The sequence below is a fragment of the Leptotrichia buccalis C-1013-b genome, from assembly GCF_000023905.1.
GTDB classification, from domain to species: Bacteria; Fusobacteriota; Fusobacteriia; order Fusobacteriales; family Leptotrichiaceae; genus Leptotrichia; species Leptotrichia buccalis.
Map to the genome: position 1 here is coordinate 113,631 of NC_013192.1, position 57,671 is coordinate 171,301.

The following is a 57,671-nucleotide window of genomic DNA, read 5'->3' on the forward strand; positions in this document are numbered from 1 at the left end:
AAAGGGTGAAAGGTGGAAGAATGGGAGAGTTATCAGCAGATGACCTGACAGATTCCCTGAAATCTTTAGGATTTAAAATGGATAGATTCAAGACAGGGACACCTCCTAGACTTGATATTAGAACATTAAATCTGGAAAAATTGGAAGAACAGCCAGGAATAACAGATATTCCATTAAAATTTTCAATGAGAACTCCAAATGATGAAGTTTTGGAAAAACCTCAATTATCCTGCTATTTAACACGGACAAATGAAACAACGCATAAAATAATACTCGATAATCTGGACAAAGCGCCAATGTATAATGGAAGTATAAGCAGCACAGGACCAAGATACTGTCCATCAATTGAAGATAAAGTTGTAAAATTTAATGATAAAGACAGTCATCATCTGTTTTTGGAACCAGAAGGATTTGACACGGCAGAAGTCTACATAAGTGGACTTTCCACAAGTTATCCCGCTAGTTTGCAGCAAAAGATAGTAAATACAATTGAAGGACTCGAAAATGCCCATATAATGCGATACGGGTATGCGGTGGAATACGATATTGTAGACCCTAGCGAACTTGACTACACTCTTGAAACTCGTAAAGTAAAAGGACTTTATCTGTCTGGGCAGCTAAATGGTACAAGCGGTTATGAAGAGGCAGCCGCACAGGGAATTATCGCAGGAATTAATGCAGCTTTGAAGATTAAAGGACAAGAGCCGTTTATTTTAGACAGAGAAAGTTCATACATTGGGACAATGATAGATGATTTAATAAATAAGGAATTGTTTGAACCGTATAGAATGTTTACAGCAAGATCTGAGTTCCGCCTTATTTTACGTGAAGACAACGCTGATATAAGACTTTCTGAAAAAGCTTATAAAATCGGACTTCTTGATAAAAAGTATTACGATATTGTACAGGAAAAGAAAAAAAATGTTAAAAAAACAATAGAAAACCTTGAAAATATAAAACTAGGAAGCAGTAACCAAAGGCTCATGGAAATTCTTGATAAATACAATGAAAGTCTAAAAAGTGGAACAACTTTAAAGGAAATTTTACGCCGTCCAAAAGTTACATATCAGGATATAAAATATATCGCTGAAATCATTGAAAATGTGCCAAATCTAAATTTTGACGATGAAACTGAATACCAAATTGAAGTTCAGACAAAATATGAGGGCTACATCGCCAAAGCTATCCAAATTATGGAAAAACAGCAAAAATTGGATGATAAAAAAATTCCTAAAAATTTTGACTATGACAGCATGAAAGGAATTACAAGGGAAGCAAAGCAGAGATTAAAGGAAAATAGACCATATAATGTAGGACAGGCATCTAGAATGTCTGGAGTAACACCAGCAGATATTTCTGTGCTGCTCATGTATTTAGATGGAGTTTTAAAATAAATCTAGCTATTTTAAAATCAAACTAAAGAAAATTTTTATATATTAATGAAACATAAGGAGAAAAAGTGGAAAATATAAACGAAGAAGCCAATTTAAGAGAATATTTCTTAAACTTGCTTTCAAAATCAGAAATTAAAATGCCAAACGAAAAAATTACACAAATGCTGAAATTTTTAGAACTTTTATATAACAAAAATCAAATTATGAATTTAACAGCAATTCGCGATAAAAAAGGAATGTTGGAAAAACATTTTATAGATTCCTTACTTTTAACAAAAGTTATAAATGATGATGAAAAATCTTTTATAGATGTGGGAACAGGTGCTGGATTTCCTGGGCTTGTACTTGCCATTTATTACCCAGAGAAAAAGTATTTGTTAGTAGATTCAGTAAGGAAAAAAATAGAATTCATAAATGAAGTAATAAAAGAATTAAATTTACAGAATGTAACCACAAGTTTTGAACGTTCAGAAGAATTAATAAAAGATAAAAGAGAAAGTTTTGATGTTGCACTTTGCCGAGGAGTAGCAAATTTGAGGATAATACTGGAGTATATGATTCCATTCATAAAAGTAAATGGACGATTTTTACCGCAAAAATTAAACCTAAACGAAGTAGAAGAATCAAAAAATGCTTTAAAGATTCTAAATTCAAAAATAAACAAAACATTTGAATTTAAACTTCCAGAAAGCAAAGATACAAGAATAATATTGGAAATTATAAAACTTCAAAAAACAAATGTAAAATATCCTAGAAAAGTAGGGATACCGGTAAAGAAACCTCTATAATTACAAAAAACCAAATTTTTTGAAAAAAAGTAGTTGACAAATAAATTTAATTATGATAACATATATCTTGTCGATACAAAAAGGTATCAAAGGACAATGATATTAAGAATAGAAGAAGCAATAAGTGTAAAAGATAAATATTAATGTCAAGAACTCTTGTCTATAAGATAAGATTCTCGTCAAGACAAAAGGTGAAATTAAATATATGAAAATATATTGAATGAAGAGTTTGATCCTGGCTCAGGATGAACGCTGACAGAATGCTTAACACATGCAAGTCTTTGGCAAATCTGTGCTTGCACAGCCTAGCCAAGGCGGACGGGTGAGTAACGCGTAAAGAACTTGCCCTGCAGACAGGGATAACAGACGGAAACGACTGATAATACCTGATATAATTGCCAGCACGCATGTGCCCGGCAATGAAAAGTGATGCTGCAGGAGAGCTTTGCGTCCTATTAGCTTGTTGGTGAGGTAATGGCTCACCAAGGCGATGATAGGTAGCCGGCCTGAGAGGGTGAACGGCCACAAGGGGACTGAGATACGGCCCTTACTCCTACGGGAGGCAGCAGTGGGGAATATTGGACAATGGGGGCAACCCTGATCCAGCAATTCTGTGTGCACGAAGAAGGTTTTCGGATTGTAAAGTGCTTTCAGCAGGGAAGAAGAAAGTGACGGTACCTGCAGAAGAAGCGACGGCTAAATACGTGCCAGCAGCCGCGGTAATACGTATGTCGCAAGCGTTATCCGGAATTATTGGGCATAAAGGGCATCTAGGCGGCCAGACAAGTCTGGGGTGAAAACTTGCGGCTCAACCGCAAGCCTGCCCTGGAAACTGTTTGGCTAGAGTGCTGGAGAGGTGGACGGAACTGCACGAGTAGAGGTGAAATTCGTAGATATGTGCAGGAATGCCGATGATGAAGATAGTTCACTGGACGGTAACTGACGCTGAAGTGCGAAAGCTGGGGGAGCGAACAGGATTAGATACCCTGGTAGTCCCAGCCGTAAACGATGATTACTGGGTGTGGGCATGAAGAGTGTCCGTGCCGAAGCTAATGCGATAAGTAATCCGCCTGGGGAGTACGGCCGCAAGGCTGAAACTCAAAGGAATTGACGGGGACCCGCACAAGCGGTGGAGCATGTGGTTTAATTCGACGCAACGCGAGGAACCTTACCAGATCTTGACATCCTACGAATGCCTGTGAGAACAGGCAGTGCCTTCGGGAACGTAGAGACAGGTGGTGCATGGCTGTCGACAGCTCGTGTCGTGAGATGTTGGGTTAAGTCCCGCAACGAGCGCAACCCCTATCGCTAGTTGCCATCATTAAGTTGGGGACTCTAGCGAGACTGCCTGCGAAGAGCAGGAGGAAGGTGGGGATGACGTCAAGTCATCATGCCCCTTATGATCTGGGCTACACACGTGCTACAATGGCCGGTACAAAGAGCTGCAAAACGGTAACGTTTAGCCAATCTTTAAAGCCGGTCCAAGTTCGGATTGAAGTCTGCAACTCGACTTCATGAAGCCGGAATCGCTAGTAATCGCAGATCAGCAATGCTGCGGTGAATACGTTCTCGGGTCTTGTACACACCGCCCGTCACACCACGAGAGTTGTTTGCACCTGAAGCCGCCGGTCCAACCGTAAGGAGGAAGGCGTCTAAGGTGTGGATAGTGATTGGGGTGAAGTCGTAACAAGGTATCCGTACCGGAAGGTGCGGATGGATCACCTCCTTTCTAAGGAGTAACAAACACTGCTTCTTCTTATGTCTATGTTCATTATTAGGACAATGGGAAATGAATAGTAGGTAAAAGATTACAATAAACTAGAGTAAAAGTTATTCTGGAGAAAAAAGCTAATAAGGGCACACGGAGGATGCCTAGGCAACAACAGCCGATGAAGGACGTGATAAGCTGCGATAAGCCGGGAGTAGATGCACATAATCGCTAATCCCCGGATTTCCGAATGGGAAAACCTGCATATCTGGAGGATATGCGTGAAAACGGTAAGCCCGTGAACTGAAACATCTAAGTAACGGGAGGAAAAGAAAGTAAAAACGATTCCCTAAGTAGCGGCGAGCGAACGGGGATAAGCCTAAACCGTGTCAGTGTCAAGCGGACAGCATTGCTGACACGGGGTTGTGGGACTTCCATTAACGGATTGTCATAATGTTTAAGTTGTATGTATGTAAGTAGAATCAGTTGGGAAGCTGAACCAAAGAAGGTGATAGTCCTGTAGAACATAAAATATATATAACAACTGGAAGCACCCGAGTAGCGTCAGGCACGAGGAATCTGGCGTGAATCAGCGTGGACCATATCACGTAAGGCTAAATACTGTTGTTGACCGATAGTGAAGAGTACCGTGAGGGAAAGGTGAAAAGAACCCTGAGCAAGGGAGTGAAATAGAATTTGAAACCGTGTGCTTACAAACGGTAGGAGCACTTTATGTGTGACTGCGTGGATTTTGGTTAATCATCCTGCGAGTTATGATCAGTGGCAAGGTTAATAAAGCGGAGCCGAAGGGAAACCGAGTCTTAATAGGGCGTTAAGTCGCTGGTCATAGACGCGAAACCTAGTGATCTAGGCCTGTCCAGGCTGAAGCTGAGGTAAGACTCAGTGGAGGGCCGAACTCACCGCCGTTGAAAAGTTGGGAGATGAGATAGGTCTAGGGGTGAAAAGCCAATCGAACTAGGAGATAGCTCGTTCTCTCCGAAATGCATTTAGGTGCAGCCTTGATGTTAAGATATGTGGGGGTAGAGCTCTGTATGATCTAGGGGGCGTACTGCTTACCGAAATCAAGCAAACTTCGAATACCATATATTAATCGTCAGGAGTGAGTCCATGGATGACAAGGTCCATGGACGAGAGGGGAACAGCCCAGACCGCCAGCTAAGGTCCCTAATTATGTCTAAGTGGGAAAGGAGGTGGATATTCACAGACAACCAGGAGGTTGGCTTAGAAGCAGCCATACCTTGAAAGAGTGCGTAACAGCTCACTGGTCGAGAGTATCTGCGCCGAAGATGTAACGGGGCTAAGACATAAACCGAAGCTGCGGAGGCGTGTTTTCACGCCTGGTAGGAGAGCGTTCTGTAGACCGTCGAAGGTAAGCTGCAAGGCTTTCTGGAGGCATCAGAAGTGAGAATGCAGGAATGAGTAGCGAGAAGGCGGGCGAGAATCCCGCCGGCCGGAAGTCCAAGGTTTCCAGGGGAAGGTTTGTCCGCCCTGGGGAAGTCGGGACCTAAGCATAAGCAAAAATGTGATGGCGAATGGAAAACAGGTTAATATTCCTGTACCACTATTATCGCTTGAGAGACGGAGTGACGCAGGAAGGTATGTGAGAAGACTGACGGAATAGTCTTTCTAAGGGCGTAGCATGGACACGCAGGTAAATCCGCGTGTCTAAATGTGAGACCTGATGGGCAAGTGCATTAGCATAAGTCACAGATCCTACACTGCCAAGAAAAACTTCTATCGATGAAAAATAGTGCCCGTACTGTAAACCGACACAGGTGGACAGAGTGAGAAACTTAAGGCCGACAGGATAACTCTAGCTAAGGAACTCTGCAAAATAGCCCCGTAACTTCGGGAGAAGGGGTGCCTGATATACCTGAAAGGAGAAACACCTCAAGGGGAAACAGGCCGCAGTGAAGAGTCCCAAGCAACTGTTTACCAAAAACACAGGTCTATGCTAAGCTGAAAGGCGACGTATATGGGCTGACACCTGCCCAGTGCCGGAAGGTTAAGAGGAGGAGTGAGAGCTCCGATTTGAAGCCCCGGTGAACGGCGGCCGTAACTATAACGGTCCTAAGGTAGCGAAATTCCTTGTCGGGTAAGTTCCGACCTGCACGAATGGTGAAATGATTTGGGAGCTGTCTTGGCTGGAGACCTGGTGAAGTTGTAATGTCGGTGAAGATACCGACTACCTGCAGTAGGACGGAAAGACCCCGTGGAGCTTTACTGTAGTTTGGCATTGGGTTTTGGCTGTGTGTGTATAGGATAGTTGGGAGACTGTGAAGTTAAGGCGTCAGTTTTAACTGAGTCGTCGTTGGAATACCAACCATATGCCGTTGAAATTCTAATCTGGTAACGGAGACAGTGCTAGATGGGCAGTTTGACTGGGGCGGTCGCCTCCAAAAGAGTAACGGAGGCGTTCAAAGGTTCCCTCAGGCTGGATGGAAATCAGCCTAAGAGTGCAAACGCATAAGGGAGCTTGACTGCAAGACTGACGGGTCGAGCAGGTACGAAAGTAGGAGTTAGTGATCCGGCGGTTCCGTATGGAAGGACCGTCGCTCAACGGATAAAAGCTACCCCGGGGATAACAGGCTGATACTTCCCAAGAGTCCATATCGACGGAAGTGTTTGGCACCTCGATGTCGGCTCGTCTCATCCTGGGGCTGGAGAAGGTCCCAAGGGTTGGGCTGTTCGCCCATTAAAGAGGCACGCGAGCTGGGTTCAGAACGTCGTGAGACAGTTCGGTCCCTATCCACTGCAGGCGCTTGAATACTGTAAAGTTCTGACCTTAGTACGAGAGGACCGGGTTGGACAGACCTCTGATGTATCAGTTGTCACGCCAGTGGCATGGCTGAGTAGTCACGTCTGGAACGGATAATCGCTGAAAGCATCTAAGCGAGAAGCCGTCTTTGAGATGAGTATTCGTAGTATCCATGGAGAACACATGGTTGATAGGCCAGAGGTGTAAGTGCAGCAATGCATTCAGCTGACTGGTACTAATATTACATCTGCTTTTTAGTTAATCTTTTACTACTACTATTTATTTCTCATTGTCTTAACTTGACAATTTAATTCTTGAAGTTTGGTGATGTTAGCAGCAGGGATACACCCGGTTACATTTCGAACCCGGCAGTTAAGTCTGTTTACGCCTAAAATACTTGGATTCGTCCCGGGAAAATAGGTAGTTGCCAAACTTTTTTCTTTTGTGTGTCTCCGTAGCTCAGCCGGTTAGAGCATCTGACTGTTAATCAGAGGGTCGTTGGTTCGAGTCCAACCGGGGACGCCATTTTTTTTATTTTTCTTTTCTATACTTCCACTTCATAGCATATCACTTACAGTTAGTTATTTTTTAAATAATATTTTTAATTTTAAAATTGTTATTTTTTTTAAAATTTGATATACTTAATAATGATTTCATTTATAAAATTAAGAAATTATTTTGTTTAAATTCATTATTCTGATATTTTTCAGATATATGCTAATTTATAATAAAATTTTTTTAAGTTGAACTAAATAGAAATTAAGTATGATTTATTGGAAAGGTAGATGTTAGAATATGAAATTTAATGAATATGAGTATGAACATTTAGATTTAGAGAAAATAAAAGAGAATTTTTCGGAGTTAATAGAGAGTTTTGGAAAGGCAGAAAATGTGGAAGTACAGATTGAGGCATTTGATAAAATTATAAAGCTGAGAAATCATATTGAAACTATGCAGACGCTTGTTTCGATTCGGCATAGTATTGATACAAATGATGAATTTTATGATAAGGAAAACGAGTATATGGATGAAATTAGTCCAATTTTGTTTGGATTTACTAATGATTTTTATAAAGCGCTTGTCAATTCAAAATTTAAAGATGAACTCATCAAGAAATACGGGAAATTGCTGTTCGACTTAGCAGAAAATACATTGAAAGTTTTCTCGAACGAGATTATTCCAGATGCACAGGAAGAAAATAGATTATCTAGCAAATATTCAAAATTGATTGCCAGTGCAAAAATTGATTTTGATGGAAAAGAGCTTAATTTATCGCAAATGGTTCCTTACACTCAATCTAAAGACAGAAATGTAAGAATTGAGGCGGCAAAGAAAGTGGCTCATTTTTTTGCTGAAAATCAAGAAAAATTTGACAATATTTATGATTCACTTGTAAAAGTGAGAACTAAAATGGCACAGAAAATGGGATACAAAAATTATGTGGAATTTGGGTATAAACAACTTTCAAGACTGGAATATGATGCAAAAATGGTGGAAGGTTACAGAAAGCAAGTACTTGAAAACATTGTTCCACTGCATACTGAACTTCGTAAAAGACAGGAAAAAAGACTGGGAGTGGAAAAACTTAGATTTTATGACGAGGCTATAAAATTTAATTCTGGAAATGCTGATCCGCATGGTTCGCCTGAGTGGATTCTGAGTCATGGGAAAATGATGTATAAGGAATTGTCGAAGGAAACTGATGAGTTTTTTACATTTATGACTGAGAATAATTTGCTTGACTTGCTTTCTAAAAAAGGAAAGATGAGTGGCGGATACTGTACTTATATTCCAGAACATAAGGCACCGTTTATTTTTGCCAATTTTAATGGGACTGCACATGATATTGATGTTTTAACGCACGAAGCAGGGCATGCTTTTCAAGTTTATCAAAGCCGAGGTTTTGATGTGCCTGAATATTTATGGCCGACTTACGAGGCTTGTGAAATTCATTCAATGAGTATGGAATTTTTAACTTGGCCGTGGATGGACTTGTTCTTTGAAAATGATACAGAAAAATACAAGTTTATTCATTTATCAGAAGCGCTTTTATTCATTCCTTACGGGGTAACTGTCGATGAATTTCAACATTGGGTTTATGAAAATCCAGACGTTACGCCACAGCAGCGTCGTGAAAAATGGCTTGAAATTGAGAAAAAATATTTACCAACTAGAGATTATGGGGAAATTGAAGAATTAAAAAATGGAATTTTCTGGTTTAGACAAGGGCATATTTTTAGCTCACCATTTTATTACATTGACTATACATTAGCTCAAGTGTGTGCTTTCCAATTCTGGATAAAATCAAGGGAAGACAAGGAAAAGGCATGGCAGGATTATTTAAATTTGTGTAAACTTGGTGGAAGCAAATCGTTCTTTGGATTAATGAAGTCGGCTAACTTGAAAAATCCGTTTGAAGAAGGGACAATAGCAGCTGTGATTCCGAAAATTAAGGAATATTTGGATAGTGTTGATGATATGAATTTGTAATTTGCTTTTAGCAAAACTTCTAGTTTATTTCTTTTGTTTACAGTAGGATATTTATAGTTCATAATATATTTTCTTTTGATAATGTTTTTATGATTACTAATATTCTAAAAAAATTATTATGAGTTTCTATTTATCTTAAATATATCATACAATCTATGAACTTAAGTTTTGTTTTATACTATTTCCCGTTTAAACAGTAGACTGGTTATGAATTTCTTTGCAAGGGGTCAAGACCCCTTGTTCACAAATAATATAAAATATAACTTCTATTTTTAAACATGATTTAGTATTATATAATAAATAATGTTAGGAGGTTATTATAAAATGAACCATAGTACTCTGATTTTAAAAGTTAAAAATATTATAAATTCTAATGATACTACTGCTTATATTAACAAGTTAGGAACTATTTTAAGAAATAAAAAAATTGATGAAAAAGATATGAGTATAAGTGAATCTCAAGTAAAAGCATGGAAAGATTGTTTTAAATTTTTAAAAGAGAATCTTACAGGCATCAATAAAAATATTGATTTATTATTTGAATATAGTTTGCCAGGAACTATTCATGAACGTCCTGACGTCATTATCCTTACAGAAAAAAAATTGATTATATTAGAATTTAAAAGAAAAAAAAGACCTGAAAATGAAGATATTAGCCAAGTTTTAAGATATAAAGAATGGATCAAAAATTTTCATTCTACAACAAAAGAGAGAAATCTTAAAATTAAAGAATATATTGTCTGTACCTTTCCATATAGCAATCCTTATCAAGAGAGAGGTGTCAATATTTTAACTTCTGAAAATTTTAATGATACATTAAAAAAGGAACTTGAAAGAGAAAAGGAAACTACACCTAGCATTATTAATAAATGGATACATTCAAGTATGACAATAATGCCAGATATGTTAAAAGCAATAGAACTTCTATATAAAGAAAATAAACTTCCTTACATTTCTGACGTAAATAAACAATGTCTCAATACAGTTAAAGAATATATGAGAGAAGTTTATCAAAATTCTAAAATTAAAAAGAAAAATACTAAATTAGTAATTGTTGTTGATGGTGTTCCAGGAGCTGGAAAAACAGCATTAGGATTTAATATCATTCATACTGCTAATAAAAAAGGAAAATTAAATGCTGTTTATATAACAGGAAATGGACCTTTAGTTGACGTTCTTAGTTATCAACTAAACAACATTATAGAAAACCGTGCTGCTGCTCCAAACATTATAAGAAGTATGAAAAATTTTAAGAGTAAACATAATAACAATAATGATGATAAAAATGTAAAAATATTAGTGTTTGATGAAGCTCAACGTGCTTGGAATAAACATGAAAATAATGAATCAGAACCTAAAATTTTACTTGAAGCTGGAAATCAAATAGCAAATAAATATGGATATGCAATAATTCTAGTTTTATTTGGAAATAAACAATACATATATAAAGGTGAAGAAGGTGGACTATCTTTGTGGCTTAAAGCAATAGAGGAGAGTGAAGATTGGAATATTCTACTTTCAGATAATCTAAACAAACAGATTGATAAAAATGAATTTACTAAAAAAGAAAGAAGAAGGGTTGATAAAAGATTATACCTATCTACTTCTATTAGAGGGAATTCTAATGATTGTAGTAAGTGGGTGAATAAAATCATTTCAGATGAAAGTATTGAGGATATAAAAAAAGAATTTGAAAAAATAAATAATACATCATTTACAATCTATTTAACACGTTCTCAGGAAAAGGTTAAAAGTTACTGTGAAAAATTAGATGAGAACAAATCATTTGGAATTTTTGTATCTAATTTTAGTTCAGAAAAAAATATTATTTTTAATAACCGTGATAATACTGCATATGGTAAATGGTTTTTAGGAGAAAGTAAGAATCTCTCAACATATTGTTCTGTTTTTGGGTGCCAAGGATTAGAGCTAGATTATCCAATAATAAAATTTAGTGATGATTATACCAGAAAAAATGGAAAATGGATTTACGGTGGTAAGAAATATGAAAATGCAATAAATAGTAAAATATATCAAAATCCTGAGGATATAGTCGAAAATAATTACAGAGTCCTTTTAACTAGAGGAAGATATGGAATGATATTATTTATTCCAGAAAATAAAATTTTTGATGAGACATATGAATATTTTAAATCTATGGGAATAAAAGAATTATAGGTATAATTTTTTATTACACTTGATTATATACTTGAACCTGTACAAAATTAAACTATTAAAAATCATATAAACTTATGGTTTGAACAAAATAGTCATAGCTTTTGAGTTCAGTTTTAAATCAGTTTTACCATACAATACACCTAAAAATAAATTTAAAGATATTTATATTTTCCTATTGATTTTAGAAAGAATTAGTGCTATAATAATTGTAGATACAAATTAATAAAATAAAAAATAAATATATTTAAATATGGAGGTAATTTATAATGATTTATGAAAATATTTTAGATTTAATTGGAAACACACCTGTGGTGAAATTAAACTTTTTAAATGAAGAAAATGTTGCTGATATTTATGTTAAGCTGGAAAAATATAATATTGGTGGGAGTGTAAAGGATAGAGCAGCTCTTGGAATGATAGAAGCGGCTGAAAAAGAAGGAAAATTACAACCAGGTGGGACAATTGTTGAACCTACTTCTGGGAATACTGGAATTGCGTTAGCTTTAATTGGAAAAGCAAAAGGATACAGAGTAGTAATTGTAATGCCTGACTCAATGAGTGTGGAAAGAAGAAGCATTTTAGCAGCTTACGGAGCAGAGTTAATTTTAACAGAAGGTGCTAAAGGAATGAAAGGTGCAATTGCAGAAGCTGAAAAATTAGCAGCTGAAAATGGATATTTCCTACCTCAACAATTTGAAAATTCTGCAAATCCTGCAAAACATTATGAAACTACAGCAAAAGAAATTTTGGATGATTTTCCGCAAATCGACGCTTTTATTTCAGGAGTTGGAACAGCAGGAACTTTATCAGGAGTTGGAAAAAGATTGAAGGAGGAACGTCCTGGTGTTCAAGTGTTTGCTGTTGAACCTGCAACATCTGCTGTGTTATCTGGAGAACAACCTGGAAAGCATTTCCAACAGGGACTTGGTGCTGGATTTATTCCTGGGAATTATGATCCTAAACTTGTAGATGAAATTATAAAAATAACAAATGAAGAAGCTATTGAGTTTGCAACAAGAGCTTCAAAGGAAAATGGACTGTTTATAGGAATTTCTTCTGGAACTGCAATTGCGGCAGCTTACAAAGTGGCTAAAAAATTAGGAAAAGGGAAAAAAGTTTTAGCTATTTTACCTGATGGTGGAGAAAAATATTTATCAGTTGAAGCATTTAGAAATAGTTTATAAAATTAATGTCTTAATAAGTAGGCAAGGATTCTTTAATTCTTAAATGTTGTAAGATGAATTGCCTATTTTCATACTCAAAATAAATTTATGTTGTTTTTAAGATGGTTTTAGTATATAATGTTACTATAAACAACAGGGAGTGTGATTCTTATTTTTAAATGGTTAAGAAGCGAGATAAATAATATTGCAGAAAAAGATCCAGCAGTAAGGTATAAAGTCGAAGTTTTCCTTTATCCATCGTTACATGCTATTATTAATCATAAAATTGCCCATTTTTTTCAAAAACGTAAATTTTTTTTATTGGCTAGATTAATTTCTCAAATTTCCCGTTTTTTTACAGGAATAGAAATTCATCCAGGAGCAAGGCTAGGTAATCGAATATTTTTTGATCATGGAATGGGAATTGTTGTAGGAGAAACAGCAGAGATTGGTGATAATTGCGTGATTTACCATGGTGTGACTCTTGGAGGGGTAAGTACCTCAAAAACTAAAAGACATCCAACTTTAAAGGAAAATGTTACAGTTGGTACAGGAGCAAAGCTCTTAGGAAATATAGTAGTTGGGAAAAATGTGAAAGTCGGAGCAAATTCGGTTGTTTTACGAGATGTACCTGATAATGCAGTTGCTGTAGGGATTCCAGCAAGAATTATTCCAAAAACAGAGGAAGACTATTATATGTGGCATATTTAATTTATAAAAATATTTTTTTGACAATTTTATATAAAAATTAAGAAAATGGTTTTAAAAATTTAAATATCAAAAAAATTTGACAATCAAAGTAAAATATGTTATATTTTTAACATAAAGTTTTTAAATAATATGATTTAGAATAAATATGATATTAGGATAAGAGTTATCCTTAAAATTAATAGATGATAAACTAATAATAGATACGGAGGGCTAATATGGCAAAAGTAGGAATTTTTTATGGTTCAACAACAGGAGTAACTGAAGACATTGCTCATAAAATTGCAGAAAAGATTGATGGAGCTGAAATTTTTAATATTGACGGAAATGAAGATAAACTAGAAGATTTTGATGTATTGCTTTTGGGAACTTCTACTTGGGGATTTGGAGATTTGCAAGATGATTGGGCAGCAGTAGTGGATGATTTGGCAAGTAAGGATTTAAGTGGTAAAAAAGTAGGATATTTCGGAAGTGGGGATCAGGGAACATTCTCTGATACATTTATGGATGGAATCGCCATCATTGATGAAGAAATCCAAAAAACTGGTGCGACAATTATTGGGAAAACTTCAACAGAAGGATATGAATTTAACGAATCAAGAGCAGTTAAAAATAATGAATTTTTAGGACTTGCGCTAGATGAAGTTAATCAATCTGAATTGACAGATGAAAGAATTGATGTATGGGTTGAACAAATAAAAAAAGAATTTTAATGATAAAAAAGCTATGTCTGTGAATTAAATATTTTTTCTTAATAAAAATTATTTTCACAAAAGACAAAATAAATATGATTTTAGCTATATTTTATATATAACTAAGATAAATCAATTTTCACAAGTTGATTTTCTCTCCAAAAATAAAGAAGGTGTTGTTAAGACACCTTTTTTATTTATTTATTATTGCTCATTAATTTAAGTTTTTGGAAACTCTAAAAATCTAGATATTAATTTTTTATATAACCTTAAATTCCAACGAAGTAAACTTTATTTCATCCTCATCTCCCTTGCCAATCAATGAAAGGTTACCTCTTCTGTCTATTCGTAAAAACTTGTATTCTTTTTCTAAGAATTTTCCATTCTGTTTTATAATAATTTTTCTATCTTTTAGATAGCTATTTTCATTTACAACATTTAGTATATTTTCCCAATTTCTATTTAGACTGTAAAATTGTTCTTCAAAATTTGATACAGTTTTTTCAATAATTTCCTGAATTGAGTGAGTTTTTCCTGTAATTTCCACAAGAGAAATAGCTTTATCACGGAACATTCCAAAATCAGTATTGTTGATATTTATTCCTATTCCAACTATTATGTAATCTCTTACTTTTTCACATAAAATCCCACATATTTTTTTATCTTCATAGTAAATGTCATTTGGCCATTTAAAGGTCAGTTTTTCTTTGGATTCTACATACTCTTTTAATACATTGTAAACTATATAACCTGCAAAGACTGTTATTTTTTCATCTAGTTCGGTATTATCACTAACGGCAAAAGAAAAGAGTGCGGCACCCTCGTTTGAAATCCACACCCTCTCCCTTCTACCTTTTCCATCTGTCTGCTTTTTTGCGACAATAACTTCAAATTCTTCTATTCTTAAATGTCTTCTTAAATATTCATTAGTTGAATTTATTTCATCAAAAAATTTAAATTTCAAAGGTTTACCTCTTTCTTTTTCTGTTTAGAATTAAAATTATCAAGTTATTAACTTAATCTTGGAAATATAAATATTCCGTAAACTGGACCTGCATGAGCTCCTATTACAGCTCCAATTTCCCGATTTAATATTAATGAACTTATTTTTGGATTATTTTCCACTTCAGAGTAAATTCGGACTACATTTTCAAGTTCTGTTGGAGTTCCTCCCCATCCGCTCATGAGAACTATGCTTTGTTTTTTGCTTTCACGTTCTATATATTTTTCTATATATTTTTGAGCATTACGTTCACCTAGAACTTTTTTCTCAACTGTAACTTCTCCTTGATTTACAGTTAAAATAGGTTTCATATTAAGAGCTCCTGCTATTGTTGAACTTGCCTTTCCAATTCTTCCGCCTTTTTCAAGATATTTTAAATCAGGAATAATCATAAGTAATTTTCCTTTGTTTCTAAAGTTGTTTATCCAGTTAAGAATTTCTGTAAAACTTTCACCTCTTATTGATTTTCCAGCTGCACCTAATGCTAGGAAACCTTGTAATAATGAAGCTCCCAAACTGTCAACCAGTTCAATATCGTTTTCTCTGTTTGTCAAACTTCTTCCAACTTTAGCTGCCTGTATTGTTCCACTTAGCTTTGATGAAGGATGAATTGAAATTATTTTTTTGTATCCTTTTTCAAATAATTTGTTATAGGCATTTAAAAATTCCTGTGGTGATGGCTGTGAAGTTTTTATTTTTGCATTATTATCAAGCATTTGATGCCAAAATTCTGCTTTTGTGATTTCTACTCCATCTTTGTAAAGCTCTCCATTTATGTCAATTTTTAAAGGAACTATTTTTATTGGCAATCCTTCAATGTCTTCATTTGTTAAATCAGATACCGAATCTGTAAGAATTGCTATTTCAGGCATATTTGGATCTTTGTTTTCAATGTAGAGATAATAGTGATAATTTTCCTGATTTCCATTGATAAAAGTTGTTTTTATTTCGCTTAGTTTTTGTTCAATATTTTTTTGAGCAGCTTCATCTTTTTCATTTCCGCTTACAACAATGGCTGTTATTGTATTTTTATTAATTAAATTTCTTAATATTTCATCCGTTATTTCTTTTAGTGATTTTTTTGCAAATTTTATTTTTCCATTTACAAGACCTATGAAATCATCTTTTTGTATTGTCAGATTTTCTACTTTTGTATCTCTCACAGCTTTTGTAATTTCTACTGAATAATTTCTCGAAGCTGATTCTTTTACTTCATCAATGTCGTTTTCCTTATTTTTCAAGAAATAGTATCCGTCAAGCATTGTTTTAGTGCTTAATACGATAACAGTTTTTTTAGCTTTTTCAGCTGCCATTTTAGCTGTTGTAATGACATTCTTGTTATTTGGCAGGATATACACAGTTTCTTTTTTTGTCTTGTCAATAGCATTTAAAATTTCCAGCACGCTTGGATTTTTGCTTTGTCCACCAAGAATCGCAACATCTGCTCCCAGTTTTAGAAATTCGTCTTTTAAATTTTCAGAATCTGCTAAAATTATGAAAGCTGCTTTAGTTTTGTCAATTTTCGGATTTACAAAGATTTTTGCTTCATCTTTTTCACTAAAAATCTGCAAATTATCATGCTGCAGTTTCATATTTTCTACTTTCATTTTTTCAAGCGGTCCATATTCCAATGCAATTTCCATCGCTTTTCCTGGATGGTTTGTATGAATATGTGTCTTAAATTTTTTAGAAGTTTGTGCAAATACTGCTGAATCTCCTAATTCAAGTACACGCTTTTTATATTCTTCTGTATCAAAATCTCCGTTTAAAATGATGTATTCTGTACAATATTGGAAACGAATGCTTTCAGGATCGTGGTCAATATTTGCTATTGTTTTGTCAAATTCATTTTCTTTTACCTGGGCTTTTTGCAGTTTGGCCAGTAAATTTAACTCAGTTGTAACTTTGTAAAATCCTTCAAAAAAGAAAAATAGACCTTTTCCACCAGCATCAACTACTCCTGCTTCCTTTAATTTTGGCAACATTTCAGGAGTTTCTTCCACAGCTTTTTCTCCAGCTTCTACAATTTCTTTTAAAAATTCTACTAGATCTTCAAATTTGCTTGCACATTCCATAGCCTTTTCAGAAATTTTTCTGATAACTGTCAGCATTGTTCCTTCAATCGGTTCACTTACAGCACTATAGGCTGTCTCTTTAGCACTTACAAGAGCTTTTGCAACATCAATTGGCAATAATTTTGCTTTTTCTCCAATTCCCTTTAAAAATCCTGTAATTACTTGTGATAAAATTGTTCCAGAATTTCCTCTGGCTCCCATTAATACTGCCTCTTCAACTACTTCGATAAGTTCAGGCATTTTTATTTTATCATTTGTTTTTTCTTCCAGATCGTTTATCATAGAGTTTAATGTCATTGACATATTACTTCCTGTGTCGCCGTCAGGTACTGGATAAACATTTAATTCATTTAGCAGCTCTTCGTGTTTTGTAACCCATTTTCCGCCACCAATAAATACTAATTTTAATCTTTTGGCATCCAAATATTTTATTGCCATTATTCCTCCTAAAAATAAGTTTTTATATTTTTTATTTTAATTTTAAATCTTTTTAGCTATTTTGAAAATATTATTCAACATTTTCTAAAAATTTTTGAAATAAATTTTCCTTTTTTAAAATAGTTTCTATAAATTCTCGTACTGCTCCATCTCCACCATTTTTGGTAGAAATAAAATCAGCAAACTCCTTTAATTCATTTGCTCCGTCCAAAGGAGTTCCACAAAATCCTGCCATTTTCATAATTTTTATATCATTCAGGTCATCACCCATATAGGCAATTTCTTCTTTTTTTAAATTCAAATTTTTCATTATTTCTTTTAAAACAAGAGTTTTTTCAGAAATTCCCTGATACAGATATTTGATTTTTAATTTTTTGGCACGATTTTTTAAAAGTTCAGATTCAGCGCCTGTAATAATTCCAAACTCTATGCCTACTTTTTGTGAATTAACAATGGCATAACCATCCTTTACATTAAACTTTTTTAGTTCCTCACCACTGTTTCCAAGATAAATTCCACCATCGGTAAGTGTTCCATCTACATCCAATAAAATTAATTTTATCATTTTTTCTCCATTTTTTATTTACAACTTGGTTTTATTATACCATAATATACTCTTATTATTCAAATTAATTTTGAAAAATCTGTAAGAATGTGATATATTTTACTTAAATAAATGAAATTCAAATGCAACTCATAAGAATAATAAATTTTTATTAACTAAAATAGTACAATATAAAAATAAATAATAGAATCGAGGTATAAATATGAAAAAAATAAATTTTATGAAAAAAGGAAATAAAAAATTTGCTTTATTTTCAATCTTGTTTTTAATTTTAAGTTGTTCAAATAAGAACGATACAAAATCTAACAGTACAGAAAATATGGCAAATGTTGAGCAAACAAAATCAATTTCTCAGGAGGAATTGCAAAAATATACTAAAAATGCGGTTCAGACACAGGATGCTTTTGTTAGTGTTCATAACAGCGTAAAAGATTCGATTGTAAATATTCGGACAAAAAAAACTGTTACAGTAAATACATATAATCCGCTGGAAGAAATGCTTTTTGGACGTTCTGGAGGGCAGGAGAAACGTGAATCTGGTTCACTTGGTTCAGGATTTGTTGTTTCAAAGGACGGATATATTGTTACAAATAATCACGTTATTGATGGCGCAGATGAAATTTATGTAAAATTCTCAAATGGACGTGAATATCGTACAAAGCTTGTGGGGACATCACCGGAAGTTGATATAGCTGTATTAAAAATAGATTCAAATGAAACGTTCAAGCCATTGGAATTTGCAAATTCAGATCAGGTTCAAATTGGGCAATGGTCGATAGCGTTTGGAAATCCATTAGGACTTAATGATTCGATGACTGTCGGAATTGTAAGTGCGGCTGGACGTAGTTCGCTTGGAATTGAACAAATTGAAAACTTTATTCAGACTGATGCAGCTATTAACCAAGGAAATAGTGGTGGACCGTTAATTGATATAACTGGTAAAGTTATTGGAGTAAATACTGCAATTTATTCTCAAAGTGGTGGAAGTGTAGGAATTGGATTTGCCATTCCAGCTAATTTAGCTATGACTGTAAAAGATTCAATTATCGCAACTGGTAAATTTGAAAGACCGTATATAGGTGTGTATCTTGGAACTTTAGATTCGGATAAAGTAAAAGCTCTTAATCTAAAATCTTCAAACGGAGTATTTGTAGCGGATGTTGTTCCAAATGGTCCGGCAGCAGCTGCAGGAATAACTAAAAATGATGTCATTATAGCAGTTGATGGAAAGGAAGTTAATTCATCTGGTGCATTTGTAGGAGAAATTGCAGCTAAAAAAGTTGGACAAAATGTAAAATTAACAGTAATTAGAAATGGAAAAACTATACAAGTAGGAGTAAATCTTGTTAAAACTCCAAATGCTCTTCAACAGCAGCAAATTATTCAGCAAAGACAGCAACAACAACAACAGGAATTTGGAAGATAGTTATTTTTTTCTTCAAAAATAATTTTAGAAAGGAAAAATAAGTTTATGAAAAAAATTTTTGTTGTATCTACAACTTATACAAAATCATTGGAGGAAGTTGGAAAATTTAGAAATGATCATTTTGAGTTTATTCAAAAATACATTGATGCTGGAAAATTCATTGCAGGAGGACGGCAAAATCCTCCGACTGGTGGACTTATCCTTGCATACAATGTAACAAAAGAAGAACTCGAAGAAATTCTGAAGGAAGATCCTTATTATAAGAATGATTTGATAGAAACAGTAATAACTGAATTTACACCAGCTCTTCTTAATAAGAGTTTTGAAAAATTTTCTAATTAACAATTTTGAAGAAATTTAAATAAATATTTAGAGTAAATCATTTAAAAAAAATTTAAAATTTTTAAAGGGTTTACTCTATTTTTATAATATTTTATTAAGCAAAGTATTATTGTTTCAAATTAATATAAAATTGAATTTTGTCAGTTATTATGATATACTTAACTAAAATTTGAAAAATACTCAAATTCGTTTAAAATCGAATTGATAAAAACTAAGAGAATATAGAGTTTTAAGTAGAATAGTCATAATTTTTAATTTTGAAGTATAATAGAAGTATACTTAATAAAAAGGAGGCAAAATTATGTTTTTAGAGAGAACAGAGCGACTGGCATTAGTTGATTTTGACAATAAGCACATTAATTATATTGATTTGATAAATAATATAAAATATTTTTCTGAATACGTAGTTGAATTGGAAAAGGAGAAGTTTGGACTGATTGTTATGGAAAATCGTCCAGAATGGATTTACAGCTTTTTTGCAGTATGGGATAAAAAATCAGCTGGAATCGCCCTTGATGCAAACAGCAATTCAGGCGAAATTTTATACGTGCTGGAAGATTCACATCCAAACGTAATTTTCTGCTCAAATGAAACAGAAAAAACTGTTTTTGAAGCAGTTGAAAAATATAGTTCAAAAAATACTGTAAAAATAATAAATGTGGATAAAATTACAGTTGAACATGAAAAAATGAATGCTATAAAAAATATGGAGTTTGAGCTTGAAAATCCAACTGGAGATGAAACAGCGGCTATGCTTTACACTTCAGGAACAACTGGAAGTCCAAAAGGTGTAATGCTGTCTTTCAATAATTTAAATACTGAAATGGAAGGACTTTACGAAAAGGGAATATTTGATTATAGAGATCAGATCTTAGCAATATTGCCGTTTCACCATGTTCTACCATTGACAGCAACTGTACTTTTGATGTTAAAATATCAAACTTCAATTGTATTTGTAGAAAAAATTGCAAGCAAGGAAATATTTGACGCGCTTGAAAAAAATAGAGTAACTGCAATAATAGGAGTGCCAAGAGTATTCAAGCTATTTTATGATGGAATAAAGCAGCAAATTGACGCAAAATTCATTACACGATTTATTTACAAAATGATGAGCAATGTCAAATCATTAAAGATAAAAAGAAAAGTCTTTGCAAAAGTTCATAAAAAATTTGGTGGGCACCTTGACTTTATCGTTGTCGGTGGAGCAAAAATGGATCCTGAAATTTCAAGGTTTTATGAAACATTGGGATTTTATGCCCTTGAAGGTTATGGGCTTACCGAAACTGCACCGGTTATTGCTGTAAATTCAAAAAAAGAAAGAAAAATCGGAACAGTTGGAAAAAGACTGTATAATGTTGAAATAAAGACTGTAGATGAGGAACTATGGGTTAAAGGGCCAATAGTTATGAAAGGCTATTATAACAAGCCTGAAAAAACTACGGAAGTAATTACTGAAGATGGATGGTTTAAAACAGGGGATTTAGCGGCAATTGATGAAGAAGGCTATGTTACAATTCGTGGAAGAAAAAATACAATGATTGTTCTTTCAAATGGTAAGAATATTGATCCAGAAACGCTTGAAAATAGGGTGATTGCACAAAGTAACGGATTAATCAAGGAAATTGGTATTTTTAATTATAAAAATAAGTTAGCTGCAATAATCGTTCCAGATTTATTAGAGTTTAGAAAACGTGGGATTACAAATACAAAGGCTTATATAAAAAATGTAGTGGAAGATTACAACTTAAAGGCACATAACTACGAAAAAGTGCTTGATTATAAGTTATTTGAGGAAGAATTGCCAAAAACTAGAGTTGGAAAGACACGTAGATTTATGCTGCCAGACTTATACGAAAAAAATGAAATTGTAAAAAAGGAAAAAACACCTGAACCAACCGATGAAGCATACAAAATACTAAAGGAATATGTCAAGAAAAATAAAGGAATTGAGCCACAGCCAGAAGAAAATCTGGAACTTGAAATCGGAATGGATTCGCTTGATATTGTGGAATTTTTTGCATTTATAGAAAACAGTTTTGGAATTCAGCTGGATGAAGAAAAGTTTGCTGGAATGCCCAATTTAAAATTATTATCTGAATATATCAACCAAAAAGCTACAAAATTTGAAGACAACGATATTGACTGGAAACAGATTATAAGCGAAACAAAACCTATAGAGGACAATAAAAATCGTTGGGTAACAAAATTTTTAAAAATATTTCAACCAATTGTCGATTTATATTTCAGAGTAAAAAAAATTGACAGGAAAAAATTGACAGACAATCCGCAAATTTTTGTATCAAATCATCAAAGTTTTGTAGATCCGTTAATTCTAGGATCACTATTTCCAAATAAAATTGTTTTTAATACATTATTTTTAGCAATTGACTGGTATTTTAAAAAAGGTGTAATGAAACTTCTTGTTTCAAATGGAAATGTTGTTTTAATTGATATTAACAAAAATATTAGAAAAAGTGTAGAAGAAATAGTTGGCTATTTAAAAGGTGGAAAAAGTATTGTAATTTTCCCAGAAGGAGCAAGGACAAAAGATGGAAAAGTTGCCCAGTTTAAAAAAGTGTTTGCCATAATAGCAAAGGAACTAAACGTAGATGTCCAATGTCTTGGAATAAAAGGTGCATTTGAAGCATATTCAAGATATATGAAGTTCCCAAAATCGAAAAAAATCGAAGTAGCAGTGCTGGAAAAATTCTCGCCAGAAGGAAGTTACGATGAAATTACACAAAAAGCAGAAAAAATTATAAGAGAATATGTTGAGAATTAATAACTAAATACTAAATCTGTTTAAATAATAGATGAAATTCATTTATGAAGAGTTATTTATTTCAATAACTCATCATACTCTGTTGCTTTAATGGGTTTAGAGAAAAAATTATAAAAAATTTATTACCTACAAATCATTATTTGATTCTTGTAGGTTTTTTGTTTTCTTTCATAAATTGTATAATAAATTAAAAAAAATACTTGACTTTTTTTATTTATGAGGTATAACCTTAATGAAAGGAAAATAAATTAAGGAGTTGATTATTATGAAAAAATTGGTTGTAACAATGTTCTTGGTATTTGGAGTTTTGGGATTCTCAAGATTTATTGAAGAATGTAGAATTACTTCTAAAGGTCGTGGATATTTAAATTGTGTAAGTTTGCAAAGTGGAAAAAATTTTAATTTTACAAGAGGTTATATTAGTGGACCTGCATATGGCTCTGTTTACAGAATATATTTCCAAGGAAACGGATACAGACGGTTATACTTAGAAGGTTATGAATACCTTTATAATTAATTATTTGTAGTGCAATTACATAAATTTTTTAACGAATATAAATAAAAAAAGCTCTAAGTTATTCTAAACCTAGAGCTTTTAAATATATTTGTAAAAGTATTTTTAAGATATCAAAATAATTATAATTCAATGTCTTCTTTTCTTAATGTTGGGAATAAAATAACATCCCTAATTGAAGCAGAATTTGTTTGTAGCATAACTAATCTGTCAATTCCTATTCCAAGCCCTCCTGCTGGTGGCATTCCGTATTCTAAGGCACGAATATAGTCTAAATCCATTCCTTGAGCTTCATCATCTCCAGCTTCTCTTAATTTCACCTGTTCTTCAAATCTTTCCTTTTGATCTCTTGGATCATTTAATTCTGAATAAGCATTGGCAAATTCTCTTCCTGAAATGAATAACTCAAATCTGTCTACCCATTCAGTTTCACCTTTTTGGTTTTTTGAAAGTGGAGAAATTTCTTTTGGATATTCAGTAATAAAAGTCGGATTTAATAAAGTTTCCTCTACTTTTTCCTCAAATATCAAGTTTAAAATTCCATATTTTGTATAAGTTTTGTCTTTTTCTAGTGGAATATTCATTTCTTTTGCTTTATTTATCGCATCTTCATCGCTGCTAATTGTGTCAAAATCAAATCCAGTTGTTTCTTTTACAATATCTTTCATTGTAACACGTCGCCAAGGTTTTGCCATGTTAATAGTCTTATCTTCATATTCAATTTCATATTTTCCGTGTAGTTCAAACGTCAAACTTGAAATCAAATCTTCTGTCAAATCCATCATATCATTAAAATCAGCATAAGCCTGGTATAGTTCCATCATTGTAAATTCTGGATTGTGTTTTATTGAAATTCCTTCATTTCTAAAACTTCTGTTTATTTCAAATACTTTTTCAAATCCACCTACAAGCAGTCTTTTTAAGTACAATTCAGGCGCTATTCTCAAAAATAGTTCCATATCAAGTGCATTATGATGTGTTACAAATGGTCTTGCTGTAGCTCCTCCAGCAACTGGGTGCATCATTGGAGTTTCCACTTCTGTAAATCCATGTTTTTCAAGATAGCTTCTAAAAAATCTTATAATTTGGAATCTTTTTTTCATAGTTTCCATAACTTCCCTGTTCATTACGAGATCTACGTATCTTTGTCTGTAACGAGTTTCGATGTTAGTCAGTCCGTGAAATTTTTCTGGAAGTGGACGCACATTTTTAGACAGTACTTCAAAAGAGTCAACTCTTAAAGTTAATTCTCCAGTATTAGTTCTAAAAAGTTTTCCTTCTAGCCCAATAAAATCTCCAAGTCCCATTTTTTTATAAATTTTGTACTGCTCTTCTCCAACTTCATCTTTTTTTACATAGTATTGGATTTTTCCAGTTGGATCTTGAATTTGTCCAAATCCATTTTTCCCCATTCTTCTGAAGGCAACGATTCTTCCTGCTGTTTTAAAGATTTTTTCACAAGTTTCATCATATTGGTTAATTTCAGCAATTTCATTTAATTTTGCATATTTTCGTCCATATGGTTCAACTCCTATTTCTTTTAGTTCTTCTACTTTTTTTAATTTTTCTTTTATAATACCATTATCATTGTGGTTTTGATTACTCATTCACTTTTCCTTTCTGTTTTTTTATTATGAAATAAATATGTTTATATCTTTTTATTATTTAGATTAAAAAAAATAAAATCTAAATAACGGATTTCATTCCCCAAAAATCAAAATATTTTTAATTCAATTATAGTGACATTTTATAAAAAATTACTAAGCAAAATTTCGTTGAAAGAAAAAGAACTGTTTGAAATTTTTGAATACAATTTGAACTATAATTCGATTAAAGAGTTGAAAATATCTTTTATTAAAAACCGAGTTTTCTTTTTCTTTTATTAAGAAAGTTTTGCGTAGAACGGGGATGTAAGGGCATGGCGTTCGATGTCCTTGATTAAATATTTATAAGTTGTATTTCTAAATTTATACTGTTTATTATTTCATTACTATGTATTATATCATATTCCAGTACTATTTTTCCATTTTCTTTTTCAAATTTTTTTGTAAAAATTTCATATTTTCCTCGAAATTTTGTTGTAATGTAGGTAAATGAGGTATTTTTATTATTTTTAAATATTTGTTTGGAATTGATTTCACCATGTCGATAGATTTCGATGGAATCGATTTTATCGATGATTTTACAATTTCCGTATTCATCTTTATAATGGTATTCTTTTTTTTCTTCCAAATTTATTATTTTTTCCAGTTCAAATAATTTTTCATAATTTTGTTTAAAGTTATCCAAACTTTTAATTTTTATTTTCATTTTATTCCTTCGTTTTATTTTGGATTTATTCATCTTCATCATTAAAAAAGTCATCTAAAAATTCTGACAAGTCTTCATCATCTTCGTCTTCATTATCAAAAAAATCAGTACCATCATTTAATGCATCAAAGTTACTTTCATCATATTCTCCATCTACATTTTCATTTTTATCATATTCCCCAAAATCTTCATTCCAGTACATATAATCTTTGTCAGAACCATAATATTCATCATTCCATATTTCCAGAACCTGATCTTCTTCATCTTCATCCAAGTCATATAACTCTTCTTCGATGCTGTCATAGTAAAAGACTTTTTTTTCCCCAGTTTCACTATCACAAACTAAATATTCCTTATCTCCTACCGTAACATTGGAAAGGCAAGTATAGCCTTCCACATCTCCCTCATTATTAATTCTTTCAAATTCTTCCCCAGCAGAATACATAATTTCCCTCCATTATTTATGATATTTTATATTATTATTAATTGAAATCCATCTGTATATTTGCTCTGTCAAAATTAATCGCATAAGCTGATGTGGAAATGTCATTGGTGAAAAGCATAGCCTAAAATCTACAATTTTTCGCAATTTGTCATTTACACCGTTTGAACCACCTATTATGAAATTAATTTCGCTGTTTGTCATGGAAATTTTTTCTATTTTATCTGCCATTTCTTCAGAAGATAGCATTTTTCCGTTTAAGTCAAGCAAAATATTGTACGAATAATTTTTTTTTGAAATAGCATTTATTATTCTTTCAGTTTCTGAATTTACTGCATTTTCAATCCCCTTGTTATCATCTTCTTCAGCTAGTTCAGTAATATCGAGTTTTATGTATTTTGACAACCTTTTTGAAAACTCAGCTATTCCCTCTTTTATGTATTTATCTTTTATTTTTCCAATACACACTACACTAATTCTTATCATATTTTTTCCTTATTGTCAAAAGTTTTTTCATTTTTTTACTAAATTTTCTCAAGTTTTACTCTTATTTTCTTCTTCCAAACATTTTGTCCAAATCATTCTTACTTAATTTTACAATAATTGGACGCCCATGCGGACACGTATATTTTCCAACTTCATGAATCCTTCTCACCATATTCTGCATTTCAAACATATCAAGCTTTTGTCCAGCCTTCACAGCTCCCTTGCACGACATCGAAATAATGATATTTTCCCGCAAATCCTTTATTTCAACTTCATTTTTCAAGTCCATAAGCAGCTGCAGAAATACATTTTCAATGCTATCCCGAAAGTCAAAGGCAGGAACAGCACGAATCACAATTTCATCTTCTGAAAATTCATCAACATCAAATCCAAAATCTCTAAAAATTTCGATATTCTCAAAAATAATATTTTTTTCAATTCCTGTAATTCCCATTTTCAGAGGCAATAATAAATGCTGCGACTCCAACTTCTTATTATAAAATTTATCCTTTAGCTCTTCATACAAAATTCTTTCGTGAATAATATGTTGATCATAAATTTCCAGTTCCTCATCCCTACGAACGAGAATATATGTGTCAAAAATCTGCCCTAGAATATCATAATGAAATTGTTTTCCAACATGCTTTTCAAACGTTCCAACTTTATAATAGGATTTATTTTCAGTATTTTCATTTATAATATCAAAATTTCTGTGTTCACCAGAATTTTTGTAATTTTTAAAATTGCTATTATGTTTCCATTTTTTTGTCTGAAATTTATCTTCAATTTCAAAGTTTTCCACATTATTTTCCACAATTTTATTTGAATTTTTATTCATTTTATTCCAGATTTCATCAAGTTTTGAGCTATTTTCGTTTTTATTATTTACAAAATTTTTATCACTTGAAAAAGTATTATATGTAATATTTTCGGAATTATCAGAAAACTCAGAATTTCTATCATTTTTATTAAAATTAATTGCTGAAAAATTATCTTTCTCATTTGAATTTTTAGTATTTTCTAAAATTTTTCCGTCAAAAGTTTCCAAACTTATAACTTTTTGGTTTTCCCCCTTCAAAACATCATCGGAAAACAAGTCATCCTTTTCCAGAGAGACATTCTCATTAATGTTAATATTTTTCTTTATCAGGTCAATATTAGGTTGCCAATTTTCTCTGTCATTGTAGTAAAAAAAGTCATCAATTGCTGATTTTATTTCATTATAAACGATTTTATCATTTGAGAATTTTATTATCTTTTTGGATGGATGAACGTTTACATCTATTTCCTTTGGATCAGTATTGTAAAAAATAATGGCAAATGGGTATTTTCCCTTCATTAGTTTAGTGTAATAGCCGTCTATAACAGCACGTTCAATAGTTGCTGACTTTACATATCGGTTATTTACAAAAGTAAACATAAAATCCTTTGAACTTCGTAAAATTTCTACGTTACCTAAATATCCATATTCAAATTTTTTCAAATTTCTCAAAACTGACTTTCCAAATAATTCAAGGATTGTATTGTCAATCCCTTTTCCACTTGTCTTTATCGTACTTTTTCCATCTAATTCAAGCGAAAATGCCACATTACTGTTTGAAAGTGCTTCCTTTAGTACAATATCCCTGATTTTACCATATTCTGTTGACATTTTTCGCAAAAATTTCCGTCTGGCAGGCGTATTGTAAAATAAATCCCTGACTTCCATTTCTGTCCCGACATTTCTCGAAACTTCCTCAAATTTTCTCACAACTCCGCCATAACAGCCAATTTTGTATCCCACAGGGCTATTTTCGGAACGTGTAGTAATCGTAAGTTTAGACACCGCCGCAATAGATGACAAAGCCTCTCCACGAAATCCATAAGTGTTTAAGTTAAAAACATCTTCCTTTTCCTTAATTTTAGAAGTAGCATGCCGCTCCACTGACAAAAGCGTATCGTCCTTATCCATCCCAATTCCATTATCACTCACCTTAACATCAGTTCCAGCTTTAAAAACCTCAATTTTTATCATCGTAGCCTTCGCATCCAGTGAGTTCTCAATCATCTCCTTAATCATCGAAGCTGGATTTTCCACAACTTCCCCAGCGGCAATAATATTTGACACTTTTTCATCTAGTATTTTTATATATCCCACAATTTATCCTCCTTTTTCTATGTTATTTTTTTATTTTTGTTGTAAAATTTTAAGTTTTTGCCTTAAAAATCCTTAATTTTGAGTAAATGAGTTAAAATGCAAATTAAAGAGCATCGCTTTGTTGAATTGCGGGCTGTCTTGCATTTCCCAATTATCGTTATGTTTTACATATACAATATCAAACGTTTCTTCAAAATATCTTAGATTAGGATCATTCAATTTTTCATTTACAGATTCTTTTAAAAATTGCGTAGTCAATTTTATCATTTCATCATCTGACCTTACAGTAGGATTTGGTGATTTCAAAAGTCTTTGTCTTTCTTCTAATATTTTATTTTTAAATATTTCTATTGCTCCTGATAAATCAGGATACTTTATAGTAATATTTACGATAATTTTATTTTTATTTTCTTCTGTTGTTTTATTAATTTTATAGGACATTTTTTTATATCCTTCATCAATTGCTTCAAATGTTATAGCAGCCATTTTATCATGATTTGATGATTTATAACCACCGTTTCGAGTGAATTCTATTAAATTTTTTAAATCATTTTCAATAATTTTTTTATCATTTTGACAACTTGTTATTGTAGATATTAAGATTAATCCTACAATAATTGATAATATTTTTTTCATATTTATTTCTTCTTCCTCCTTTTTCATCAGTTTTTCTTTTTTAAGTAAAATACAGCTATCATACAGACAATTAATCCAGTAACCGCAGGCTTTAACATTGATAATGCACTCTTTCCAGTCAAAAGGTAGCTGTTAAATATTTTAAGAATTGCAGTTGCTATTAAAATTAATAAAAGTAATTTCCAGTTTTTTGTCCAAGTTGAAACTATTATAAAAACAAAAAAAATTATAACAGTAAAAAGCAGGACAATTTTATCTATTGTCCATCCACTTTTCAAATAATTTGCTTCAAAATTTAAAAATTTTACAATTTCAGGATTAGTTATATTTGGCTTTGGAAACCAGAACATACTCGTAAATAGACCAAAAATAGAGATTGAAATTCCTGAAAACAGCTTTTTGTACGCACTCCAGATTATTGGAATAATGAATAGTGGTCTGGTGTACCAGCTTAGCATATTATGATGCCTCTGAAATACCCACATAAAAAATATGTCATTACTAAAAAATAAATGAATTAAAATTATTGTCGTAATTCCAAATAATATGCCTATAACTATGTCAAATTTTCTTAATTTATCCATTATTCAAAATCCTTTCCAAAATATATCTTAACTCTTTTAATACTAAACTGATAAAATTAATCAATTTCAGAAGTAATCATAATGTTTTATTTTCAATTTCAAATTAATTTTCACAATTATAATTTCACAGTCTTACTCACAATAATCTTATACTTTTCTTCAAAAATTCCTGCTAATTTTTCCAAATCATCTTCCAGACAAAGCACCTTTACATTAGGCCCCGCATCCATCGTAAAATAGCATTTTTCTCCATTATTTCTCAAATTTTTTACAAAATCCATTGCTTCGTAAGTTTTTTCATTAAAATACGAAAATGGTGGATTTGCAGTTTCAGTTGTTTTGTGCATTCTAAGAGCATTCTCTTCTGTCAAAATTCCTACTTTTTCTAAATCATTTTCAGCAAGATATTTTTTCATATTTACAAAGTCAATTTCCGATTGTTTTACCCACTCATCAAAATATGTTGAAGTTTTGGCGCAAAGCTCCATTCCATTTCGGCTTGAAATTTCCTTTTTATTTTCATTCAGCACAAGCACAATCATTGCCAGTTTCAAATCTGTCTTTACCTCATAAATTTCTCCAGTATCCTTATCCCAAGCCGCAACAGGTCCAAAAAAGCTTCTCGAAGATGAACCAGAACCAAATTTTGAAATTTGTGCAAGTTCAGATTGCGTATAGTTTTTTCCAAAAAGTTCATTACATGCTTTTATTACAGCCGATAAACCGCTTGAACTGGAAGAAAGTCCCGCAGCCGTTGGCATATTATTTGTTGTAGAAATTTTTACCTTTTGACTTCTATTTCCCCTAAACAAATCCACAACCTTACTAATTTTTTCTGTATGCACACTATCCTGCAATTCTCCATTCAAATAAAACAAATCTGTCATGTCTGAATATTTATCTTTATAATTTTCGCTTTTTATTTCTTTTTCAACTGCAATTTTAATATCGCTATCATTTATAAATTCCATCTCTGTTTCTGTAAACATATCGTTAAGAGTCAGGGAAATGCTGCTTGTAGAAGGTATCATTTTTTCTGCATTTTTTTTTCCCCAGTATTTTACAATCGCAATATTAGCATAAGATTTGACTTTTACCATTTTTTCTCCTTTATTTTCTTCTCTTTAAAATTATTTGATTATCTCTCAAATTATATTTTATATTTAATTTTTTTTAACATAATTCCATTAAATTTTCTCCATCCAAATATTTTCCGCTCCACATTTTATCAGTCCTTCTTTTATCTTTTCTACAATATCCAAATTTTTTGCAAGTGCAATTACACAGCCTCCTAATCCTCCACCAGAAATTTTTGCTCCACTTGCTCCATTTTCAATTGCTGTTTTTACAAATAAGTCTGTTTTTTCAATGGTTATGTTCAAATTTCTGAGTTCTATGTTTGCCTTTGTCATAATTTTCCCTATTTTATTGACTTTTTCTTCTTTGGATTGAATATTTTCAGTTAAGATTTTAGCCATTTCATCTGTCAATTTTCCTAATTTCTTTAAAGAACTGTCAGCATTACTTCCTAAATTTTTAACATTCTGAATTGCTTCGCTTGTATTGCCATAAATTCCTGTGTCTGCAATTACAAGGTATGCATCAAGATTTAAGTCAATGTATGAAAATCCCTTGTTCTTTATAAATTTTATGGCTTTGTCGCTAAGGCAAGTTTTGGCATCCAGTCCGCTTGGTGTACTGTGGGCTACAATTTCTGCCGTGTGAACCAGTTTTTCCAGCAATTCATCTTCCAAATTTTCTCCAAAATAATCAAATACAGCACGAATTGCCACAATACTTACTGCCGCTGAAGATCCCATTCCACGTTTTGGAGGGATTTGAGAGGTAACTTTATATTTTATTTTTGCATTTTCTTTTTTTAAATATTTTAACGCAGTAAAAAGAGCAACTGAAAGAGTATCTGTCTTATTATGGAAACAGCTGCTTTTGGCTTCTTCCACAATACATTCAATTCCAATTTTTTTTAGTGGAATAGCGATGGCAGGATAGCCGTAAACAACAGAATGTTCTCCAATTAATATTATTTTACTGTGTGATTTTCCGATACCTTTTTTCATCGTATTTTCCTTTTTTTTACTAAAATTATACAAATTTATTATACTAGAAAAGTTATAATAATCCAATACCTTTTTATATATTTTCAAACTTTTTCAAAATCAAAAAAATTAATAAAATCTAGAATTTGAATAGAATACTATAGCTTTTTTAGTACAAATAAATAAAAAAACTCCAAGTTCATAAAAGACTTAGAGTTTTTATTGTGTTCTCAAACCTAATAAAATTAAAGTAATGAGAACTAAACTAATTTTGACGGGTACAGTCATAGCTTTTGAGTTTAATTTAAAATTTTTATAGTTTTATTTTTAACCTGCAAGAAGTTTTGCACCAGTTAAACGTAATCCTCTATATCCATTACCTTCAAAATAAATTTTGTAAGTATATCCGCTTGAAACAGAAGATAATCTACCACTTGTAAATTGGAATGTTCTTCCTGATTCGTTGCTTCTGCAAGTTACAGATCTACTTGTTTTACTTGTAACGTGGCATTCGTTAACAAATCTTGAAAATCCTAATGCTCCAAATGCTAAACATCCTACTAAAATTAATTTCTTCATGCTAATCAGCTCCTTTTTAAATTTTTTATTATACTGTTATTTATTATAGTATATCATATAAGTTTAAAAAATTCAAGTATTTTTTTAATTTTTTTTGAAACAATTTTGTTTATTATGTATAATTACGATTTTTTAATTGTGGATAATAAAAAAGAGCATTTATAAAGTCATGCTCTTGTTATATTTAAATAATTTGTTTTACCGTAATTTATATTATTTGGAATAAATATGTATAATTTTTTTTCATAGTGTTAGTTTTTGAAGTTTTGACAGTTCTAAAGAATTTGTAAATTATCTTCTTCTGCCTCTCATAAAGCCGCCACCACCAAATCCTGGAATACCGCCGCTATTAAACATTTTCATCATTTGTTTCATTTGTTCAAATTGTTTTATCAATTTATTTACGTCGTTTACTTGAACTCCGCTTCCTTTGGCAATTCTCATTTTACGGCTTCCGTTTTTTAGAAGTTTCGGATCACGTCTTTCCTGAACTGTCATTGAAAAAATGATTGCTTCAACTTTTTTCATTTCCTTTTCAGCCATTCCCATGTCAATCATGCTAGTGTCAACTCCAGGTATCATTTTCATAATTCCAGCAATTGATCCCATTTTTCTTATCATTTTAAACTGCTTTAAAAAATCTTCAAAATCAAACTGGTTCTTTCTAAATTTTTCTTCCATTTTCTTGGCTTCTTTTTCGTCAATAGCTTCCTGTGCCTTTTCTACAAGCGAAACTACATCTCCCATTCCAAGAATACGCGAAGCAAGCCTGTCAGGATGAAATGGTGCAATATCGTCCAGTTTTTCCCCTTCACTTATGAATTTAATTGGCTTTCCTGCAACTTCCTTTACTGAAAGAGCTGCCCCTCCACGAGTATCTCCGTCCAGTTTTGTAAGTACAACTCCAGTAATATCAAGCTGTTCGTTAAACTCTTTTGCCACATTAACCGCATCTTGCCCAGTCATTCCATCAACTACAAGCAAAATTTCATTTGGATTAAAGCAATCCTTTATATCCTGCAATTCATGCATAAGCTGTTCGTCAATGTGCAATCTTCCCGCCGTATCAATAATCACGTAAGTCGCATGCTCTGTCTTTGAAGCTTCAATTCCCTGTTTTACAATTTCCAACGGATCTATACTCTCATCAATCGTAAATACAGGAACTTTCACTTGCTCTCCCAGCACCTTCAATTGCTTTTTTGCAGCAGGTCTATAAACATCTGCCCCAATCAAAAATGGCTTTTCCCCTTTTGATCTCAAATGCTTTGCCAATTTTCCAGAAAACGTAGTTTTTCCAGCTCCTTGAAGTCCAGAAAGCATTACAATAGTAGGATTTTTATCAGCCTTAGCAATCGAAACATTGGAACCACCAAGCACTTCCACTAGTTCGTCATTTACAATCTTAACAAATTGTTGTGTAGGATTAACTCCGCTAATAACCTGTTCTCCCAATGCCTTTTCTCGAATCTTTGCCACAAAGTTTTTAGCCACACTGTAATTTACATCCGCTTCAAGCAATGCCAGTCTTACTTCCCTCAAAGCATCTTTCATATTGTTCTCAGTCAATTTCCCCTGTCCACTGACTTTTTTAAATATATCTTTAAATCTATCTCCTAAATTATTAAACATTATTGATTTTTCTCCTTGTTTTTATATTTTTTAATGTATATTAATAAATCGCTTCAAAAACAAAATAATAAATAAAAATAAATCTAGAATTTGAGTAAAAAATCTAAATTTTTATGTTTTGTTTTAAAGTGACTTTACTGTGTTATTTTTTAATTGTGATGGTTATAGGATAACATATTATGGGGAAAAAGACAAGAGATTGGAAAAGGAGGTTTTAGGTTATTTGTTTTTTAGATTTTGATAAATTAAATCAAGACATTTACGTTTGTGTTCAGTTTGAGGATGAACGTATAAATTTAGAGTGATGTTTATGCTTGAATGTCCTAAGAACATTTTGTTTAATAATTATTTTTCTTTTAACAAAATAAATTTTTAAGTTTTAATAAACCGACGAAGCTTTTATTTGTTCAACTACAACTGTTTGATGACTGCAAGGAGGAGTTTCGGAGTTGGGAAAATAAAAGTCGTAGTCTAGCCATAGGTACAGGATTTGCGGCAATGAAGAAGCCTGCGAAAATAAATAAAGAAAAAACATAATAAAAATAGTAAAAACTGTTATTAAACAAAAGACTATTAATTTCATTTGTAAAATATGGAAAACATAATAAAAATATTTGATTTTATGGTATAATATTCAATGAAAAAAATTTTGGATTAAGTATCAAACTTTGTTAAAAAATGGGGAAATAAAAAGTTAATTGAGGTTGTAAAAACTAAAATGTAGAGGATATTGAAAAAATGGAAAATTCAGCGAAAAAATTTATTGAAAAGATAAATGAAGTTTTGGCAGAAAAAGAGAATGCTGTGGTAAATATCATTAATGATAAATTAACCATATCAGTTTTTACGGCATTGGAAAAAAATTTAAAAAATGTGAAGGAAATAAATTTTATTATAAGAGATACAAAGTTTATTCCTAAAAATGATGAAATATCAAGAGAATTTGAGATAACGCCTAATGATATTTTGTATAATTCTTATGATATAAAGGAAAAAAATAAGTTAAAGCATTTTGCTGAGGCAAAGGCTATGTATGATTTTATAAAAAATAACGTAAATGTCAGAAAAGTAAAGCCATATCAGAAAGTAAATGGGAATATTTTAATAATTGATGATGATTTTATGATTCAGGGGACGTCATCACTTGAAATATATGAAAAAAGGGCAAATCGCTATGATTTTGATACAACAATAAAAGGAGAAGCAGAAAAATCCCAAATACTTGGCATGTCGAGAATATATGATGAAATTTGGAATAATAATGATGTAACACAGGATTATAAACAGGAATTATTAGAAAGCCTTGAATTTGTTTATAAAAATTATAATCCTGAATTTTTGTATTACTTCACGTTAAATGAACTTTTTGGAGATAAGCTAGACAGTGGAGTTGAGAGATTTGAAAATGATAGTGATAAATTTAAAAAGACTGAAATTTGGAATTCACTTTTTGATTTTCAGAAAGACTGTGTCGTTTCTGCTATACAAAAACTTCAGAAATATGGAGGATGTATAATTGCTGATTCAGTAGGATTGGGAAAAACATTTGAAGCACTTGCTGTGATTAAATATTTTGAAATAAGAAATGATAATGTATTAGTTCTTACACCGGCAAAACTTTATGATAACTGGCGTTCTTTTACAGGAAATTATAAAGATAGTTTTTTGAATGAAATGTTTAATTATAAAATTATGTTTCATACAGATTTATCAAGAACCAAGGGAGAATCAAAATCAGGTTATGAACTAAGCAGATTTGACTGGTCAAAATTTGATTTAGTTGTGATAGATGAGTCACATAATTTTAGAAATCGGATTGCTAAATATGATGAGAATGATGAATTAATAATGAATAGATATTTTAAACTACTTCATGATGTAATAAAAAGTGGTAAAAATACGAAAGTCCTTTTATTGTCTGCAACTCCAGTAAATAATAGTCTTGTAGATTTAAAAAATCAAATTTCAATTATAACATCAGATCATGATGATGCATTTAGTGAACAAGGTATTTCGAGTGTGGGATATTTACTGAAAAAAGCGACACAAGTTATAAATGATTGGGAAAAAGAAGGAAGTCAGAAAAAAGATGAATTACTGGATAACTTGCCATCAGATTTTTATAAACTGCTAGAAATGATGACAATATCAAGAAGTAGAAAACATATTACAAATTATTACGGAACAAAAAATATAGGTAAATTTCCTCAAAAGAATAAGCCAATTACATATTATCCAGAAATTGATAGTCAAAATCAGTTATTGAATTTTAAAAATACAAATTCTATTTTAGAAGAATTAAATTTATCAGTTTACACACCAACTAAATTTATAAAAAGTGAAAAATTAAATTATTATATCAATAAGTATAAGTTATCAGGAAATCGTGGTGGGAAAATGGATTTTGATACACAGTCGAAAGGTCTTGTATATTTGCATAGAACAAACTTGTTTAAAAGATTGGAAAGTTCAGTTTTTTCATTTTCTGAAACCTTGAAAAGATTGATTGAAAATATTGACCAGACAATAGAAAATTTAAATAAGGGACAGCAGATTGAAGAAAATCTTGATGTGGAAAATGAAGATGAAATCTATATTGAAAGAAGTAAATATGAAATAAAGGTAGAAGATTTGAGAATAAATGCCTATCTTGAGGAGTTGTATAACGATAGAGATATTGTAAAAAGAATATATGATGAAACATTGATTTTATTGAAAGAAGATAGGGATAACAAGATTCATGAATTAGAAAAAATTGTAGGAAATAAAGTTGATAACACACCGTATAATCCAGGAAATAGAAAAATATTGATTTTTACAGCATTTGCCGATACAGCAAACTATATCTATTCTAAGTTGTTAAAAAAATTTGAGAGGAAAAATATTAGCATTGCAAGTGTTACAGGTAAAGGAGTAAAAACTTCAAATAAAAAGGTAAAAGAGGATTTTCACAGTATTTTGAGTGCATTTTCGCCAAAATCTAAACTAAAGATTGAAATTCCTCAAGATGAACAAATAGATATTATAGTTGCAACAGACTGTATTTCAGAAGGACAGAATTTGCAAGATTGTGATACGGTAATAAACTTTGATATTCAATGGAATCCTGTGTCACTTATTCAGAGATTTGGAAGAATAGATAGAATTGGAAGTAAAAATGATAATATACAAATGATTAATTTTTTCCCAAATGCAGATTTGAATGAGTATTTAGATTTGGAGAGAAGAGTTAAAGGGAAAATGACAACATTAAATATAGCTTCTACTGGGGATGAAGATATGCTTAATCCTGAAATGAATGACTTTAATTTTAGAAAAAGACAATTAAAAAAACTGAAAGAAGAAGTAATTGATATAGAGGATACAAATGAAAATATTTCATTGACAGACCTTAATATGAACGAATATCTGTATGAACTTTCAAATTATGTGAATAATCATAAGGAAATAAACAAAATACCAAAAGGAATTTATTCTGTAACCGAAGGTGAACAAAAGGGAGTGTTGTTCTGCTTTAAACATAGTAAAAATGATGCTAAACCTAAAAATGACAGTTCCCTTTATCCTTATTACCTGATTTTCGTGGATAACAATAAAGAAATTTTATTTAAAAACAGTCAGGCAAGGGAAGTTATAAAACTTTTCAGACAGCTATGCTATGAGAAAAATGAAGTTCAGGAAAAAATTTTAAAGGAATTTTTTAAAGATACGAAAAATGCTACTGAAATGGGATTTTATTCAGAATTGCTTAATACTGCGGTAAATAGTATAAAAGGTGAAGAGGAAGAAAAGGCTGTTCAGACAGTGTTTGACTTTTCAGGATTTAATAACAATTTTAAAGATGACACAACAGATGATTTTGAGTTGATATCTTTTCTGGTGGTGGGTTAAATGATAAATATGCCGGAAAGATATGAAATTAATCAGGAAATAAAATTGAAAAATCTTATTCTAAAGGAATTTAAGCCTATTGAAAAAAAGAAAATAAAAGAATATATAAAATCAGTAACATTGAAATATATGATAAATGATGAGGAGATTCCAAGTGTAGAAGATGAAAAATATAATTTTAAGGTAATTCAGTATTTTGATTTTGAAATAACTGATATAAAAAAAGCTGGATTTCTTGCCAATCTATATCAAGAATCAATTAAATCGCCATGTATATTAAGATTTTACGATAATTCAAAAGAGTTGTATTCACTAGCTTTAAAAAGATTAAATCAAAATGATAGAAATGAAATAGTAGTTACAGATACTGTAATGACTGAAACATTTGATTTGTCAATGTCAGGTTCAGCAAAAAGGGAAGTGGAAAGAGTTTTAGACTATTCTAAAATCCTGAATCGAACTAACAAAGTTAATTTTTATTCAGAAATATTTATAAAAAATTACATTTTAAAAAATCGGAAGTATTATCAAAAGTCAGGAAATATTTTAGAAAGTTTAATATGGTATGACAGAAACAAAACGATTAATGTTTTTGAAAATTTTAAAAATCTTGTGATGTACAAGGAAAAAATAAAATCAACTATTAGAAATAGTGAGAAAGTAGAAATTAATAAAAAAATCAGAGAGATAATTTCTGAATTGGATAAATATTAGAATTTTGGAGGAAAAATGGAAAATAATAAAATAAAAAAAGAGATAAATGACATAGTAAATGACAATTTAAAAGCACTGGAGCAATTATTTCCATCTGCTGTAAAGGATGGACAGCTGGATATAAAGGCATTGAAGGAAGAGCTGGGAGATTTTGAAGAAGTAACAACTGAAAAATATGAGTTAAACTGGTCAGGGAAACAAAATGCAAAAAAAATAGTACAGCAGGGAATTGGAAACAAAACATTGAAATTTGTAGCAAAAGATAGTAAAAATGCTGATACAACAGAAAATATCTATATCGAGGGAGATAATCTGGAAGTATTGAAACTGTTAAGACAGAATTATTACAACTCAATAAAAATGATATATATTGACCCGCCGTATAATACAGGAAATGATTTTGTCTACAATGATACTTTTAAAATGGATAAGGAAGAAAGTGACAAGGCAGAGGGAATAATATCAGAAAATAACGAAAAACTGCAAAAAAATCAGAAGTCAACTAACAGATACCATGCAAACTGGCTGAATATGATGTATCCAAGATTGAAACTGGCTAGAGATTTACTTACTGATGATGGCGTTATATTTATAAGTATTGATGATAATGAGCAGGCTAACCTGAAGAGATTGTGTGATGAGATTTTTGGGGAGGAGAATTTTGTAGAAATATTTAGTTGGCAAAAAACTTCAACACCTCCTAATTTATCTAAGAAAACTAAAAAAAGTGTGGAATATATTTTATGTTATCAGAAAAATGAATGTAAAACTTTAAAAGGACTAGTAAAAGAAAGTAAAAGTACTAATGGATTAATGAATCAATCAAATTCAATAGGAACTTTGGTATTTCCGCATGAAAGTGTTGAAACTTCAATAAAAAATGAGAAGTTAGAAAAAGGAATATATGGAACAGAGAGTTATGTTATAGAACTTTTAAGTGATGTAGAAATTAGGAATGGAAAATTTTTGAATGATATAATATTAAAAGGGAAATTTAAATGGAGTCAAGATTATTTAGAAGAGCAAATAAAATTAGGAACAAAAATTTTTATAAAGACAAAAGCATTGTCTCCATCATATGAAAAAGAAGAATACGATCCTGAAAAACCATGGAATATAATAGATAAAAATTTTGGCGTTGGAACAAATGAGAATGCTTCAGATGAATTAGATAATTTATTTTATAAAAATTTTTCAGATAAATTATATCCAAAACCAACAAGTTTAATTACATATTTATTAAATATGTTAGAATTAGAAAACAACATTATTCTTGATTTTTTCTCAGGCTCAGCAACAACAGCTCATGCCATTATGCAGTTAAACAGTGAAGATGATGGAAACAGAAAATATATAATGGTTCAGTTACCTGAAACTACTGATGAAAAATCAGAAGCATTTAAGGCAGGGTATAAAAATATAGCAGATATTGGAAAAGAAAGGATCAGACGTGCTGGAGAAAAGATAAAACAGGAAATAGAAGAATATAATTCTAATTTGAAACTGGAAGAAGAGCCTAAAAAAGTTCCAGATATTGGATTTAAAGTATTTAAAGTAGATGATACAAATATAAAATGGTATGACTTGGAAAATTTCAATGAAGAAAGTCAATATTCTTTTGATGACCCTGATTCATTGGATTTTGTACTTGGAAGCAATGATATTGATATTGTTTATGAAATAATGTTAAGACAGAATGATGTTCCGTTGTCAGAAAATCTGGAAGTGTTGACAAATATTGGAAATAGAACTTATCTGTATGCAAGTACATATCTGATTTGCCTTGAAACAGAAATAACAGAGGAAATGGTAGAAAAATTAGCTTCATTAGAGCCGTTACCAATAAAATTTGTATTCAGAGATTCAGCATTTAAGGATAATATTTCATTGAAGGATGAGACTTTTAGGAAGTTGAGAAGTTTGATTGAGAGAAATTCGGGAGAGAGTAAGGTTAGTTATAGGGTTGAGTTTATTTAAGGGAAGGAAATTAGGAAGGAAATAGATTTAAAAATGGAAGAAAATTTTGAAAAAAAATTAGAAAATTTATTAAATGAGATTCAAAAATTTTCGGATGAAGTTAGATTTGAATATGATTTAGGAACTATGAAAATATTAGTTTGTGAAACAGAAAAAGAATTTTGGGAAAAATATTATGAATTTTATAATAAAAATGGAAATTATGCAAAATTTTTAGAATATAAAGAAAAGTTTAAAGATATAAATAATGAACTTTCTAATGAAAATAAAAATATTCAAATTAATGAAACAATAGAAAAAATATACAACACATTTGATTACATAACATATATATTAAATATATATGAAAAACAATTAAGAGAAAATGAAATAGATTACGGATTGAAAAAAATAAAGAAGTATAAAAATATTTTTCAAAATCAGAGAGCACAGATAGAATATTTAAAGAAAAATTATAAAAAAATATCAGATGAACAAAAAGAATACGATAGAAAAATATTAGAAATAATGGGGGTATTTTTAACAATTTTTTCTGTAATAGGATTTGGAGTTTCAAGTATTGCTAAAGAAAATACAAATATTTCAACTGTATTTATGATTTATGGTGTTATTTTAATGACTATGAGCAGTCTATTTTATCTAATTAATTTTGATAAAAATTTTAAAGAGAAACTTTTAAAAATATCAGTTCCATTGATGATTGGAATATTATTAATAATATTTGGAAAATATATACTATAAAGTAATCTGTCAGAGCATTTTTAGGTGCAGTCGAAACTGTTTGAGCATAGCGAGTTTTTCGGCTGTGCATAAAAATGTCGTAGACTAGCGTGGGTCAAGGGAGAAGGCGATGTTCTCCCTTGTTAAAGAATGGACAATGACAACTAAATAAAAGAGACAAAAAATCATTACAAAGAAAGGACAGTTAAAAATGATTGTAAATCTATTTATGGGATTAATTTTAATGGCTTCTACATTTCTTACAGGTGGTTTGGGTTTAGGCATAATTTATATTATGGAATACTTTAGAAAGAAAACGAAAGAGAATACAGGAAAAGAAAATGAGTTATTGTTCATTATTTTAGGTTTAATAATTTATATGATATATCAGTTTTGGTTTTACATAATGCTTGAATCGGAAGGAATTATTTCTTTTTACTGGTCAACATTAGGTAGTTGGATTTATTTTGAATTTTCTAAAATTGGAATGCTAGAGAATATGAAGAAAACAGGTGGAGATACAAGTTTTCTCGATAAAAATAAATATTTGCTTTATTTAATTTTGGTAATATTTTGTATTATTAATGTTATTGTGTATGAGTGCATTAAATAAAAGAAATGACTTTAATACAATGTATGTATATTGTATATTTTTTGTAAAGAAAATAATTGACAAAATGAAAGTTATGGAGTATACTTGCAATTAAGGAGAGTGATTAATATGGCACAGGCAATGATTAATTTTCGTATTGATGAAAATATCAAAAAAGAAATGGAAAAAATATGCCGTGAAATGGGAATGTCAATGACAACTGCATTTACGATATTTGCCACTAAAGTTACTAAAGAAAAAAGAATACCTTTTGAAATTACTGCAGATCCGTTTTATTCTGAAAGTAATATGAGATATTTAGAAAAAGTTATTGCAGATATTGAATCAGGAAAAGCAAAATTAGTAGAACATGATTTAATAGAAGAATAAAGAAAATCCTTTTATTGCTTTAATCTTTAGATTATATGTTAGAAATCCAATTGACACTCTAAAATATATATGATATTATAAAAATGAAAATAAAAATAAGATTAAAAAAAGGGAGAGTGGTAATTATGGCTACAGAAAGTATATTACTTGATGCTTTGAGAATTCCAGCAAGATATGCAGATGAAGTACTGGAAGCAATGGAAAGTAAAAAGAAAGTTAAGAAACTTGATGTTGATTTTGAAATTGTAGATGACCCAGAAGAAATTTTGAGGATAGCAAAGAATTTTGGATATAAAGAAAAAGAGTGAAACTATATCATTGCAGAAATTAAGAGAAAAATTGAAAGACGATGACTTTATAAAAGAAAAAATTTTAAAGACTTTTAGAAGTAGAGATAGAAATAGTATTGAGGATTTTCTACATAATAAAGCTATAGATTTTGAGAAAAAATCACTTTCTGCAACACATATTATTTACAATAAAGAGGGAACGGAAATATTGGGGTATTTTACATTTGCAAATAAGAGTTTAATTATTGAAAAAGAAAATTTTCTTAGTCTTAGTAAGACACAGCAGAAAAGATTTTCACAGAGTGGAAGAAGATTGAAAGACGGAAGTTATGTTGTAAACAGTTTTTTGCTGGCACAAATAGGGAAAAATTATAATGTTTCTGATAAAAATATGATAACAGGTAATGAAATAATATCGCTAGCACATGAATTATTATTAATTGTGAAAAAAATTATAAATACAAAATATTTATGGCTGGAATGTGAAGATAACAGTTCACTGATAAGATTTTATTCAAATTATGGGTTCAATCTGATAAAAGAATTTAGTTCAGAAAACAAATTAAGAACAATGATACTAAGATTAGATAATTTTTAAAAATAAAATTTTTAAAAGTCTCTTTTATCAAAAAAGATAATTGAGGCTTTTTTATTGTCAAAAAAGAAGGAGGAATGTAAATGTCAAATAAAATAATATTTCAGTTTGATGATAATTTGGAATATCAGAAAAAGGCGGTAAACTCTGTTGTAGAGTTATTTAGAGGATTGCCAAAATCGTTGGATAATATTTATGCTGAAAGAATAAGAAAAACAAGACTTATGGAAAAAGATCCTGTGAGAAATATTGATATTGTTAGAGGGAATAAACTTTTTCAGAATTTGAAAAAAGTTCAGTTGAAAAATGGACTGTTTACCAATGAAAAGGCTTACAGCAAGCACGAGCGAGATTTTACAGTCGAGATGGAAACTGGAACTGGGAAAACTTATGTTTATTTGCGTACGATATTGGAGTTGCACAAGGAGTATGGATTTAAGAAATTTATGATTGTAGTTCCATCTGTTGCGATTCGTAAAGGGGTGGAAAAATCTATTGAACAATTAAGGGAGCATTTTAAAAGGCTATACAATGTGGATTTATCAAAATACAGTTTTATTTATGACAGTAATAATTTAGGAAAAGTAAATAATTTTGTGGAAGAGAATAATTTGAGTATCTGTGTTATGAATATTCAAGCGTTTAATAAAGATACGAATAAAATTCGTAAGGATGATGAATATGATAAAAATTTATGGAGAGATATAAAATTTGTAAGGCCGATTGTGTTAATTGATGAGCCACAGAAAATAGAAGGAACAGCAAATAAAAAATCTCAATCATTGAAGGCAATAGATGAACTAGAGCCGTTATTTACACTTCGTTATTCGGCTACACATAAAAATCTGTATAATCAAGTTTATAAATTAGATTCTTATGAGGCGTATAAAAAAGACTTAGTAAAAAAAATTCGGGTAAAAACAATAAATAGTGTGATTTCTAAAGATTTTCCATATATTAGATATACTTATTTTACAAAAGATTACAAGGCAAGGATAGAAATGTTTTCTCAAGAGCAAGGGCAAAGTATCAGATTTAGAAGTTTTGATGTGGAAAATGGTTTTTCGTTGTATGAACTTTCTGGAGGATTGCCTCAGTATAAGGATATGTTTATTGCAGAACAGCCACATAAAGAGAAGGCATTGAAAATTGCTTCGGTTAATGGAGATATTGAACTGAAATTGGGGGAAAGTAATAAAAAATTGGAAGATAAGGAGATTATCCGTATTCAGATAAATCTTGCGATAGACAATCACTTTAAAAAGCAGTTTGAAATTTTGGAAGAAGGGAAGAGAATAAAGAGTTTGACACTGTTTTTTATTGATGAGGTTAAGAAAGTTAGGGATAGTGGGGCTTCTGATGGGAGAGGAGTCTATTTGAAAATATTTGACGAAGAATATTTAAAAATTGTGCAAAAGTATAGGGAAAAAATTGAGAAATATAAAAATTATTTTCCACATTATGAAGATGTGAATTTAGTGAGAGAAGGATATTTTGCATTGGATAAGAAAAAAAAGGAAGTTGAGGTGGAATATAAGAAAGAAAACGAAGTGAAGGCAAAATCGCAAGAAGACATTGACAGAGGGATTGAATTAATACTGGAGAAAAAAGATGAGCTGATTTCATTTAACGAGCCACTTGCCTTTATTTTTTCTCATTCGGCACTTAGGGAAGGATGGGATAATCCGAATGTGTTTACATTGTGTACATTGAAAAATGGAAGTAGCGATATAGCCAAAAAGCAGGAAATAGGTAGGGGACTTAGACTTCCTGTAGATGTTAATGGAAATAGAAGTTTAGATAAAAATGTAAACGAACTTACTGTAATTGCAAATGACAGCTATGAAAACTTTTCAAGAATGCTACAGGAAGATTTTAACAAAAATATAAATAAAAATGAAGTTACATCGGATCTTTTACTTATTACACTTGAAAAATCAGGAATTCCTAAAATAAAGATTACTTCGGAACTGGTGGATGAATTTAAGAAGGAATTAATCGAAAATAAAGTGATGGATTCTAATAATGTCCTATTAAAGAAAACAGAAGAAATAGATGTTAAAAAAATTGAATTTTCAAATGAAACTTTGAAAGAACATTCTATACAAATTGCTGAAAATTTTGTAAAATATATGGTGGAAAAAGGTTCAAATCGTATCGAAATTGCAAATGGAGATAATGAACCGATTATTAATAAAAGAAGAACATTTATTTCTGAAAAAGATTTTGAAAATCTTTTTGAAGAATTAGGGACAAATCTTAGTAAAAAAGCGATTTATAGGTGTAAAATCGATAATGAAAAATATATAGAAAGTAGTATAAAAAAAATAAATAACTACATAAGCAATTTTGATTTGAAACAAATTGTGGAAGTAGCAGAATCTAAAGGAGATTATGATGAGACAGGAAATTTTAATCTTGAAAAAGACAGTAGCGACAAAGAAATAGAAATATCTAAAATTGAAGTGGCTCCAAAAAGTGATTTTGAAATAGCAAATTACATAATGTATCACACAATGCTCCCAAGATTAGCAATATTAAAAATAATAAGTGGACTTGAAAAAGAAAAAAGAGAAGCATTGAATATTCAAGATGTGCTGGAAAATGTAACTGAAATATTGCTTGAAAACTTAAATGAAATGAAAGCTGAAAAAGTTTTTGAATATGAAGTGATAGATGGATATGTGACTGATACAGAGAAAATCTTTGAAGTGGACAATAAAATAAACGAAGAGGATTTTGAAAATAAAAGAAGATTATTCCAAGCTAAAAAAGGTAGTAGAAGTTTAAGTGATTATTATAAACTTGATAGTGATGGTGAAAAGGAATTTGCAGAAAAATTGGAAAACGATGAAAATGTATTGTTATTTACAAAACTCAAAAAAGGTGGCTTTGTAATAGATACTCCATACGGAAACTATTCTCCCGACTGGGCAATCATCTACAGAAATTCTTCAGAAAATAATGAAAACAATGTAGGAATCTATTTTATCGTTGAAACAAAGGCAGATAAAGAAGAAAAGGATTTGACAACTGTGGAAAAAAGCAAAATAAAATGTGGAAAACTGCATTTTGAAGCGATCTCGAAGGAGGTGAAATTTAACTGGGTAAATAATTACGATGATTTTAGAAGAAAATTTGAAATTAAATAAAAACTAATTGAAGGGAGGTGATAAAAGTGAGCGAAAATCACATAAAGACATAAAATTATCGATTGTAAAGATTCTAATAACAATATAGAACAGCAACTATATATTGAACTATTAGAAAATAATAAATAAAAGTAAAGTATTTTTAAAGCATTTAAGACTAAAAAAATAAATGCTAAAATATAAAAAAATTGAAGTGGTAAAATATGGCTAAAAATATAATATATATAATAAAAAAAGGTATTTATTATGGTAAGGTGGTGTATAATTATGGTAATAAATAAAAAATTGTCGGAGTTACGGCACTTAAAAGAAAAAATACTAAACATAGAGTGTAACATAAATACTTTAAAAAACATAAAAGAAAAATTTGCATTCAATATAATAAAACAGAAAAAAGCACAGTTAAAACAATTAAAAATAGAGTTCCAGCAAGTTCAACAGGAATTGCACGAACTGTTGGACAAGGAGATGAAACTATGAGTTAAAACATATGTTTAATAAAATTTAAACGTACAACAAACAGCATTAAGACAAGGGAGAGATATTATGGAAAATTTTAAAAAAAGATTATACGATTATGAGCTAACAGAAATACAGCAGGAAATGGAATTGGCTGGATATAGTGATAGTTTCATATTTTACGTATGCACTCATTTTAAATCATTGTTTGAAAATGCTTATATAGAGAATACAACGGCACTAAAACAATTAAATTATTATAGTGCAGTTGGCAGTATAACATATAATGCAGACAAGTCGCAAATGGACTTGTTGGAGCATTATAGTGATATTAATATATTTTTTAAAAACAATAGTGAATATAAAAAATATGGTTATTTATTTTTTGAAAATGTGGAAAAATTTGAAGTGCTAATAATTGAAAAATTATTTAATGATTATGCTTTAAAGTATGATTATGAAGAATAAAAAAATATTATTGATTATAGATTACCCCGATATCTAAAAAATAATTTCCGAGTAAGAATAAATTTCTAAGTTCTTACTCATTTTTTTATTTACTTTTAAATATAATTGTTTAGATATGTGGATTTTAGAGATGTTTTAAATTTTTAGGTTGAAAAAAAGCAAGAATTATACTATAATAAATAATTATGCGATTAGGCTAACTAGAGCCTAATTTTATTTGACAAAAGAGAGAAAGAAGGAATCGAAATGATAGAAATGATTTTGCCTGATGGTAGTAAAAGACAGTTGGAAAATCCGATGACTGTTGTGGAATTTGCAAAAAGTATTGGGAGCAGTCTTGGGAAGGCAACCGTTGGGGCGATAATTGACGGTGTGCAAGTTGATCCGTCTCATATTATTGACAAATCTGGAACAATTGAAATAATTACTAATACAAGTGAAAAAGGGATAGAAATTATAAGACACAGTGCGGCGCATATTATGGCTCAGGCTGTGCAAAGACTTTTCCCAAATACAAAGGTTACGATAGGGCCTGTTATTGAAAATGGATTTTTTTATGACTTTGACCCAGAAAAACCGTTTACTGAGGAAGATTTAGCCAAAATTGAAGGGGAAATGGCAAAAATTGTAAAAGAAAACTATGAATTTAAAAGAAGTGAAATGACTGCCGAAGAAGCAAAAAAATTCTTTGCTGAAAAAGGTGAAACTTATAAAGTTGAAATAATTGAAGACTTGGGTGCAGATAAAGTTAGCATTTATCAGCAAGGTGAATTTATAGACTTATGCCGTGGAACACACATTCCATCCACTGGCTACTTAAAAGCATTCAAACTAATGTCAACAGCAGGAGCTTACTGGCGTGGAGATTCAAATAATAAAATGCTTCAAAGAATTTACGGAGTAGCTTTTGCAACAAAAAAAGAGCTGGATGACTATTTGACAATGATGGAAGAAGCTGAAAAGAGAGACCACAGAAAATTAGGAAAACAGCTTGACTTGTTCTTTGTGGACGAACATGGACCTGGATTCCCGTTCTTTATGCCAAAAGGTGTGGAATTATTTAATAAATTGCAAGAAATCTGGAGAGTTGAACATAAAAAAAGAGGTTATCAGGAAATAAAAACTCCTATTATGCTAGATAAGGAATTGTGGGAAATTTCTGGACACTGGTTCAATTACCGTGAAAATATGTACACATCGACAATTGATGAAAAAGAATATGCAATAAAGCCTATGAACTGTCCAGGTTCAATAATTGCCTATAAGAATAATTTACATTCATACAAGGATTTACCATTGAAATATGGAGAAATGGGGCTTGTTCACAGACACGAATTTAGTGGAGCTTTACACGGGCTTATGAGAGTTAGAGCATTTACACAGGATGATGCCCACGTTTTCTGTACGAAAGAGCAAATTGAGGAACAAATTATCGAAATTATTGATTTATATGATAAATTCTATACTGTATTTGGATTTGAATACCATATTGAATTATCGACAAAACCTGATAAAGCGATAGGTTCTGACGAAATATGGGAAATGGCTGAAGCAAACTTGAAATCAGCTTTGGAACATAAAGGAATTAATTACAAGCTAAATCCTGGAGATGGAGCATTCTACGGACCAAAAATCGACTTTAAGATGAAAGACTCAATCGGAAGAATTTGGCAATGTGGAACAATCCAGTTAGACTTTAACCTTCCAGCAAGATTTGAAATGAGCTATATCGGTGCAGATGGGGAAAAACACGAGCCAGTAATGATTCACAGGGCAATGTATGGAAGTTTGGAAAGATTTATCGGAATTTTAATCGAACATTATGCAGGAGCATTCCCAACTTGGTTAGCACCAGTACAAGCAAGAATCTTAACAATTTCTGACGAGCAGGTGCCTTTCGCAAAAGAATTGTTTATAAAACTTCAAGATGCAGGAATCAGAGTAGAGCTTGACACAAGAGTAGAAAAAATTGGATACAAAATCAGAGAAGCAAACGGAGTTCAGAAAATACCAGTTCAATTAATAATCGGTAAAAACGAAGTTGCAAACAACGAAGTAAATGTAAGAAGATTTGGTTCACAAGACAGTAAAAATGTATCAGTTGATGAAATTATCGAAACTTTGAAACAGGAATCACATGTTCCATTTTCAAAATAGAAAATAAAGAATAAAATTAAGTAATTTAACTGATAAATAAAAGTCTTTTTTAAAAGTTAAAAGTTATAATACTATGATAGCTTGGATAAAAAGTTTTTAGTTGAAATTTTATAAAAAATGCTAACAGAATTATTCAAGTTGTTAAAATAAAATAATTTTTGAAAAGAAAAAAGATTAAAATAATGAGGTGATTTTTATGAGAAATGATTATGACGAATTAGAAACTTATAATCATAATAACGATGATTATAATGAATATGGCGGACACAGAGAAATGACGATGACTTATGATGATTTGGATAGACTTGTAAGTTCAAAAGTTCGTGGAAGCATGATGTGGATGCTGTTAGGGCTTGTTATAACAGGACTTTTTGGATTTTTTGTATATAATGGGCTTATGACTGGAAATCCGATTGCCATTGGAATAATAAGAATGTACTATGTTCTTGCTGTTATAGAAGTTATAGTTGTCGTTGCGTTTTCAGCATTGATTTATAAAGCAAAATCTAGTACATTAAAACTTATGTTTTTGATATACTCTGCATTAAACGGACTGACACTTTCAGCTATTGGGATTATTTATGCTCCAAGTATTGTAATTTCAGCATTTTTAGGAACATTAGTATTATTTGCAGTTGTGGCTGTCTACGGCTATTTTACAAAAGAAAATCTTACAAAATTTACTCCAATGCTAATGATTGGGTTAATATCAATTGTTTTGGTAAGCTTAGTAAATATTTTCTTGAGAAATAGCGGGCTTGATTTGTTTGTATCAGTTTTAGGTGTAATTGTTTTCACAATTTTCATTGCAGTTGATGTAAACAGAATAAAAAGCAATATTATTGCCTATGCAGTTCAAGAAGATTCAGAAATTTTAAATAAAATTGAAATTTCAGGTGCATTGAGCTTATACCTTGACTTCGTAAACTTATTCTTATCAATTTTAAGAATATCAGGACGAGGAAGAAATTAAAATTTAAGAAACAGTAAAAATGGTAATGACAAAGGGTTATTTTTGGATAAATTGCAGTCCTTAAATAACTCTTATTCTATTTATTAAAGGGGAAAATTTTGAAAAATAATAAAAAAATTGACAATAAAACGGTACATGAGATAGAAAGTTTTATAAACGAAGAAATTCTAGCAAGCAGAATATGGATATTTTCAGGAATTGCAATTTCAATTTTATTATGTATGATATTAAAAAATTATATGATTTTCGAGCTAGCCAACATAATTCAGTCATTAAGAAAGTTAAAACTACCTGATGGGAAAGGAATTTTATTCATAATTTTATTTATACTCGAAATTCTTTTATCTTTTGTCCTGCCCAAAATATTAATAAATAAACAAAAAAAGAATATGAAATCCGCCTTAATAGTTCTATCATTAATAAAGGGCTTAATTCTATCTATTTTCTTCGGAAAACTTTCTTTTTTTGTTACGCAAAAAACTATTATTGCTGGAATAATGCTTGTTTTGGCACTAATATTGCTAGTTTTCTTAATAAAAAAAGACATAAAAAATATACAAATAAAGATACTAAAAAAAGTAGAAACTGACAGTACTGAAATTTTAGAAAAAACAAGATTTTTTTCAGTAGTTGTGTTGTATTCTGACATTGTAAAAGTAGTAATTTTATATCTTTTGCTGATGTTGATAATAAGATAAATTTAGAAAGGAAAGATAATAATGAAAAGAAAAATAGAATGTGTTGAAGAATTTCATAGAATTTATAAACTGGGAAATTCTGATAAACCAATTGGAAAACTTGAAAATGGACTGGAAAAGTTAAGATTTGACTTGATGAAAGAGGAAAATGATGAGTATCTGGAAGCGGCTAAAAGAGGAGATGTCGTGGAAGTTGCAGATGCTCTTGGGGATATGCTTTATATTCTTTGTGGAACAATAATTGAGCATGGAATGCAAGATGTTATTGAAGATGTGTTTGAGGAAATTCATAGAAGTAATTTGAGCAAGCTAGATGAAAATGGGAAACCAATTTATCGTGAAGATGGAAAGGTAATAAAAGGACCAAATTATTTTCCGCCAAATTTAAAACAATTTTTTGAAAAATAAGAAAAATTTGTGAAATAAAGTAAAAAATATGGATAATAACTTGTAAAAATTTAGAAAATGTGATAAAATAAAGACCGATATGTAAAAAATAATTTTAACTGAACATATAATTTATAAAATAGTTAAGTTATACATTAAAAGAAAGAGCAGTAAAAGACTGTATCAGATTAAAAATAGAAAGGAGAGCTACTAAAGTTATTTAGTAGATGTGAATAATTATGCAAAGATGTGAAGTTTTTGGAAAAACAGTAAGCCACGGAAATAGAGTAAGTCACTCTCACAGAGCTACAAAAAGAATTTGGAGACCTAATTTACAAACAATGCTTTTAACTATTAATAATGAAGAAGTTAGAGTAAGAGTTTGTACAAAAGCAATGAAAACATTAAAAGGGAAAAATGTTGATCAAGTTAAAAAAATCTTGTTAAAAAATAAAGAAACATTAAGTCCTAAAATTTTAAAAGTATTAGCAAAGTAAGTTTTTAATAACTTACTTTTTTGTGTGTACCCGTAGCTCAACTGGATAGAGCGTCTGACTTCGGATCAGAAGGCTTGGGGTTCGATTCCTCACGGGTACGCCATTTTTTTATATAAAAAAAAATCAGTACAATAACATACAAATACAATATTTTTTCATATGTTATTGACTGAAGTAAATAATTTTTTTCAAAATTAAATTTTTATATTTCCTTAAATAGCTTCTTTAAACATTACTGAAAATACGATAATTAATAAGATACAGCATGCTAATAATGACAATTCACCATATATTCCGACTAAAACCATGCAAAGAAGCGCACCGACTAGAAAAAATAAATCTAATCCAATATATATCCAAAAATTTTGTAAAAATGATGTTTCTTTTGTATTTATATATTTAAATAGATTTTCCATTCCGCTTCGCAGGTTTCCTGTACATATAGTAGTTGCTCCTGCCATTCCTCTAATTTTTTTGAACCCTTGGTATTGAATTGCAGCGATAAATGACATAATTATGTTTATTGGCATATTCCATTTTCCACTTGGGACAAATGCAATAAAAAACATTATTATGACTTGATAGAATATGACAATTTGCTGCCATCGGAAAATTTTATGTTTTTCAAATTTGATTCGTATAAATTCTGAAAATAATATTCCCATTGTAAATACAAATACTGGAACAAAATAATAAAATGCTTTTCCAAAATTTCCTTTTCCCAAATTTATTGCAAGAAAAACAATATTTCCAGTCTGTGCATTAGCCAACACATTTCCACGTGTAGAAAATGTATATGTGTCCATAAATCCCCCAACCATACATAGAAGCATTGCCAATCGAAATGTTTCTGGAGGATATTCTTCTCCATTAAAGAAAATTTTTTTTATATTTCTTGCCATTTTCATCTCCTTTTTAAAATTTTAAACTTTTTTAAAATTCAAATCCAAAAATATACATATTTTCTCCCTTTTCATCAATTTAATTTCTAATAAAATTAATTTTTTACCAGTTGTATATCAAGGAATCGAATTATATATAAATTTTATATACAAATATTGTATCAAACTTTTTTATATTTTTAAAGTCGTAAATAGTTATAATTTTTAATTTTCCAGAATATCAAATTTATATCCAACTCCCCAAATAGTTTTAATATTCCATTTTTTATGCTCATAATTATCCATTTTTGCACGAAGCCGTTTTATATGGGTATCAACAGTACGGCTTTCGCCAAAATAGTCGAATCCCCAGATTAAATCTAGCAGATTTTCTCTCGTAAAAACTTTATTCTGATTTGTCGCTAGTGTCCACAAAATTTCGATTTCCTTTTTTGTTAAGGAAATTATTTCGTTATTTATTTTTACAGTAAAATTATTTAAGTCAATTTCAAGATTATCAAACGAGAATATTTTTTCGCTGTCATCATTTTTTGGAGTAATCCGACGTAAAATGGCATTTATCCTTGCTATAATCTCTCCAGGTGAAAATGGCTTTACAATGTAGTCATCTGCACCTATTTCCAGCCCCATTATTTTCTCATAATCTTCTCCACGTGCTGTAATCATTATAATTGGAACATTGGAAAATTTCCGCACTTCACGGCATACATCAAATCCATCTTTTTTTGGCATCATAACATCCAGAAGCACAATATCAAATTTATTTTCCTCCACTTCCTTAAGAGCGTCTTCTCCATTGAAAACAGTGCTTACAATAAAATTATTTTTTTTACAGTACTCTGAAAGTATTGATACAATCTGCTTATTATCATCTGCAATTAATACTTTATACATTTTATTTCTCCTTTACGATAAAGTTAAATCCTAAAGTTATTAGTTCAGTCTTGAAAGAAACGGAATATATAGTAATACCGCTTAAAACTGAACTAAAAAATTATGGCTGTTTTACCCAAACTTTAAAATTATTTTTTTTATTGGTTTGATTTTAAAGAAGTTCAAGTATATAATAAAATTTTATCATAAATTTATTGAAATATAAATACTAATTTTTATTATATAGGAAATTTCAGTAAAGTGTGGTATTATTATAATACGAATAAAAATGTAGTATAAATAAGGCGGAAATGGCTATGAAAACATATAACTTGCTTTATGAAAATTTAGAAAATATGAAAATAAAAGGAGTTACAAAAACAAACATTCCAAAATTTAGGAAATTGGGAGTTTTTATACTTTATGATTTGCTTTATTTTTTCCCAAGGGCTTATGAGAATAGAAGTAATCATAAGAAAATTGCGGAAATTCTGGCGGATGAATTTGTGATTTTACAGGGGACAATTGTGAATGTGGTTAATCAGTATATAAAGGCTGGGAGAACTATGTTTCGTGCGGTTTTGAGTGATGATAGCGGAATGATTGAGCTTGTGTGGTTTAATAACAGGTTTGTGAAAAATGGGATTCATATTGGTGATGAGATTACGGTTTATGGAAAAGTAAGAAAGACTGTAAAATTTCAGCTTGTAAATCCTGAGTATAAAAAAATCAATCAAGCTAGTTTTGATATGCATGAACAAAAACAGATATTACCTATTTATCCGTCTACAGAATCACTTAGACAGCAGGTAATCAGAAAAGTTATGGAAAATGCCCTAATGGATTACGGATATTTGTTGCAGGAAAATCTACCAAAGGAATTTTTGCAGAAGGAGAAACTGCTCGGAAGAAAAGAGGCAGTCTTAAATATTCATTTTCCAGAAAGTGAGGAAAAGCAAAGCAAAGCACGGAAAAGATTTATGCTGGAGGAAATTTTGCTTCTGGAAATGGGGATTTTGCAAAATCGTTTTAGTGTAGACAAGGCAAATAAGAATCTTTACAAACTTGAGGATAATAAAAGTCTTGTGAGCAAGTTTATAAAAAGTCTGGATTATGAGTTGACAAAGGCACAGAAGCGTGTAATAAAGGAGATTTATTCTGAATTAAAGGCTGGAAAGATTGTAAATAGGCTGATTCAGGGGGACGTTGGTTCTGGAAAGACGATTGTTTCATTTATAATGCTTCTTTATATGGTTGAAAATAATTATCAGGGCGTAATTATGGCACCTACAGAAATTCTTGCTACACAGCATTATCTGGGAATTGTAGATGAGTTTATGAATCTTGACATACGAGTGGAACTTTTGACTAGGAGTGTGAAGGGAAAGAAAAAGGAAAAATTGCTGAATGAAATAAAAGAAGGACTTGTTGACATTGTGATTGGGACACATTCTCTAATTGAGGACAATGTGATTTTCAAAAATCTTGGACTAATTGTAATTGATGAACAGCACAGGTTTGGGGTAACACAGCGAAAACTTTTACGTGACAAGGGAAATATTGCCAATTTAATTGTTATGAGTGCCACTCCAATTCCACGTTCGCTTGCACTTACAATTTACGGAGATTTGGACGTGTCAATTATTGACGAGTTGCCTGCTGGAAGAAGTCCGATTAAGACAAAATGGATACAAAATGAAATTGACAGACAAAAAATGTATAACTTTATGGAAAAGAAAATGAAAGATGGACGGCAAGTGTACATAGTGTCGCCATTAATTGAGGAAAGTGAGAGCCTGAATGTAAAATCAGCACAGGAAACATACGAAGAGTACATTTCAATTTTTCCAAATAGAAAAATCGGACTTATGCACGGACGGCAAACTTACAAGGAAAAGCAGAAAGTCATGGAACAGTTTAAAAATCACGAACTTGACATTCTAGTTTCCACAACGGTAATCGAAGTTGGAGTAAATGTTCCAAATGCTTCTATTATGGTAATCCGTGACGCCCAAAGATTCGGACTTTCTTCACTTCATCAGCTGCGAGGAAGAGTTGGTCGTGGAAAATACCAGTCCTACTGCTTTTTAGAATCTGAAACAACAAATGAAATTTCAACCAAAAGACTGGAAGTTATGGAAGAAACAACAGATGGTTTCAAAATTGCCGAAGAAGATTTAAAGTTACGTAATTCAGGAGAAATTTTAGGAACAAGGCAAAGTGGAGTATCTGACATGCTTTTTACGGACATTGTAAAAAATGTGAAGGAAATCAAATTTGTACGTGATTTTGTAATGGAATATTTGAAAAAGAATGATGGGAAAATAGAAAATGAATTTTTGAAAATGGATATTTATAGGAAGTTTTTTAATAATGCAGATGATTAACTTTAAATTATTAGTTTTTTTGAAATTTATATTTATTCAAAAATAGTAAAATAAATATTCTGAAGCAAGGGGTCTTGACCCCTTGTGGAAATAAAAAAACTTAGATTATTGCATATATCTAATAGTATTCAGAAAGTAGAAAAAATAATAAATATAAAAATTTAAAAATTAGGAAATTGTAAAAGTAAAAGCATAAAGATTGAATAACAGCTGCATTTATAAATTACAAGGGGTCAAGACCCCTTGTCAGGAAATAGAGAAAACCAAGAAAATCAAACGTTAAAAAATACTGTGTTTATATAAATTTTTATACTTTTACAAATGACTAAACAAGATTTAAAATGATAAGGAGAAGTTTTGTGAAACAGTATTTAGCAGATTTTGGGCTGCTTTTTGTAGGGATATTTTGGGGACTTGGGTTTGTATTTGTGAAGATTGGGCTGAATACAGGAGTTGATCCGTTTTATTTGTCAGCGGTTAGATTTCTTGTGGGAGGGCTTATTCTTTACGGGATTTTCTTTAGGAAAGTTGGTAGATTTACGAAAAAGGATATTTTGGCTGGATTAATAGTTGGAATTTTTCAATTTTTTGGATATGCTTTTCAAACTTATGGGGCAATGCTTACGACTGCCAGTAAAAATGCTTTCTTTACATCAATTAATGTTATAATTGTGCCTTATATTTTTTGGTTTTTGCACAAAAAACGTCCTGATATTTTTGCATTTCTGGCTTCAGTTATTTGTGTAATGGGAGTTGCTGTGATAAGTTTTGACAGGAAGATGAATCTTGCAAATCTTAATTTTGGAGATATTCTGACGATCATAAGTGCAGTATTTTTTGCAGGACAGATTGCTACGAATGGGTATTTCAGCAAAAAAGTTGAGCCGTTAAAACTTGTTGTTATGCAGATGTTTGTAGCTGGAATATTATTTGTGATAAATGTTTTTATTTTTTCAGATATAAGTAAAATTGAAAAACCTGCTGGAATGACGTTAGTTGCAATAATTTATTTAACACTCTTTTCAACAGCGATACCGACAGTATTACAGACATTCTGCCAAAAATATACAACTTCCACAAGAGCTTCAATATTAATGTCAACAGAGTCACTTTTTGCTCCACTTTTTGCATTTTTTATATTAAGTGAGAGATTGTCACTAAGAGTGGCAGCTGGAGCTAGTTTGGTGCTTTTTGCGGTGCTTGTGTCGGAAACAAAATTGGGATTAAAAAAAATTGAGGAATGATAAATAAAAAATTAATTGATGTTTTGTATTAAAATTTATCAAATAATATGATAAAATAAGACGTACAAATAATGAGTTTAAAAGGAGAGAAAAAATAAAAATGAAAATAGTTTTATACGGACACCCAACTTTGCGTCAAAAATCGGAAAAAGTTGATGTGGTTGATGATAATGTAAGGGAGACTCTGGATGAAATGGTTGCCCTTATGAGAAAGGCTAATGGCGTAGGACTTGCTGCAAATCAGGTGGATATTGCGAAAAGATTTTTTGTGCTGGAACACGATGGAGTTGTGAAAAAGGTTATAAATCCTGAGATTTTGGAATTTTCTGATGAAATTGTAGATATGGAGGAAGGATGCTTGAGCATTCCAGGAGTTTTTAAGAAAGTAAACCGTCCT

46 protein-coding genes, 2 tRNA genes and 3 rRNA genes (2 of these 51 cut by a window edge) are annotated in these 57,671 nt (G+C 30.8%); 35 read left to right on the top strand and 16 right to left on the bottom strand.

Annotation, left to right across the window (positions count from 1 at the left end):
* The 11 genes from mnmG to LEBU_RS00645 all read left to right on the top strand — a co-directional run.
* A protein-coding gene (mnmG, locus tag LEBU_RS00595; protein ID WP_012806244.1) for a tRNA uridine-5-carboxymethylaminomethyl(34) synthesis enzyme MnmG crosses the window boundary here: on the top strand, positions 1-1,394 show its 3' portion. 529 nt of this gene lie to the left of the window's left edge; only the last 1,394 of its 1,923 coding nucleotides appear in the window; its start codon lies off the left edge, out of view; it ends in the stop codon at positions 1,392-1,394.
* Between the two features lie 65 nt (positions 1,395-1,459).
* Positions 1,460-2,182: a 16S rRNA (guanine(527)-N(7))-methyltransferase RsmG gene (rsmG, locus tag LEBU_RS00600; protein ID WP_012806245.1), complete on the top strand. Its 723-nt coding sequence runs from the start codon at positions 1,460-1,462 to the stop codon at positions 2,180-2,182.
* A 217-nt stretch (positions 2,183-2,399) separates the two neighbouring features.
* Positions 2,400-3,911: ribosomal RNA gene (locus LEBU_RS00605) — 16S ribosomal RNA — on the top strand.
* A gap of 112 nt (positions 3,912-4,023) precedes the next feature.
* Positions 4,024-6,928 (top strand): 23S ribosomal RNA (locus LEBU_RS00610).
* A 61-nt stretch (positions 6,929-6,989) separates the two neighbouring features.
* A 5S ribosomal RNA gene (gene rrf, locus LEBU_RS00615) occupies positions 6,990-7,102 on the top strand.
* Together the 16S, 23S and 5S rRNA genes with 1 tRNA gene alongside form the textbook arrangement of a ribosomal RNA operon.
* 15 nt (positions 7,103-7,117) lie before the next feature.
* Positions 7,118-7,194: transfer RNA gene (locus LEBU_RS00620), tRNA-Asn, on the top strand.
* Between the two features lie 270 nt (positions 7,195-7,464).
* Positions 7,465-9,159 carry a M3 family oligoendopeptidase gene (locus LEBU_RS00625; protein WP_012806246.1) on the top strand — a complete coding sequence of 565 codons (1,695 nt, stop codon included), beginning with the start codon at positions 7,465-7,467 and terminating at the stop codon, positions 9,157-9,159.
* 324 nt (positions 9,160-9,483) lie between these two features.
* The gene (locus tag LEBU_RS00630) at positions 9,484-11,337 is read left to right on the top strand and encodes a DNA/RNA helicase domain-containing protein (RefSeq protein ID WP_012806247.1); all 1,854 of its coding nucleotides are present in this window, start codon (positions 9,484-9,486) and stop codon (positions 11,335-11,337) included.
* 266 nt (positions 11,338-11,603) lie between these two features.
* The gene (cysK, locus tag LEBU_RS00635; protein ID WP_012806248.1) at positions 11,604-12,521 is read left to right on the top strand and encodes a cysteine synthase A; all 918 of its coding nucleotides are present in this window, start codon (positions 11,604-11,606) and stop codon (positions 12,519-12,521) included.
* A 141-nt stretch (positions 12,522-12,662) separates the two neighbouring features.
* On the top strand, positions 12,663-13,211 hold the full coding sequence (gene epsC, locus LEBU_RS00640; protein WP_012806249.1) for a serine O-acetyltransferase EpsC: 549 nt from the start codon (positions 12,663-12,665) through the stop codon (positions 13,209-13,211).
* A gap of 215 nt (positions 13,212-13,426) precedes the next feature.
* The gene (locus tag LEBU_RS00645; RefSeq protein WP_012806250.1) at positions 13,427-13,921 is read left to right on the top strand and encodes a flavodoxin; all 495 of its coding nucleotides are present in this window, start codon (positions 13,427-13,429) and stop codon (positions 13,919-13,921) included.
* 238 nt (positions 13,922-14,159) lie between these two features.
* On the opposite strand, the gene LEBU_RS00650 is transcribed toward LEBU_RS00645, so the two are convergent.
* From LEBU_RS00650 to LEBU_RS00660, 3 genes are all read right to left on the bottom strand, one after another.
* On the bottom strand, positions 14,160-14,864 hold the full coding sequence (locus LEBU_RS00650) for a biotin--[acetyl-CoA-carboxylase] ligase (RefSeq protein ID WP_012806251.1): 705 nt from the start codon (positions 14,862-14,864) through the stop codon (positions 14,160-14,162).
* Between the two features lie 47 nt (positions 14,865-14,911).
* Positions 14,912-17,416, bottom strand: coding sequence for a DegV family protein (locus LEBU_RS00655; protein WP_012806252.1), 2,505 nt, complete (start codon positions 17,414-17,416; stop codon positions 14,912-14,914).
* Between the two features lie 70 nt (positions 17,417-17,486).
* On the bottom strand, positions 17,487-17,981 hold the full coding sequence (locus LEBU_RS00660; protein ID WP_012806253.1) for a KdsC family phosphatase: 495 nt from the start codon (positions 17,979-17,981) through the stop codon (positions 17,487-17,489).
* A gap of 202 nt (positions 17,982-18,183) precedes the next feature.
* On the opposite strand from LEBU_RS00660, the gene LEBU_RS00665 reads away from it, so the two are divergent.
* The 4 genes from LEBU_RS00665 to LEBU_RS00680 all read left to right on the top strand — a co-directional run bounded on the left by LEBU_RS00665 (position 18,184) and on the right by LEBU_RS00680 (position 23,048).
* The gene (locus LEBU_RS00665) at positions 18,184-19,407 is read left to right on the top strand and encodes a S1C family serine protease (protein ID WP_012806254.1); all 1,224 of its coding nucleotides are present in this window, start codon (positions 18,184-18,186) and stop codon (positions 19,405-19,407) included.
* Positions 19,408-19,452: 45 nt separating this feature from the next.
* Positions 19,453-19,749 (top strand): YciI family protein, encoded by a 297-nt coding sequence (locus tag LEBU_RS00670; RefSeq protein ID WP_012806255.1) that lies wholly within the window; start codon positions 19,453-19,455, stop codon positions 19,747-19,749.
* 301 nt (positions 19,750-20,050) lie between these two features.
* Positions 20,051-22,531 carry an AMP-binding protein gene (locus tag LEBU_RS00675; RefSeq protein ID WP_012806256.1) on the top strand — a complete coding sequence of 827 codons (2,481 nt, stop codon included), beginning with the start codon at positions 20,051-20,053 and terminating at the stop codon, positions 22,529-22,531.
* 265 nt (positions 22,532-22,796) lie between these two features.
* Positions 22,797-23,048 carry a hypothetical protein gene (locus tag LEBU_RS00680; protein WP_012806257.1) on the top strand — a complete coding sequence of 84 codons (252 nt, stop codon included), beginning with the start codon at positions 22,797-22,799 and terminating at the stop codon, positions 23,046-23,048.
* A 119-nt stretch (positions 23,049-23,167) separates the two neighbouring features.
* Here the strand turns inward: LEBU_RS00680 and lysS are convergent, their stop codons facing one another.
* The 11 genes from lysS to ffh all read right to left on the bottom strand — a co-directional run bounded on the left by lysS (position 23,168) and on the right by ffh (position 33,908).
* On the bottom strand, positions 23,168-24,652 hold the full coding sequence (gene lysS, locus LEBU_RS00685; RefSeq protein WP_012806258.1) for a lysine--tRNA ligase: 1,485 nt from the start codon (positions 24,650-24,652) through the stop codon (positions 23,168-23,170).
* A 331-nt stretch (positions 24,653-24,983) separates the two neighbouring features.
* Positions 24,984-25,355: a DUF1934 family protein gene (locus tag LEBU_RS00690; protein WP_012806259.1), complete on the bottom strand. Its 372-nt coding sequence runs from the start codon at positions 25,353-25,355 to the stop codon at positions 24,984-24,986.
* A 25-nt stretch (positions 25,356-25,380) separates the two neighbouring features.
* Positions 25,381-25,800 carry a hypothetical protein gene (locus LEBU_RS00695; RefSeq protein ID WP_012806260.1) on the bottom strand — a complete coding sequence of 140 codons (420 nt, stop codon included), beginning with the start codon at positions 25,798-25,800 and terminating at the stop codon, positions 25,381-25,383.
* 12 nt (positions 25,801-25,812) lie between these two features.
* Complete coding sequence (locus tag LEBU_RS00700) at positions 25,813-26,283, bottom strand: 23S rRNA (pseudouridine(1915)-N(3))-methyltransferase RlmH (RefSeq protein ID WP_012806261.1); 471 nt, start codon at positions 26,281-26,283, stop codon at positions 25,813-25,815.
* A 61-nt stretch (positions 26,284-26,344) separates the two neighbouring features.
* Positions 26,345-28,420 (bottom strand): DNA mismatch repair endonuclease MutL, encoded by a 2,076-nt coding sequence (mutL, locus tag LEBU_RS00705; protein WP_012806262.1) that lies wholly within the window; start codon positions 28,418-28,420, stop codon positions 26,345-26,347.
* A 72-nt stretch (positions 28,421-28,492) separates the two neighbouring features.
* Positions 28,493-29,056 carry a hypothetical protein gene (locus LEBU_RS00710; RefSeq protein ID WP_146995794.1) on the bottom strand — a complete coding sequence of 188 codons (564 nt, stop codon included), beginning with the start codon at positions 29,054-29,056 and terminating at the stop codon, positions 28,493-28,495.
* Positions 29,057-29,082: 26 nt separating this feature from the next.
* Entirely contained in the window at positions 29,083-29,640 is a 558-nt protein-coding gene (locus LEBU_RS00715) for a hypothetical protein (protein ID WP_012806264.1), read from the bottom strand.
* 116 nt (positions 29,641-29,756) lie between these two features.
* Positions 29,757-30,740 (bottom strand): diphosphomevalonate decarboxylase, encoded by a 984-nt coding sequence (gene mvaD, locus LEBU_RS00720; RefSeq protein ID WP_012806265.1) that lies wholly within the window; start codon positions 30,738-30,740, stop codon positions 29,757-29,759.
* Positions 30,741-30,827: 87 nt separating this feature from the next.
* The gene (gene mvk / locus LEBU_RS00725) at positions 30,828-31,718 is read right to left on the bottom strand and encodes a mevalonate kinase (RefSeq protein ID WP_012806266.1); all 891 of its coding nucleotides are present in this window, start codon (positions 31,716-31,718) and stop codon (positions 30,828-30,830) included.
* A gap of 306 nt (positions 31,719-32,024) precedes the next feature.
* Positions 32,025-32,276 carry a hypothetical protein gene (locus LEBU_RS00730; RefSeq protein ID WP_012806267.1) on the bottom strand — a complete coding sequence of 84 codons (252 nt, stop codon included), beginning with the start codon at positions 32,274-32,276 and terminating at the stop codon, positions 32,025-32,027.
* 291 nt (positions 32,277-32,567) lie between these two features.
* Positions 32,568-33,908, bottom strand: a complete 1,341-nt coding sequence (gene ffh, locus LEBU_RS00735) for a signal recognition particle protein (RefSeq protein ID WP_012806268.1) — start codon at positions 33,906-33,908, stop codon at positions 32,568-32,570.
* 738 nt (positions 33,909-34,646) lie between these two features.
* Between ffh and LEBU_RS00740 the strand changes: the two genes are divergently transcribed.
* From LEBU_RS00740 to LEBU_RS00820, 17 genes are all read left to right on the top strand, one after another.
* A complete protein-coding gene (locus LEBU_RS00740; RefSeq protein ID WP_012806269.1) occupies positions 34,647-37,799 on the top strand; it encodes a helicase-related protein in 3,153 nt (1,050 codons plus the stop codon).
* The gene (locus LEBU_RS00745) at positions 37,800-38,513 is read left to right on the top strand and encodes a DUF4391 domain-containing protein (RefSeq protein WP_012806270.1); all 714 of its coding nucleotides are present in this window, start codon (positions 37,800-37,802) and stop codon (positions 38,511-38,513) included. It begins immediately after the preceding gene.
* A gap of 15 nt (positions 38,514-38,528) precedes the next feature.
* Entirely contained in the window at positions 38,529-40,490 is a 1,962-nt protein-coding gene (locus LEBU_RS00750; RefSeq protein WP_012806271.1) for a site-specific DNA-methyltransferase, read from the top strand.
* Between the two features lie 33 nt (positions 40,491-40,523).
* The gene (locus LEBU_RS00755; protein WP_012806272.1) at positions 40,524-41,231 is read left to right on the top strand and encodes a hypothetical protein; all 708 of its coding nucleotides are present in this window, start codon (positions 40,524-40,526) and stop codon (positions 41,229-41,231) included.
* Between the two features lie 190 nt (positions 41,232-41,421).
* Positions 41,422-41,823: a hypothetical protein gene (locus tag LEBU_RS00760; RefSeq protein ID WP_012806273.1), complete on the top strand. Its 402-nt coding sequence runs from the start codon at positions 41,422-41,424 to the stop codon at positions 41,821-41,823.
* 108 nt (positions 41,824-41,931) lie between these two features.
* Positions 41,932-42,192 (top strand): type II toxin-antitoxin system RelB/DinJ family antitoxin, encoded by a 261-nt coding sequence (locus tag LEBU_RS00765; protein WP_012806274.1) that lies wholly within the window; start codon positions 41,932-41,934, stop codon positions 42,190-42,192.
* Positions 42,193-42,317: 125 nt separating this feature from the next.
* The gene (locus tag LEBU_RS00770) at positions 42,318-42,500 is read left to right on the top strand and encodes a hypothetical protein (protein ID WP_006805581.1); all 183 of its coding nucleotides are present in this window, start codon (positions 42,318-42,320) and stop codon (positions 42,498-42,500) included.
* Entirely contained in the window at positions 42,478-43,080 is a 603-nt protein-coding gene (locus LEBU_RS00775) for a hypothetical protein (RefSeq protein ID WP_012806275.1), read from the top strand. The genes LEBU_RS00770 and LEBU_RS00775 overlap by 23 nt, the downstream gene beginning before the upstream one ends.
* Positions 43,081-43,160: 80 nt before the next feature.
* Positions 43,161-46,229, top strand: a complete 3,069-nt coding sequence (locus LEBU_RS00780; RefSeq protein ID WP_012806276.1) for a restriction endonuclease — start codon at positions 43,161-43,163, stop codon at positions 46,227-46,229.
* Positions 46,230-46,496: 267 nt separating this feature from the next.
* Positions 46,497-46,709, top strand: coding sequence for a hypothetical protein (locus LEBU_RS00785; protein ID WP_012806277.1), 213 nt, complete (start codon positions 46,497-46,499; stop codon positions 46,707-46,709).
* Positions 46,710-46,775: 66 nt separating this feature from the next.
* Complete coding sequence (locus LEBU_RS00790) at positions 46,776-47,156, top strand: hypothetical protein (protein WP_012806278.1); 381 nt, start codon at positions 46,776-46,778, stop codon at positions 47,154-47,156.
* A 246-nt stretch (positions 47,157-47,402) separates the two neighbouring features.
* Positions 47,403-49,313: a threonine--tRNA ligase gene (gene thrS / locus LEBU_RS00795; RefSeq protein WP_012806279.1), complete on the top strand. Its 1,911-nt coding sequence runs from the start codon at positions 47,403-47,405 to the stop codon at positions 49,311-49,313.
* A gap of 196 nt (positions 49,314-49,509) precedes the next feature.
* Positions 49,510-50,286 (top strand): Bax inhibitor-1/YccA family protein, encoded by a 777-nt coding sequence (locus LEBU_RS00800; protein WP_049756094.1) that lies wholly within the window; start codon positions 49,510-49,512, stop codon positions 50,284-50,286.
* A gap of 98 nt (positions 50,287-50,384) precedes the next feature.
* Positions 50,385-50,984: a hypothetical protein gene (locus LEBU_RS00805; RefSeq protein ID WP_012806281.1), complete on the top strand. Its 600-nt coding sequence runs from the start codon at positions 50,385-50,387 to the stop codon at positions 50,982-50,984.
* A gap of 21 nt (positions 50,985-51,005) precedes the next feature.
* A complete protein-coding gene (locus tag LEBU_RS00810; protein WP_006805592.1) occupies positions 51,006-51,392 on the top strand; it encodes a pyrophosphohydrolase domain-containing protein in 387 nt (128 codons plus the stop codon).
* Between the two features lie 218 nt (positions 51,393-51,610).
* Positions 51,611-51,868 (top strand): 50S ribosomal protein L28, encoded by a 258-nt coding sequence (gene rpmB / locus LEBU_RS00815; RefSeq protein WP_012806282.1) that lies wholly within the window; start codon positions 51,611-51,613, stop codon positions 51,866-51,868.
* Between the two features lie 26 nt (positions 51,869-51,894).
* Positions 51,895-51,971, top strand: a tRNA-Arg gene (locus LEBU_RS00820).
* A gap of 109 nt (positions 51,972-52,080) precedes the next feature.
* Here the strand turns inward: LEBU_RS00820 and LEBU_RS00825 are convergent.
* Together LEBU_RS00825 and LEBU_RS00830 are read right to left on the bottom strand one after the other, a co-directional pair.
* Positions 52,081-52,770: a YoaK family protein gene (locus LEBU_RS00825; protein ID WP_012806283.1), complete on the bottom strand. Its 690-nt coding sequence runs from the start codon at positions 52,768-52,770 to the stop codon at positions 52,081-52,083.
* A gap of 204 nt (positions 52,771-52,974) precedes the next feature.
* The gene (locus tag LEBU_RS00830; RefSeq protein ID WP_012806284.1) at positions 52,975-53,664 is read right to left on the bottom strand and encodes a response regulator transcription factor; all 690 of its coding nucleotides are present in this window, start codon (positions 53,662-53,664) and stop codon (positions 52,975-52,977) included.
* Positions 53,665-53,960: 296 nt separating this feature from the next.
* Between LEBU_RS00830 and recG the strand changes: the two genes are divergently transcribed.
* The 3 genes from recG to def all read left to right on the top strand — a co-directional run.
* Positions 53,961-56,030, top strand: coding sequence for an ATP-dependent DNA helicase RecG (recG, locus tag LEBU_RS00835; RefSeq protein ID WP_012806285.1), 2,070 nt, complete (start codon positions 53,961-53,963; stop codon positions 56,028-56,030).
* A 359-nt stretch (positions 56,031-56,389) separates the two neighbouring features.
* The gene (locus LEBU_RS00840; RefSeq protein ID WP_012806286.1) at positions 56,390-57,274 is read left to right on the top strand and encodes a DMT family transporter; all 885 of its coding nucleotides are present in this window, start codon (positions 56,390-56,392) and stop codon (positions 57,272-57,274) included.
* A gap of 100 nt (positions 57,275-57,374) precedes the next feature.
* A protein-coding gene (gene def / locus LEBU_RS00845) for a peptide deformylase (protein WP_012806287.1) crosses the window boundary here: on the top strand, positions 57,375-57,671 show its 5' portion. Its footprint extends 222 nt past the window's final position; 297 of the gene's 519 nt are visible here — the first part of the coding sequence; its start codon is at positions 57,375-57,377; its stop codon lies off the right edge, out of view.

What these genes read in the sequence shown, in the direction of transcription:
- LEBU_RS00625 (WP_012806246.1), top strand. Translation starts at nt 7,465, where the DNA reads ATGAAATTTAATGAATATGAGTATGAACATTTAGATTTAGAGAAAATA.
- LEBU_RS00630 (WP_012806247.1), top strand. Translation starts at nt 9,484, where the DNA reads ATGAACCATAGTACTCTGATTTTAAAAGTTAAAAATATTATAAATTCT.
- cysK (WP_012806248.1), top strand. Translation starts at nt 11,604, where the DNA reads ATGATTTATGAAAATATTTTAGATTTAATTGGAAACACACCTGTGGTG.
- LEBU_RS00645 (WP_012806250.1), top strand. Translation starts at nt 13,427, where the DNA reads ATGGCAAAAGTAGGAATTTTTTATGGTTCAACAACAGGAGTAACTGAA.
- LEBU_RS00655 (WP_012806252.1), bottom strand. Translation starts at nt 17,416, where the DNA reads ATGGCAATAAAATATTTGGATGCCAAAAGATTAAAATTAGTATTTATT.
- LEBU_RS00660 (WP_012806253.1), bottom strand. Translation starts at nt 17,981, where the DNA reads ATGATAAAATTAATTTTATTGGATGTAGATGGAACACTTACCGATGGT.
- LEBU_RS00665 (WP_012806254.1), top strand. Translation starts at nt 18,184, where the DNA reads ATGAAAAAAATAAATTTTATGAAAAAAGGAAATAAAAAATTTGCTTTA.
- LEBU_RS00670 (WP_012806255.1), top strand. Translation starts at nt 19,453, where the DNA reads ATGAAAAAAATTTTTGTTGTATCTACAACTTATACAAAATCATTGGAG.
- LEBU_RS00675 (WP_012806256.1), top strand. Translation starts at nt 20,051, where the DNA reads ATGTTTTTAGAGAGAACAGAGCGACTGGCATTAGTTGATTTTGACAAT.
- LEBU_RS00680 (WP_012806257.1), top strand. Translation starts at nt 22,797, where the DNA reads ATGAAAAAATTGGTTGTAACAATGTTCTTGGTATTTGGAGTTTTGGGA.
- lysS (WP_012806258.1), bottom strand. Translation starts at nt 24,652, where the DNA reads ATGAGTAATCAAAACCACAATGATAATGGTATTATAAAAGAAAAATTA.
- LEBU_RS00690 (WP_012806259.1), bottom strand. Translation starts at nt 25,355, where the DNA reads ATGAAAATAAAAATTAAAAGTTTGGATAACTTTAAACAAAATTATGAA.
- LEBU_RS00695 (WP_012806260.1), bottom strand. Translation starts at nt 25,800, where the DNA reads ATGTATTCTGCTGGGGAAGAATTTGAAAGAATTAATAATGAGGGAGAT.
- LEBU_RS00700 (WP_012806261.1), bottom strand. Translation starts at nt 26,283, where the DNA reads ATGATAAGAATTAGTGTAGTGTGTATTGGAAAAATAAAAGATAAATAC.
- LEBU_RS00710 (WP_146995794.1), bottom strand. Translation starts at nt 29,056, where the DNA reads ATGAAAAAAATATTATCAATTATTGTAGGATTAATCTTAATATCTACA.
- LEBU_RS00715 (WP_012806264.1), bottom strand. Translation starts at nt 29,640, where the DNA reads ATGGATAAATTAAGAAAATTTGACATAGTTATAGGCATATTATTTGGA.
- mvaD (WP_012806265.1), bottom strand. Translation starts at nt 30,740, where the DNA reads ATGGTAAAAGTCAAATCTTATGCTAATATTGCGATTGTAAAATACTGG.
- mvk (WP_012806266.1), bottom strand. Translation starts at nt 31,718, where the DNA reads ATGAAAAAAGGTATCGGAAAATCACACAGTAAAATAATATTAATTGGA.
- LEBU_RS00730 (WP_012806267.1), bottom strand. Translation starts at nt 32,276, where the DNA reads ATGAAGAAATTAATTTTAGTAGGATGTTTAGCATTTGGAGCATTAGGA.
- ffh (WP_012806268.1), bottom strand. Translation starts at nt 33,908, where the DNA reads ATGTTTAATAATTTAGGAGATAGATTTAAAGATATATTTAAAAAAGTC.
- LEBU_RS00740 (WP_012806269.1), top strand. Translation starts at nt 34,647, where the DNA reads ATGGAAAATTCAGCGAAAAAATTTATTGAAAAGATAAATGAAGTTTTG.
- LEBU_RS00745 (WP_012806270.1), top strand. Translation starts at nt 37,800, where the DNA reads ATGATAAATATGCCGGAAAGATATGAAATTAATCAGGAAATAAAATTG.
- LEBU_RS00750 (WP_012806271.1), top strand. Translation starts at nt 38,529, where the DNA reads ATGGAAAATAATAAAATAAAAAAAGAGATAAATGACATAGTAAATGAC.
- LEBU_RS00755 (WP_012806272.1), top strand. Translation starts at nt 40,524, where the DNA reads ATGGAAGAAAATTTTGAAAAAAAATTAGAAAATTTATTAAATGAGATT.
- LEBU_RS00760 (WP_012806273.1), top strand. Translation starts at nt 41,422, where the DNA reads ATGATTGTAAATCTATTTATGGGATTAATTTTAATGGCTTCTACATTT.
- LEBU_RS00765 (WP_012806274.1), top strand. Translation starts at nt 41,932, where the DNA reads ATGGCACAGGCAATGATTAATTTTCGTATTGATGAAAATATCAAAAAA.
- LEBU_RS00770 (WP_006805581.1), top strand. Translation starts at nt 42,318, where the DNA reads ATGGCTACAGAAAGTATATTACTTGATGCTTTGAGAATTCCAGCAAGA.
- LEBU_RS00780 (WP_012806276.1), top strand. Translation starts at nt 43,161, where the DNA reads ATGTCAAATAAAATAATATTTCAGTTTGATGATAATTTGGAATATCAG.
- LEBU_RS00785 (WP_012806277.1), top strand. Translation starts at nt 46,497, where the DNA reads ATGGTAATAAATAAAAAATTGTCGGAGTTACGGCACTTAAAAGAAAAA.
- LEBU_RS00790 (WP_012806278.1), top strand. Translation starts at nt 46,776, where the DNA reads ATGGAAAATTTTAAAAAAAGATTATACGATTATGAGCTAACAGAAATA.
- thrS (WP_012806279.1), top strand. Translation starts at nt 47,403, where the DNA reads ATGATAGAAATGATTTTGCCTGATGGTAGTAAAAGACAGTTGGAAAAT.
- LEBU_RS00800 (WP_049756094.1), top strand. Translation starts at nt 49,510, where the DNA reads ATGAGAAATGATTATGACGAATTAGAAACTTATAATCATAATAACGAT.
- LEBU_RS00810 (WP_006805592.1), top strand. Translation starts at nt 51,006, where the DNA reads ATGAAAAGAAAAATAGAATGTGTTGAAGAATTTCATAGAATTTATAAA.
- rpmB (WP_012806282.1), top strand. Translation starts at nt 51,611, where the DNA reads ATGCAAAGATGTGAAGTTTTTGGAAAAACAGTAAGCCACGGAAATAGA.
- LEBU_RS00825 (WP_012806283.1), bottom strand. Translation starts at nt 52,770, where the DNA reads ATGGCAAGAAATATAAAAAAAATTTTCTTTAATGGAGAAGAATATCCT.
- LEBU_RS00830 (WP_012806284.1), bottom strand. Translation starts at nt 53,664, where the DNA reads ATGTATAAAGTATTAATTGCAGATGATAATAAGCAGATTGTATCAATA.
- recG (WP_012806285.1), top strand. Translation starts at nt 53,961, where the DNA reads ATGAAAACATATAACTTGCTTTATGAAAATTTAGAAAATATGAAAATA.